The 57,671-nt window shown below is 69.2% G+C and carries 49 protein-coding genes and 3 tRNA genes (1 of these 52 running past the window's edge); 36 read left to right on the top strand and 16 right to left on the bottom strand.

Translation table 11 applies throughout. The features are described 5' to 3' along the window. Positions 1 to 471: the 3' portion of a 3-isopropylmalate dehydrogenase gene (locus tag E0497_RS08175; RefSeq protein WP_137724299.1), read on the top strand. Its footprint begins 543 nt before the window's first position; the window shows 471 of its 1,014 coding nt (coding positions 544-1,014); its start codon lies beyond the left edge, outside the window; the stop codon is at positions 469 to 471. A 72-nt stretch (positions 472 to 543) separates the two neighbouring features. Here the strand turns inward: E0497_RS08175 and E0497_RS08170 are convergent, their stop codons facing one another. Then, positions 544 to 1,737: an MFS transporter gene (locus E0497_RS08170; protein ID WP_170312908.1), complete on the bottom strand. Its 1,194-nt coding sequence runs from the start codon at positions 1,735 to 1,737 to the stop codon at positions 544 to 546. Positions 1,738 to 1,870: 133 nt separating this feature from the next. Between E0497_RS08170 and E0497_RS08165 the strand changes: the two genes are divergently transcribed. The 5 genes from E0497_RS08165 to E0497_RS08145 all read left to right on the top strand — a co-directional run bounded on the left by E0497_RS08165 (position 1,871) and on the right by E0497_RS08145 (position 4,756). Beyond that, the gene (locus tag E0497_RS08165) at positions 1,871 to 2,644 is read left to right on the top strand and encodes a fumarylacetoacetate hydrolase family protein (RefSeq protein WP_137724298.1); all 774 of its coding nucleotides are present in this window, start codon (positions 1,871 to 1,873) and stop codon (positions 2,642 to 2,644) included. Positions 2,645 to 2,757: 113 nt separating this feature from the next. Next, on the top strand, positions 2,758 to 4,230 hold the full coding sequence (gltX, locus tag E0497_RS08160) for a glutamate--tRNA ligase (protein WP_137724297.1): 1,473 nt from the start codon (positions 2,758 to 2,760) through the stop codon (positions 4,228 to 4,230). Positions 4,231 to 4,416: 186 nt separating this feature from the next. After that, positions 4,417 to 4,488: transfer RNA gene (locus E0497_RS08155), tRNA-Gln, on the top strand. A gap of 95 nt (positions 4,489 to 4,583) precedes the next feature. Beyond that, positions 4,584 to 4,659, top strand: a tRNA-Glu gene (locus E0497_RS08150). A gap of 24 nt (positions 4,660 to 4,683) precedes the next feature. Beyond that, positions 4,684 to 4,756, top strand: a tRNA-Glu gene (locus tag E0497_RS08145). Between the two features lie 54 nt (positions 4,757 to 4,810). On the opposite strand, the gene E0497_RS20415 is transcribed toward E0497_RS08145, so the two are convergent. From E0497_RS20415 to E0497_RS08135, 3 genes are all read right to left on the bottom strand, one after another. Further along, on the bottom strand, positions 4,811 to 4,978 hold the full coding sequence (locus E0497_RS20415; protein WP_161987399.1) for a DUF5302 domain-containing protein: 168 nt from the start codon (positions 4,976 to 4,978) through the stop codon (positions 4,811 to 4,813). Between the two features lie 66 nt (positions 4,979 to 5,044). Further along, the gene (locus E0497_RS08140) at positions 5,045 to 5,548 is read right to left on the bottom strand and encodes a pyridoxamine 5'-phosphate oxidase family protein (RefSeq protein WP_137724296.1); all 504 of its coding nucleotides are present in this window, start codon (positions 5,546 to 5,548) and stop codon (positions 5,045 to 5,047) included. A 114-nt stretch (positions 5,549 to 5,662) separates the two neighbouring features. Beyond that, positions 5,663 to 6,364 carry an IclR family transcriptional regulator gene (locus tag E0497_RS08135; RefSeq protein WP_137724295.1) on the bottom strand — a complete coding sequence of 234 codons (702 nt, stop codon included), beginning with the start codon at positions 6,362 to 6,364 and terminating at the stop codon, positions 5,663 to 5,665. 120 nt (positions 6,365 to 6,484) lie between these two features. Here E0497_RS08135 and leuC point away from each other — a divergent pair, with 120 nt between their 5' ends. From leuC to E0497_RS08120, 3 genes are all read left to right on the top strand, one after another. After that, the gene (gene leuC / locus E0497_RS08130; RefSeq protein WP_170312907.1) at positions 6,485 to 7,918 is read left to right on the top strand and encodes a 3-isopropylmalate dehydratase large subunit; all 1,434 of its coding nucleotides are present in this window, start codon (positions 6,485 to 6,487) and stop codon (positions 7,916 to 7,918) included. Positions 7,919 to 7,944: 26 nt separating this feature from the next. Further along, the gene (leuD, locus tag E0497_RS08125; protein WP_137724293.1) at positions 7,945 to 8,556 is read left to right on the top strand and encodes a 3-isopropylmalate dehydratase small subunit; all 612 of its coding nucleotides are present in this window, start codon (positions 7,945 to 7,947) and stop codon (positions 8,554 to 8,556) included. A gap of 156 nt (positions 8,557 to 8,712) precedes the next feature. Further along, positions 8,713 to 9,471: an HU family DNA-binding protein gene (locus E0497_RS08120; RefSeq protein WP_137724292.1), complete on the top strand. Its 759-nt coding sequence runs from the start codon at positions 8,713 to 8,715 to the stop codon at positions 9,469 to 9,471. 112 nt (positions 9,472 to 9,583) lie between these two features. Here E0497_RS08120 and E0497_RS08115 read toward each other — a convergent pair whose 3' ends face one another. The 3 genes from E0497_RS08115 to cofC form a co-directional block, all read right to left on the bottom strand. Further along, complete coding sequence (locus tag E0497_RS08115; protein ID WP_241665789.1) at positions 9,584 to 10,498, bottom strand: NUDIX hydrolase; 915 nt, start codon at positions 10,496 to 10,498, stop codon at positions 9,584 to 9,586. 97 nt (positions 10,499 to 10,595) lie between these two features. Further along, the gene (locus E0497_RS08110; protein ID WP_137724291.1) at positions 10,596 to 12,812 is read right to left on the bottom strand and encodes an RNA degradosome polyphosphate kinase; all 2,217 of its coding nucleotides are present in this window, start codon (positions 12,810 to 12,812) and stop codon (positions 10,596 to 10,598) included. Between the two features lie 51 nt (positions 12,813 to 12,863). After that, entirely contained in the window at positions 12,864 to 13,580 is a 717-nt protein-coding gene (cofC, locus tag E0497_RS08105; protein ID WP_137724290.1) for a 2-phospho-L-lactate guanylyltransferase, read from the bottom strand. 137 nt (positions 13,581 to 13,717) lie between these two features. Here cofC and E0497_RS08100 point away from each other — a divergent pair, with 137 nt between their 5' ends. Together E0497_RS08100 and E0497_RS08095 are read left to right on the top strand one after the other, a co-directional pair. Further along, complete coding sequence (locus tag E0497_RS08100) at positions 13,718 to 14,716, top strand: NAD(P)H-dependent glycerol-3-phosphate dehydrogenase (protein ID WP_137724289.1); 999 nt, start codon at positions 13,718 to 13,720, stop codon at positions 14,714 to 14,716. A 69-nt stretch (positions 14,717 to 14,785) separates the two neighbouring features. Next, positions 14,786 to 15,892, top strand: a complete 1,107-nt coding sequence (locus E0497_RS08095) for a D-alanine--D-alanine ligase family protein (protein WP_137724288.1) — start codon at positions 14,786 to 14,788, stop codon at positions 15,890 to 15,892. Between the two features lie 28 nt (positions 15,893 to 15,920). Here E0497_RS08095 and E0497_RS08090 read toward each other — a convergent pair whose 3' ends face one another. Next, positions 15,921 to 16,532 (bottom strand): DUF3515 domain-containing protein, encoded by a 612-nt coding sequence (locus E0497_RS08090; RefSeq protein WP_137724287.1) that lies wholly within the window; start codon positions 16,530 to 16,532, stop codon positions 15,921 to 15,923. 1 nt (position 16,533) lies between these two features. Further along, the gene (locus E0497_RS08085; RefSeq protein WP_137724286.1) at positions 16,534 to 16,779 is read right to left on the bottom strand and encodes an Lrp/AsnC ligand binding domain-containing protein; all 246 of its coding nucleotides are present in this window, start codon (positions 16,777 to 16,779) and stop codon (positions 16,534 to 16,536) included. A gap of 116 nt (positions 16,780 to 16,895) precedes the next feature. Between E0497_RS08085 and E0497_RS08080 the strand changes: the two genes are divergently transcribed. From E0497_RS08080 to E0497_RS08070, 3 genes are read left to right on the top strand one after another with little or no spacing between them, the layout of a single operon-like run. Further along, the gene (locus E0497_RS08080; protein ID WP_137724416.1) at positions 16,896 to 17,894 is read left to right on the top strand and encodes a thiamine-phosphate kinase; all 999 of its coding nucleotides are present in this window, start codon (positions 16,896 to 16,898) and stop codon (positions 17,892 to 17,894) included. 9 nt (positions 17,895 to 17,903) lie between these two features. Next, positions 17,904 to 18,428: a gamma carbonic anhydrase family protein gene (locus E0497_RS08075; protein WP_137724285.1), complete on the top strand. Its 525-nt coding sequence runs from the start codon at positions 17,904 to 17,906 to the stop codon at positions 18,426 to 18,428. Beyond that, complete coding sequence (locus E0497_RS08070; RefSeq protein WP_137724284.1) at positions 18,425 to 19,102, top strand: uracil-DNA glycosylase; 678 nt, start codon at positions 18,425 to 18,427, stop codon at positions 19,100 to 19,102. The genes E0497_RS08075 and E0497_RS08070 overlap by 4 nt, the downstream gene beginning before the upstream one ends. A gap of 62 nt (positions 19,103 to 19,164) precedes the next feature. On the opposite strand, the gene E0497_RS08065 is transcribed toward E0497_RS08070, so the two are convergent. Both E0497_RS08065 and rpmB read right to left on the bottom strand, forming a co-directional pair. Next, the gene (locus E0497_RS08065; protein WP_137724283.1) at positions 19,165 to 19,959 is read right to left on the bottom strand and encodes an enoyl-CoA hydratase/isomerase family protein; all 795 of its coding nucleotides are present in this window, start codon (positions 19,957 to 19,959) and stop codon (positions 19,165 to 19,167) included. A 145-nt stretch (positions 19,960 to 20,104) separates the two neighbouring features. Beyond that, a complete protein-coding gene (gene rpmB / locus E0497_RS08060) occupies positions 20,105 to 20,296 on the bottom strand; it encodes a 50S ribosomal protein L28 (protein ID WP_137724282.1) in 192 nt (63 codons plus the stop codon). 318 nt (positions 20,297 to 20,614) lie between these two features. Here rpmB and E0497_RS08055 point away from each other — a divergent pair, with 318 nt between their 5' ends. The 10 genes from E0497_RS08055 to mutM all read left to right on the top strand — a co-directional run bounded on the left by E0497_RS08055 (position 20,615) and on the right by mutM (position 32,634). Further along, positions 20,615 to 22,291, top strand: a complete 1,677-nt coding sequence (locus E0497_RS08055) for a DAK2 domain-containing protein (protein ID WP_137724281.1) — start codon at positions 20,615 to 20,617, stop codon at positions 22,289 to 22,291. Positions 22,292 to 22,307: 16 nt separating this feature from the next. Next, positions 22,308 to 24,563, top strand: coding sequence for an ATP-dependent DNA helicase RecG (gene recG, locus E0497_RS08050; protein ID WP_137724280.1), 2,256 nt, complete (start codon positions 22,308 to 22,310; stop codon positions 24,561 to 24,563). Between the two features lie 165 nt (positions 24,564 to 24,728). Next, positions 24,729 to 28,136: a pyruvate carboxylase gene (locus tag E0497_RS08045; RefSeq protein WP_137724279.1), complete on the top strand. Its 3,408-nt coding sequence runs from the start codon at positions 24,729 to 24,731 to the stop codon at positions 28,134 to 28,136. A gap of 27 nt (positions 28,137 to 28,163) precedes the next feature. After that, positions 28,164 to 28,730 carry a 16S rRNA (guanine(966)-N(2))-methyltransferase RsmD gene (gene rsmD, locus E0497_RS08040; protein ID WP_137724278.1) on the top strand — a complete coding sequence of 189 codons (567 nt, stop codon included), beginning with the start codon at positions 28,164 to 28,166 and terminating at the stop codon, positions 28,728 to 28,730. Further along, positions 28,727 to 29,221, top strand: coding sequence for a pantetheine-phosphate adenylyltransferase (gene coaD, locus E0497_RS08035; protein ID WP_137724277.1), 495 nt, complete (start codon positions 28,727 to 28,729; stop codon positions 29,219 to 29,221). The genes rsmD and coaD overlap by 4 nt, the downstream gene beginning before the upstream one ends. Positions 29,222 to 29,314: 93 nt before the next feature. Further along, positions 29,315 to 30,070, top strand: coding sequence for a DivIVA domain-containing protein (locus tag E0497_RS08030; RefSeq protein ID WP_137724276.1), 756 nt, complete (start codon positions 29,315 to 29,317; stop codon positions 30,068 to 30,070). A gap of 71 nt (positions 30,071 to 30,141) precedes the next feature. Next, a complete protein-coding gene (locus E0497_RS08025) occupies positions 30,142 to 30,783 on the top strand; it encodes a YceD family protein (RefSeq protein ID WP_137724275.1) in 642 nt (213 codons plus the stop codon). 2 nt (positions 30,784 to 30,785) lie between these two features. Then, positions 30,786 to 30,971, top strand: coding sequence for a 50S ribosomal protein L32 (rpmF, locus tag E0497_RS08020; protein ID WP_137724274.1), 186 nt, complete (start codon positions 30,786 to 30,788; stop codon positions 30,969 to 30,971). A gap of 16 nt (positions 30,972 to 30,987) precedes the next feature. Beyond that, positions 30,988 to 31,761, top strand: coding sequence for a ribonuclease III (gene rnc / locus E0497_RS08015; RefSeq protein ID WP_137724273.1), 774 nt, complete (start codon positions 30,988 to 30,990; stop codon positions 31,759 to 31,761). A gap of 15 nt (positions 31,762 to 31,776) precedes the next feature. Continuing rightward, positions 31,777 to 32,634, top strand: a complete 858-nt coding sequence (gene mutM, locus E0497_RS08010; protein ID WP_137724272.1) for a bifunctional DNA-formamidopyrimidine glycosylase/DNA-(apurinic or apyrimidinic site) lyase — start codon at positions 31,777 to 31,779, stop codon at positions 32,632 to 32,634. Here mutM and pdxR read toward each other — a convergent pair. Then, on the bottom strand, positions 32,579 to 34,042 hold the full coding sequence (gene pdxR, locus E0497_RS08005; RefSeq protein ID WP_137724271.1) for a MocR-like pyridoxine biosynthesis transcription factor PdxR: 1,464 nt from the start codon (positions 34,040 to 34,042) through the stop codon (positions 32,579 to 32,581). The genes mutM and pdxR overlap by 56 nt on opposite strands. A gap of 78 nt (positions 34,043 to 34,120) precedes the next feature. Here pdxR and E0497_RS08000 point away from each other — a divergent pair, with 78 nt between their 5' ends. From E0497_RS08000 to ftsY, 12 genes are all read left to right on the top strand, one after another. Then, the gene (locus E0497_RS08000; protein ID WP_137724270.1) at positions 34,121 to 34,765 is read left to right on the top strand and encodes a pyridoxamine 5'-phosphate oxidase family protein; all 645 of its coding nucleotides are present in this window, start codon (positions 34,121 to 34,123) and stop codon (positions 34,763 to 34,765) included. A 288-nt stretch (positions 34,766 to 35,053) separates the two neighbouring features. Further along, positions 35,054 to 35,152: a K(+)-transporting ATPase subunit F gene (gene kdpF, locus E0497_RS07995; protein WP_137724269.1), complete on the top strand. Its 99-nt coding sequence runs from the start codon at positions 35,054 to 35,056 to the stop codon at positions 35,150 to 35,152. A gap of 46 nt (positions 35,153 to 35,198) precedes the next feature. Then, on the top strand, positions 35,199 to 36,899 hold the full coding sequence (kdpA, locus tag E0497_RS07990) for a potassium-transporting ATPase subunit KdpA (RefSeq protein ID WP_137724268.1): 1,701 nt from the start codon (positions 35,199 to 35,201) through the stop codon (positions 36,897 to 36,899). Continuing rightward, complete coding sequence (kdpB, locus tag E0497_RS07985) at positions 36,896 to 39,004, top strand: potassium-transporting ATPase subunit KdpB (protein ID WP_137724267.1); 2,109 nt, start codon at positions 36,896 to 36,898, stop codon at positions 39,002 to 39,004. Before kdpA ends, kdpB begins: the two co-directional genes overlap by 4 nt. A 7-nt stretch (positions 39,005 to 39,011) precedes the next feature. Further along, a complete protein-coding gene (locus E0497_RS07980) occupies positions 39,012 to 39,662 on the top strand; it encodes a potassium-transporting ATPase subunit C (protein ID WP_137724266.1) in 651 nt (216 codons plus the stop codon). A 7-nt stretch (positions 39,663 to 39,669) separates the two neighbouring features. Beyond that, positions 39,670 to 42,216, top strand: a complete 2,547-nt coding sequence (locus tag E0497_RS07975) for a sensor histidine kinase (RefSeq protein WP_137724265.1) — start codon at positions 39,670 to 39,672, stop codon at positions 42,214 to 42,216. After that, complete coding sequence (locus tag E0497_RS07970; RefSeq protein ID WP_137724264.1) at positions 42,213 to 42,893, top strand: response regulator; 681 nt, start codon at positions 42,213 to 42,215, stop codon at positions 42,891 to 42,893. Before E0497_RS07975 ends, E0497_RS07970 begins: the two co-directional genes overlap by 4 nt. A gap of 58 nt (positions 42,894 to 42,951) precedes the next feature. Continuing rightward, on the top strand, positions 42,952 to 44,403 hold the full coding sequence (locus E0497_RS07965; protein WP_137724263.1) for an alanine/glycine:cation symporter family protein: 1,452 nt from the start codon (positions 42,952 to 42,954) through the stop codon (positions 44,401 to 44,403). Continuing rightward, the gene (locus tag E0497_RS07960; protein WP_241665786.1) at positions 44,396 to 44,824 is read left to right on the top strand and encodes an OsmC family protein; all 429 of its coding nucleotides are present in this window, start codon (positions 44,396 to 44,398) and stop codon (positions 44,822 to 44,824) included. The genes E0497_RS07965 and E0497_RS07960 overlap by 8 nt, the downstream gene beginning before the upstream one ends. Before the next feature lie 5 nt (positions 44,825 to 44,829). After that, entirely contained in the window at positions 44,830 to 45,111 is a 282-nt protein-coding gene (locus E0497_RS07955; RefSeq protein WP_137724261.1) for an acylphosphatase, read from the top strand. A gap of 22 nt (positions 45,112 to 45,133) precedes the next feature. Then, complete coding sequence (smc, locus tag E0497_RS07950) at positions 45,134 to 48,736, top strand: chromosome segregation protein SMC (protein WP_137724260.1); 3,603 nt, start codon at positions 45,134 to 45,136, stop codon at positions 48,734 to 48,736. A gap of 32 nt (positions 48,737 to 48,768) precedes the next feature. After that, positions 48,769 to 50,244 carry a signal recognition particle-docking protein FtsY gene (ftsY, locus tag E0497_RS07945; RefSeq protein ID WP_137724259.1) on the top strand — a complete coding sequence of 492 codons (1,476 nt, stop codon included), beginning with the start codon at positions 48,769 to 48,771 and terminating at the stop codon, positions 50,242 to 50,244. An 81-nt stretch (positions 50,245 to 50,325) separates the two neighbouring features. On the opposite strand, the gene csb2 is transcribed toward ftsY, so the two are convergent. From csb2 to cas3g, 4 genes are read right to left on the bottom strand one after another with little or no spacing between them, the layout of a single operon-like run. After that, positions 50,326 to 51,759, bottom strand: coding sequence for a type I-G CRISPR-associated protein Csb2 (csb2, locus tag E0497_RS07940; protein WP_161987398.1), 1,434 nt, complete (start codon positions 51,757 to 51,759; stop codon positions 50,326 to 50,328). A gap of 2 nt (positions 51,760 to 51,761) precedes the next feature. Beyond that, complete coding sequence (cas7g, locus tag E0497_RS07935; RefSeq protein WP_241665785.1) at positions 51,762 to 52,700, bottom strand: type I-G CRISPR-associated RAMP protein Csb1/Cas7g; 939 nt, start codon at positions 52,698 to 52,700, stop codon at positions 51,762 to 51,764. After that, positions 52,700 to 54,883, bottom strand: coding sequence for a type I-G CRISPR-associated protein Cas8g1/Csx17 (gene cas8g1, locus E0497_RS07930; RefSeq protein WP_137724256.1), 2,184 nt, complete (start codon positions 54,881 to 54,883; stop codon positions 52,700 to 52,702). Before cas8g1 ends, cas7g begins: the two co-directional genes overlap by 1 nt. Further along, positions 54,880 to 57,240: a type I-G CRISPR-associated helicase/endonuclease Cas3g gene (gene cas3g / locus E0497_RS07925; RefSeq protein ID WP_277751673.1), complete on the bottom strand. Its 2,361-nt coding sequence runs from the start codon at positions 57,238 to 57,240 to the stop codon at positions 54,880 to 54,882. Before cas3g ends, cas8g1 begins: the two co-directional genes overlap by 4 nt. Positions 57,241 to 57,671 lie beyond the last annotated feature (431 nt).

Below are 57,671 nucleotides of genomic sequence, written 5' to 3'. Positions count from 1 at the left end.
GTCCTGTCCAACGCCGGACGCATCTGGACCCGCGCGATGGAGACCGTCGGCGCCGAGTACCCGGACGTCGAGACCGCATACTGCCACATCGACGCGGCCACCATCTACATGGTCACCGACCCGGCCCGTTTCGACGTGATCGTCACCGACAACCTGTTCGGCGACATCATCACCGACCTCGCGGGTGCGGTCACCGGCGGTATCGGCCTGGCGGCGTCGGCCAACATCGACGCATCGGGCACCAACCCGTCGATGTTCGAGCCGGTCCACGGGTCGGCCCCCGACATCGCGGGTCAGGGCATCGCGGATCCGACCGCGGCGATCCTGTCGGCCGCGATGCTGCTGCGGCACCTGGGCCGCGGCGACGACGCCGCGCGTATCGAAGCGGCCGTCGAGGCCGATCTGGCGTCGCGCGGTGACGCCCCGATCGTCACCGCCGAGGTCGGCGACCGGATCGCGGCTGCCGTCTAGCAGCCTCACACTCTCGAACGACGTGGCCGCCACCCGGATCCGGGTGGCGGCCACGGCCGTACCGGCGGCGGGTCAGTGGCGTTCGGGGTGATCCTCGGGCACCAGGGGCACCGCCACGAGCGGGAACAGTGCGGTGACCGCGAACGCGACCGGGAAGCTCACGGCGGCGATCAGGCCGCCGAACACCGGCGGCACCAGCGACGCCGCCAGATACTGGCTCGTGTTCTGCGCGCCGAGCGCGCGTCCGCTCCAGTACGGTCCGGCGATCTCGGCGACCGCGGTGAACGCCAATCCGTTGTCCGCCACCGTGATCACCGACGCCAGCACCAGCAGCACCACAGACGCCGGTGAGTCGAGCGCGTCCGTCCACGCCAGTGCCCCCATCGACAGGGCCGCCGCGATCGCGACCCAGCGCAGCGGACGCATCCGACTGCCCACCCGGTCGGACAGCGCGCCGGCCGCGATACGTCCTGCCGCACCGAGCAACTGGGTGACGGTGACGAGCAGTCCCGCCGACGCCGCGGACCAGTGTCGGTCCGACATCAGCCATACCAGCGCGAACGTCCACACCAGATACTGCGGCACCACGAGCAGCACCGAGACGCCGTGGATGCGCCACAGGACACTCGACGACCGGTACGGGTTGTCCAGCAGTCCGGACTGTGCGGCCGCCGTCCGGTCCGGGCGGGGTGGATCGAGCACGAACAGGCATGCGACCGCGGCCACGACCGTCACGGTGGCGGGGAGGGTCAAAGCCCAACCGACACCGTGGGTTTCGGCGATACGCGGCACGGTCAGGGCGGAGAACGCGACACCGAGTGGCAGCGCCATCTGCCGGATCCCCATCGCGAGTCCGCGGCGGTGCGGCGGGAACCATCCGACGACGACCCGTCCGCTGGCGGCGTTGGCGCTGGAGGCGGTCGTGCCGCCGGCCAGTAGGAACAGTCCGGTCACGACGAGGGAGTCCGCGACGGCGGCGCCGACGGTCGCGGCCGCCGTCAGTGTCATCCCGAGCACGAGCACCCGGCGTTCACCGATGCGGTCGACGACCGCGCCCCACGCCATGAGGCTGACGAGGAACCCGACCGTCGGTGCGGCCACGATCAGCCCGGCCCGTGACAGTTCCAGTCCGTGGTCGGATCCGAGCACGGGTAGCAGGAACGCCGGCGTGTTCGCGAACGTCGCCCCCGCGGCCTGGGCGAGGACACCCAGGCCCAGCATCGTCCACCGGCGTGCGGCGCCGGCCGTCGTGTCCGTGGATGTCATTCCGCCCACCTCTATCTCATAATATGAAACAATCGTCCTACATAGTGAATATGTTTCGGAGTGTAGACCCTTCGTGGCCGATCGCGCGCCGGGTATGGACGGGTGGGGCTCGCACACTCGATAGACTCGGCGCATGCGCCTAGGTCGAATCGCCAGTCCCGACGGAGTTGCCTTCGTGTCGATCGAAGGAGAGGGGGATGCGCGGATCGCGAAGGAGATCGCCGAACATCCCTTCGGTACACCGACTTTCACCGGCCGCAGCTGGCCGCTCGCCGACGTCCGACTGCTCGCCCCGATCCTCGCGAGCAAGGTGATCTGCGTCGGCAAGAACTACGCGGCGCACGCCGCGGAGATGGGCGGGGAGGCTCCGGAGGATCCGGTCATCTTCCTCAAGCCCAACACGTCGATCGCCGGTCCCGGAGCCCCGATCGTGCTGCCGCCGTCGTCGAACGAGGTGCACTACGAGGGTGAACTGGCCGTCGTCATCGGCCGCCCGTGCAAGGACGTGCCGGCCGCGAAGGCCCACGAGGTGATCCTCGGGTACACCGTCGCGAACGACGTCACGGCACGCGATCAGCAGCGGCACGACGGGCAGTGGACCCGCGGCAAGGGCTACGACACGTTCTGCCCGCTCGGCCCGTGGATCGAGACGAAGCTGGACGCCTCCGACCTCGAGGTGACGACCGATGTCGACGGCGAGGTCAAGCAGCGCAGCCGCACTTCGCTTCTGCTGCACGACATCCCGAAGATCATCGAGTGGGTGTCGACGGTCATGACGCTGCTGCCGGGCGACGTCATCCTCACCGGCACCCCCGAGGGTGTGGGTCCGATCGTGGACGGGCAGACCGTCAGCGTCACGGTCGAGGGCATCGGGACGCTCACCAATCCGGTTGCCGCCAAGCGCTGATCCGGTATCGCTGCGCGCGGGTACGGGACTAGCCTGTAAGGGTTCGTTCCCGTACCCGACCGCTGCCCGGGAGTGTCTTGGTGCGTTCCGGCAGCGTTACTCCGAAGTGAGCCATGACCACCAGCGAAGTACGCGTCCGTTTCTGTCCGTCACCCACCGGGACCCCGCACGTCGGGCTCGTCCGGACCGCCCTGTTCAACTGGGCGTTCGCCCGTCACCACGGCGGCACGCTCGTGTTCCGGATCGAGGACACCGACGCCGCCCGTGACTCGGAGGAGTCGTACCAGGCGATCCTGGACGCGCTGCGCTGGCTGGGCCTGAACTGGGACGAGGGCCCGGAGGTCGGCGGCCCGTACGAGCCGTACCGGCAGTCGCAGCGCCGGGATCTCCACCTCGACGTCGTGCGGCGTCTACTCGAGGCGGGGGAGGCGTACGAGTCGTTCTCGACGCCGGAGGAGGTCGAGGCCCGGCACAAGGCGGCCGGACGCGACCCCAAGCTCGGCTACGACAACTTCGATCGGGACCTGACCCCCGAGCAGATCCAGGCGTACCTGGACGAGGGCCGCAAGCCCGTCGTGCGGCTGCGGATGCCCGACCACGATCTGGCGTGGACGGACCTGGTGCGCGGTGAGACGACGTTCAAGGCCGGCACCGTGCCGGACTACGCGCTCACCCGCGGCAACGGCATCCCGCTGTACACGTTGGTCAACCCGGTCGACGACGCGATGATGAGGATCACCCACGTGCTGCGCGGGGAGGACCTGCTGTCGTCGACGCCGCGGCAGCTGGCCCTGTACGAGGCGCTGCAGCGCATCGGTGTCGCCGAGTTCACCCCCGAGTTCGGTCACCTGCCGTTCGTGATGGGGCAGGGCAACAAGAAGCTGTCCAAGCGCGACCCCGAGTCGAACCTGTTCATCCACCGCGATCGCGGCTTCATTCCCGAGGGCCTGCTCAACTACCTGGCGCTGCTGGGCTGGAGCATCGCCGACGACCGGGACGTCTTCTCGCTCGACGAGATGGTCGCCGCGTTCGACGTCACCACGGTGAACTCGAATCCGGCACGATTCGATCAGAAGAAGGCCGACGCCATCAACGCCGAGCACATCCGCCTGCTCGAGCCGGCGGACTTCTCGGCGCGCCTGCGCGCGTACCTGACCACGCACGGGCACCCGGTCGACGCATTGACCCCGGAGCAGTTCGACGTCGCCGCCGAACTGGTGCAGACCCGCATCGTCGTGCTGTCGGACGCGTGGGATCTGCTGAAGTTCCTGTTCGTCGCCGAGGCCGATTTCGCGATCGATCCCGCCGCGGCCGCCAAGAATCTCGGTGGTGACGCGGCGCCGGTGCTCGACGCGACGATCTCGGCCCTCGACGCGCTGCCGGAGTGGGCGACGGCGGACCTCGAGGAGGCGCTCAAGGACGCGCTGATCGAGAAGCTCGAGCTCAAGCCGCGCAAGGCGTTCGCGCCGGTGCGGGTGGCGCTGACCGGGTCGCACATCAGCCCGCCGCTGTACGAGTCGATGGAACTGCTGGGCCGGGACACGACGCTGGCCCGTCTGCGGTCGGCGCGGGCACAGATCGCCTGATCGCCCCGATCCGCTGTGCGGCATCGGCCCGCCCCCGTTTCCGGGGGCGGGCCGATGCCGTCCTACGCCTGATTTACCGCCTCTGACCTGCCGATTTGTAGTTCGATGCGGGGTTGATGCTAATGTTTCTCTCGGTTCGGAACGGAGGCCGCAACGCCCGCAGGGCAGGCCCCCGAAACAGACCATTGGGGTATGGTGTAATTGGCAACACAGCTGATTCTGGTTCAGCCATTCTAGGTTCGAGTCCTGGTACCCCAGCTTCTGCAGTCTCGTGTTCGCACGGTTCTGGAGTACAGACACTGTCGAGGCCCGAACGGGTCGAGCAGTCATAGCGTGTTTCGATGCACGTTCTCGGCCCCGTCGTCTAGCGGCCTAGGACGCCGCCCTCTCAAGGCGGTAGCGCGGGTTCGAATCCCGTCGGGGCTACCAACGTCGTATCGAACACAGTGTCTTGGCCCCGTCGTCTAGCGGCCTAGGACGCCGCCCTCTCAAGGCGGTAGCGCGGGTTCGAATCCCGTCGGGGCTACAACGAAACACCCTCCGGTCATCTGGCCGGAGGGTGTTTTTCTGTCGTGTGCCCCTATCCGCTCTTGCGGCGGAACTCCCGCTTGTGGTCGGCGCTGCCGTGGGCGTCGTGCACCTTCGACTGCCCGTCCAGGTGCGTGGTCGGATTCGAGTGCTGGTGATTCTTGCGGTCCAGCACCTCGCGGAACTTGCGCTTGATGTCGTCGGTTCCGGGGTCGGTCACGTCGTCCTCCTCCGCTCGTCGGTACGTGGGAAATGTACCGCCGAGCGGGGGAGCACGTCGCGTGAATTACGAGTGCAGGAACGCGGCGGTGGAGCCGCCGACCGGCATCGCGGGCAGCCCGAGCTTGCGGTGATCCCACGACCGGACACGGTCGGGGACGATCCGCACGGCGACCCGCTTGTGCAGCATCATCTCGACGGCCGGCTTCACGTCCTCGGAGTACGGCCCGGTGTAGCGCTCCCAGATGCTGATCCCGACCTTGAACAGGGCCTCGGGGTCGTCGATGATTTCGGCGCGGCCCTCGATCGACACGCCGCGCAGGGTGTCGTAGGTGTCGCCGTCCTCGATCATCATGGTGATCCGGTCGTCGCGGCGCAGGTTGACCGCCTTCTGCGACTTGGCCTTCGTCTCGAACCACAGTTCCCCGTCGATCACCGCATACCACATGGCAACCAGGTGCGGCGTGCCGTTCGCCCCCACCGTCGCCATCGTCGACACCCGGCTGCGTTCGACGAACTCGGTGATCTCGGCGTCGGTCATCGTGATCTGACCACGCTGATTCGTCCCCACGGCACTACCTCCACTCGGCTGGAATTCGTTCTCGTGCACGACTGTGCCACGAATCACGTTTCCGATCGCCGAGTGGGGTCCGCAATATGCATTGCGGACGCTCGGGGAGTGCCGTCAGAGTCGCTTGTGGAGGGCTTCCGCCGCGGCGAGGAGATCGGCGGCCCAGCGGGCGCCCGGCCGTCGCCCCATCCGGTCGATCGGCCCCGACACCGAGATCGCGGCGACGACGGTCCCGGCCGCATCACGGACCGGTGCGGCGACGCTCGCCACCCCGGCCTCGCGTTCGGCGGCGCTCTGCGCCCATCCGCGCCGGCGGACCTCGGCCAGCACGCGGTCGCCGTACGCGGCCTCGGGGAGAATGCTGCGCTGCAACTGCGGGTCGGCCCACGCGAGGAGGACCTTCGCACCCGAGCCGGCCGTCATGGGCAGGCGGGCGCCCACCGGGACGGTGTCGCGCAGGCCCGCCGGCGGTTCCACCGAGGCGACGCACACCCGCTGGATGCCCTCGCGGCGGTACAGCTGGACGCTCTCGCCGGTGATGTCGCGCAGGCGGGGGAGGACGAGTGCTGCCGCGTCGACGAGGGTGTCGGTGGCCTTCGCGGCGAGTTCGGCGAGGCCGGGTCCGGGGCGCCACAGTCCGTCGGTGTCGCGGGCGAGGAGGCGGTGGACCTCGAGGCCGACCGCGAGCCGGTGCGCGGTGGCTCGGGGCAGGCCGGTCCGGGTGCACAGTTCGGTGAGGCTGCAGGGCTGTTCGGCCACGGCGTGCAGCACGCCCATTGCTTTGTCGAGTACCCCGATGCCGCTATGCTGTCTCATAGGTCGATACTCCGTTCTCGCATATTGGGATCATAGCCGATGGGCGTCGCGGAGGGGCCGGCACATCACGCGACACGGGTCAGCCCTGGATTCCCGCGGCGCGGCATCGAGATTGCAGAGGTGGAGAAGATGGCTCACAGAGGACGCACACTGGCCGAGAAGGTGTGGGACGAGCACGTGGTCGTGCGCGGCGAGGGAGAGGGCTCGGCGCGTCAGCCCGACCTGATCTACATCGATCTGCACCTCGTCCACGAGGTCACCAGCCCGCAGGCGTTCGACGGGCTGCGGCTCGCCGGCCGGACGCTGCGCCGCCCCGACCTGACGATCGCCACCGAGGACCACAACGTCCCCACCGTCGACATCGACCGGCCGATCGCGGACCTCGTCTCGCGCATGCAGGTCGACACCCTGCGACGCAACTGCGAGGAGTTCGGGGTGCGCCTGCACCCGATGGGCGACCTGGATCAGGGCATCGTCCACGTCGTCGGCCCGCAGTTGGGTCTCACCCAGCCGGGCATGACCGTCGTCTGCGGTGACAGCCACACGTCCACCCACGGTGCTTTCGGTGCCCTCGCAATGGGAATCGGCACCAGCGAGGTCGAGCACGTGATGGCGACGCAGACGCTGTCGCTGCGGCCGTTCAGGACGATGGCCGTCACCGTCGACGGCGAACTGGCGCCCGACGTCACGAGCAAGGACCTCATCCTCGCGGTCATCGCGAAGATCGGCACCGGCGGCGGGCAGGGTTACGTCATCGAGTACCGCGGTGAGGCCATCCGGAAGCTGTCGATGGAATCGCGGATGACGATCTGCAACATGTCGATCGAGGCGGGTGCCCGCGCCGGCATGATCGCGCCGGACGAGATCACCTACGAGTTCGTCCAGGGTCGCCCGCACGCGCCGCAGGGTGCCGACTGGGATGCCGCGGTCGCCGCGTGGGAGCAGTTGAAGACGGACGACGATGCGGTGTTCGACGCCGAGGTCCGTATCGACGGTGCGTCGCTGACGCCGTTCGTGACGTGGGGCACCAACCCGGGGCAGGGCGCGCCGCTGGGGGCCGCGGTGCCGAACCCGGCCGACATCGTGGACGAGAGCGAACGGTTCGCGGCGGAGAAGGCATTGGCGTACATGGGATTGGAGGCGGGCACCCCTCTGCGGGAGATCGCCGTCGACACCGTGTTCGTCGGTTCCTGCACGAACGGCCGGATCGAGGATCTGCGCGCGGTGGCCGACGTCCTGAAGGGCCGACGCGTCGCCGACGGTGTACGGATGCTGATCGTGCCGGGTTCGATGCGGGTGCGGGCACAGGCGGAGGAGGAGGGTCTCGGTGAGATCTTCACCACCGCGGGGGCCGAATGGCGTCAGGCGGGTTGCTCGATGTGCCTCGGCATGAACCCCGACCAGCTCGCACCCGGTGAGCGGTCGGCATCGACGTCCAACCGCAATTTCGAAGGCCGCCAAGGAAAGGGTGGACGCACCCACCTCGTCTCCCCGGCCGTCGCGGCGGCGACCGCTATCCGCGGCACGCTGGCTGCACCGGCAGATCTGGCATAGGGCGCAAGGGAACTAGGAGAACAACGATGGAAGCCTTTACCACTCACAAGGGAATCGGTGTTCCGCTGCGCCGCTCCAACGTGGACACGGATCAGATCATTCCGGCGGTCTACCTGAAGCGTGTGACCCGCAGCGGTTTCGAGGACGGACTCTTCGCCGGATGGCGCTCCGATCCGGAGTTCATCCTCAACGTCGCCCCGTACGACCGGGGTTCGGTTCTGGTGGCGGGCCCGGATTTCGGTACGGGTTCGTCGCGCGAGCACGCAGTGTGGGCGCTGTCGGACTACGGTTTCCGCGTCGTCATCGCGTCGCGCTTCGCGGACATCTTCCGCGGCAACGCCGGCAAGGCCGGACTGCTCGCCGCGCAGGTCGAGCAGTCCGACGTCGAGACGCTGTGGAAGCTGCTCGACGAGCAGCCGGGACTCGAACTGGTGGTCAATCTCGAGGACAAGACGGTGACCGCCGGAACCATGGTGGTGCGCTTCACTATTGACGACTACACGAGGTGGCGGCTGCTCGAAGGGCTCGACGACATCGGCCTGACGTTGCGCCAGGTAGACGCGATTTCGGAGTTCGAAAAGTCAAGGCCGTCATGGAAACCTGCGACTCTGCCCGCCCGAGTCGCGGACGACAATTGACGCAATCGGACAGCTGACGCGGCCCCTCGATCCCTCTCGGATCGGGGGGCCGCGTTTGGTGAGAATCACCGTGGCACATAGACTCTTGCCGATTTCGGGTTTACCGTAGTTCGTAGTCGGTCCGACGGTGGGCCACAAGTTTTCGGAGGAATTTCCATGAACAAGGCAGAGCTCATCGATGTTCTGACCGAGAAATTGGGCACGGACAGGCGCACTGCCAGCGATGCTGTCGAGCACGTCGTCGACACCATCGTGCGTGCGGTCCATGCGGGTGAGAGCGTCACCATCACCGGGTTCGGCGTCTTCGAGCAGCGTCGCCGCGCTGCTCGTGTCGCACGTAACCCGCGGACGGGCGAGACCGTCAAGGTCAAGCCGACGTCGGTGCCGGCGTTCCGCCCGGGTGCTCAGTTCAAGTCGCTCATCGCGGGTGGACAGAAGCTTCCGTCCAGCGGCCCGGCCGTCAAGCGCGGTGCCGCCGAGCCCGTGAAGAAGGCTGCCGCCAAGAAGACCGCAGCCAAGAAGACCGCAGCCAAGAAGACGGTCGCCAAGAAGACCGCGGTCAAGGCTCCGGCCAAGACGGTCGCCAAGAAGACCGCGGTCAAGGCTCCGGCCAAGACGGTCGCCAAGAAGACCGCGGTCAAGGCTCCGGCCAAGACGGTCGCCAAGAAGACGGTCGCGAAGAAGACTGCGGTCAAGGCTCCGGCCAAGACGGTCGCCAAGAAGACCGCGGTCAAGGCTCCGGCCAAGACGGTCGCCAAGAAGACGGTCGCGAAGAAGACTGCGGTCAAGGCTCCGGCCAAGACCGTCGCCAAGAAGACGGTCGCCAAGAAGGCGGCGGTCAAGGCTCCGGCCAAGACCGCGGCCAAGAAGACCGCAGCGAAGAAGGCTCCAGCGAAGCGCACCGCCCGCAAGTGATTCCTGTGTGAACAGGCGCTGCGGCGTTCGCGTCGAACGGAATACTCCGTAACCGACTCGGCGGCCACGGGTTCTCCCGTGGCCGCCGAGTCGTGTTCGGAGAGCGAATGTTCTAGTGCGCGGTGCGCACGACGGGCAGCGGGCTGTCGAGGTGATCGGCCGCGACGAGTCGGCCATCCGACAGCGACAGGACCCACACGCTGGCCTTGCGGTTCCGGGCCGGCGGCAGGGCGACACCGTCGCGATCGGCCCACCACTGCAGGAGATCGGGGATGACGCCGCCCTGACTGGAGATCACCTGCACGCCGCCGAGCGCGGCGATCTCGAGGACACGCGCGTGGGCCGCGGCCGGGTCGGCGGCATACCCCTCTTCCGACAGCAGCGGTTCGATCCGTACCGGGACCCCGATCGTCGCGGCGAGGGGGTCGACGGTCTCGACGCAACGGGTGCGGTCGGCGGACGTGATGTCACTCGCCCCGAACGCGTGTAGCTGGGGGACAAGGGCTTCCGCCTGGAGCTGACCCTTGGTCTCGAGGGGGCGGAGGGTGTCGTCGCCGCTGTACGTCTTGCGGCTGCCGGCCTTCGCATGCCGGACGAGCAGCACCGTCGTCGTGTCCGCGGGTAGTTGCGCGAACCGCCGCAGGATGGTCCGGTCCATCGGATACGAGAGTTGCTCGGGTACCGCGTCCGGGGCCAGCCAGCGCAACTCGTCGACCTCGTCGTTGGGGACGAATTCCCCCGAGACCGCCTCGGCCGCCCAGTATTCGACCCTTTTCAATTTACGATGCCCGGGTATCGGATAGGTCACACCCGACAGATATCTTCCCAATTGCGCGTCGAGCCCGGTTTCCTCGCGAATCTCCCGCACCGCCGCAATGATCGAGGTTTCACCGGGGTCGAGTTTCCCCTTGGGAAACGACCAGTCGTCGTACCGGGGACGGTGGATGAGAGCGATCTCGATCTCGTCCGGATTCGATGGAGACTTCCGCCACAACACGGCCCCTGCTGCGAAGATATTCGCCTTCACGGGTTTACCGATCGTCGGATTGTCGGGGTGAGGATGCTGGGGACTCAAAGGAATCGTTCCTTCCGTCGACCACGGCCGGTACCGGTCCACGATGCGGTCATCCGTTGACCCGGCGGCGGCGCATCATCTCTTCCTGATGCTCGCGCACCTTCTCGCCGCGGGCAGGGGAGGCCTGCCAACTGCTGTCGGCCTGCAGCACCCAGCATCGCGTCGTCGGATCGAGCGCGGATTCGAACATCTCGTCGAGCTGACGGGTCAGCCGCGGATCCTTGACCTGTGCCATCACCTCGACGCGCCGATCGAGGTTGCGGTGCATCATGTCCGCGCTGCCGATCCAGAACTCGTTCGTGCCCCGGAAGTGCATGATGCGGGAATGTTCGAGGAATCGGCCGAGAATCGAGCGGACCTCGATGTTCTCGCTCAGCCCCGGGACCCCCGGCTTGAGTGCGCAGATGCCGCGCACCACGATCCGCACCGGGACACCGGCCCGGGACGCCCGGTAGAGGGCGTCGATCACCTGTTCGTCGACGAGCGCGTTCGCCTTCAGTCGGATTCCCGCCTCCCGGCCCGACTTCCGGTGCGCGATCTCGGCCTCGATCCGGTCGATGATGCCGCCACGGACCCCGTAGGGGGCGACGAGGAGATTGCGGTACTGCGACTTTCGTGAATAGCCGGTCAGCGAATTGAACAGGTCCGTGAGGTCGGCCCCGATCTCCGGTGCCGCGGTCAGCAGGCCGACGTCCTCGTACAGTCGTGCGGTCTTCGGGTTGTAGTTGCCGGTACCGATGTGGCAGTAGCGGCGGATCGTCGACCCTTCCCGGCGGACGACCAGGCATGTCTTGCAATGCGTCTTGAGTCCGACGAGTCCGTACACGACGTGGACGCCGGCCTGCTCGAGCTTGCGCGCCCACTTGATGTTCGCCTGCTCGTCGAAGCGGGCCTTGATCTCGACGAGGGCCACGACCTGCTTGCCCGCCTCGGCGGCGTCGACGAGCGCGTTGACGATCGGTGAGTCGCCCGACGTCCGGTAGAGCGTCTGTTTGATCGCGAGGACCTGGGGGTCGGCGGCGGCCTGCTCGATGAACCGTTGCACGCTCGTCGAGAACGAGTCGTACGGATGCTGCACCAGTACGTCGCCGTCGCGCAGTGTGGAGAACACGCTCTTGGGGGTCTCCCGTTCCCCGAACGCGGGATGCGTCGCGGGAACGAACGGGGCGTCCTTGAGGTTCGGCCGGTCCACACCGTACACCTGCCACAGGCACGACAGGTCGAGCAGGCCGGGCACCTGGATGACGTCACCGGGGTCGACGTCGAGTTCCCGCAGCAGCAGTTCGAGCATGTGCTCGGTCATGTCGTCGGCCACCTCGAGCCGGACGGGGGAACCGAACCGGCGCCGGGCCAGTTCGCGTTCGAGGGCCTGCAGGAGGTCCTCGTCCCGGTCCTCCTCGACCTCGAAGTCCGCGTTGCGGGTGACCCGGAAGGCATGGTGTTCGACGACCTGCATGCCGGGGAAGAGGACATCGAGGTGCGCGGCGATCAGATCCTCGGTGGGCAGGAACGCGGGCACGGCACCGGGGGCGCCGGCGGTGCGGGTGACCCGCGTGAACCGGTCGACGTTGTCCGGCACCTTCACCCGCGCGAAGTGCTCGCCGCCGGTGGTCGCGTCCTTGACCGTCACCGCCAGGTTCAGGCTCAGGCCGCTGATGTAGGGGAACGGGTGCGCCGGATCGACGGCGAGCGGGGTCAGGACCGGGAACACCTGCTCGTGGAAGTGCGCGGAGAGTCGGCTGCGTTCGGCGGTGTCGAGATCGGACCAGCCGATGATCGAAATGCCCTCACCGGAGAGTGCCGGAAGGACCGCGTCGAGGAACACCCGCGCATGCCGGTCCGCGATCTCCTGTGTCCGAGCACCGATCAACGCCAACTGTTCTCGCGGTGACAGGCCGTCGGCCGAGCGGACGGACAGCCCGGTTTCGTCGCGGCGCTTGAGTCCGGCGACGCGCACCATGTAGAACTCGTCGAGGTTCGACGCGAAGATCGCCAGGAACTTCGCGCGCTCGAGAAGCGGCAGCGAGGCATCCTCCGCGAGTGTCAGGACACGCGAGTTGAAGTCGAGCCAGCTCAGCTCCCGATTGAGGTAACGATCGGGCGGCAGTCCGCCGTCGGGGCTGCCGGTCGGTGTCGCGGCCGGTGGCGCGGCCGGGATCCGCGGCGACTGCGGACCTCCCGTCACGGTCCTGCGATCGGCATCGGAACCGTCGTCCGCTGTCGGCCCGGCGTCTGTGCGTGGTTCGACTGCTCTCCCGTTGGTCACGTGTCGATCATCCCTCGAGAATCCCAGGCGAGACAATCGATCACGCGCCGTTCACGGCTGCGGCGAGTACCCGACACCCGGCGTACACGCGAGGCCGTCGAGGACGACGCGCGTGCAGGGACCCGCACCGAGGCGAGCGACCGCGGCCAGATCGGCGACCGTGTCCACGTCCTGCCGCAGGCCCGGCCAGTCCCCGTCCAGGGCGAGCGCACCGGAGGCGACGTGCCGGGCCGCGGAACCCGTGCCGAACCGCGGGGCGAGCCGGCGACCGGGGCCGCACGCGAACAGAGCCGCGGTGCCGGTACCGGTGTGGTCCACCACGATTGCCCGCCCGACCCGGCGGGCCGAGGTGAGCGCATCCAGCAGTTCGCGGCCGCACAGCGCCGGCAGATCGGCCTGCAGCGCCACCAGATCCGCGGCGGGGGACCACACGAGGACGTCGTGTGCGGCGGCAGCGAGAGCCGTGTTGAGACCGGACTCCCCGGTGTCCGCGGGACACGGATCCGGCAGATAGCGGACACCGTGTGCGGCGGCGATCGCGGCCACCGCCGGGTCGGGACTCACGACCGTCACCCCCGATCCGGGGTCGGCACCGAACCCGGCCCCGGTGAGCGTGGTGAGCGTGTCGTGCAGCATCGCCGCCACCAGCGCGGTCCGGTCGCCGGGGGCGAGATGTTCGGCCAGGCGCGACTTGGCCAGGCACAGTTCCTTGACCGCGACGAGGACATGCGTGTGTACCGCCCGTCCGGCTCGGTGCTCCGCGTCCATGCGCGCAATAGTGCCAGCCGCCGCGTCGGGGCCGCACGACCGGCGACGGGGTGCGACGGCGGGATATCGTGTTCGGCGAGCGGTCGGTGCGGTGCGCGGCCGGGAGCGGAACGGCATGAGCGGATCGGAGGGGCGGCGTGAGCAAGGCTGCAGTGCTGGGGGCTGGTTCGTGGGGGACCGCATTCGCGAAGGTCCTCGCGGACGCGGGCACCGACGTGACGTTGTGGGCGCGGCGCGCCGAGATCGCCGACGCCGTCGTCGCGCGGCACGAGAACCCCGACTATCTGCCCGGCATCACGCTGCCCGCCACGGTGACCGCGACGGCCGACCACGAGGAGGCGCTGGGCGGGGCGGATCTGGTGGTGCTCGCGGTGCCGTCACAGTCGTTGCGCGGCAATCTCGAACGCTGGTCGGGTGCGATCGGCCCGGACGCGACGCTGCTGAGCCTGGCCAAGGGCATCGAGAGCGGCACCCTGCTGCGGATGAGTGAGGTGATCTCCCAGGTCGCCGCGGTCGATCCGGCACGGGTCGCGGTGCTGTCGGGGCCGAACCTGGCCCGCGAGATCGCCCTCGGTCAGCCCGCCGCCACCGTCGTGGCGTGCACCGACGAGGCGCGCGCCATGGCCGTCCAGAAGTCGTGTGCCACAGGATATTTCCGTCCGTACACCAACACCGACGTGGTCGGCTGCGAGATCGGCGGCGCGTGCAAGAACGTGATCGCGCTGGCGTGCGGGATGGCGTCGGGCATCGGACTGGGTGAGAACACCGTCGCGAGCCTGATCACCCGGGGCCTCGCCGAGATCATCCGGCTCGGGGTCGCCCTCGGTGCCAACGCGGCGACCCTCGCAGGCCTCGCCGGGGTCGGCGATCTGGTCGCGACGTGCACGTCACCGCTGTCCCGCAACCGCTCCTTCGGGGAACGACTCGGCCGCGGCGGATCCCTCGAGAGCGCGCAGGCCGCCACCAACGGGCAGGTCGCCGAGGGCGTCAAGTCCTGCACGTCGGTGCGGGCACTCGCCGCCGCGCACGGTGTCGAGATGCCGCTCACCGATGCCGTGCACCGGGTGTGCCACGAGGGGATGTCCGTGCACGACGCCGTCGGCATGCTGCTGGGTCGCCGCGTCAGACCCGAGTGACCGGCGACCGTCGTCCGGGGTGTTCGGTCGGTTCGGTCGCAGGCGCCCCGCAACGGTACGGTTTGGGGCGTGAACAATCCGCGTACCAGGGTCGCCGTCGTCTTCGGTGGCCGCAGTAACGAGCATTCGGTGTCCTGTGTGTCCGCAGGCAGTGTCCTGACGAACCTCGATCCCGAGCGCTACGACGTCGTTCCCGTCGGGATCACGACGGACGGTGCGTGGGTTCTCGGCTCCACCGATCCGGCGTCGCTGGCGATCCGGGACCGTTCGATGCCGACGGTCGACGCGACCGGGGCGGCACTGGCGCTGACTGCGGACCCCACCCGTGCGGGTGCGCTGGTCGCGCTCGACGAGACCGAGAAGAGCCGGACCCTGGCATCCGTGGATGTCGTGTTCCCCGTCCTGCACGGTGCGTACGGGGAGGACGGCACCATCCAGGGCCTGCTCGAACTCGCGGGCATCCCGTACGTCGGTCCCGGTGTGCTCGCGAGCGCCGCCGGCATGGACAAGGAGTTCACCAAGAAACTGCTGGCCGCCGAGGGGCTGCCCGTCGGCTTCCAGGTGGTGCTGCGCCCCGGCACCGAGACGCTCACCGAGGAGCAGAAGCAGCAGCTGCAGCTGCCGGTGTTCGTCAAGCCGGCCCGCGGCGGGTCGTCGATCGGCATCACCCGCGTCGCGGACTGGGCCCGACTCGACGAGGCCGTCGCGGAGGCGCGCCGACACGACCCGAAGGTGATCGTGGAGTCCGGCATCGTCGGCCGTGAGGTCGAGTGCGGTGTCCTCGAATTCGCCGACGGCGACGTCCGCGCGAGCGTGGTCGCCGAGATCCGGATGCCGGACACCGACGGCGACGACTCCGCGTTCTACGACTTCGACACCAAGTACCTCGACGACGTGTGCGAGTTCGACGTCCCGGCCAAGCTCGACGACGACGTCAGCGAGCAGATCCGGGAACTGGCGGTCCGCGCGTTCCGGGCACTCGACTGCCAGGGCCTGGCCCGCGTCGACTTCTTCGTCACCGCCGACGGCCCGGTGATCAACGAGATCAACACGATGCCCGGGTTCACGTCGATCTCGATGTTCCCGCGGATGTGGCAGGCGGCCGGTGTCGAGTACGCCGACCTGGTGTCGACGCTCGTCGACACGGCCCTCGCGCGGGGCACCGGACTCCGGTAGACCACCGGAGCCCGGACCCGGGGGTGTCCTACGACCCGGGTACGGGTGCCGGATCGAGCGGCTGCGCCGGCAGCACCTGCGCGACGGCCGCGGACGCGTCCTGCAGCGGCGTCGGACCCGACCCGTTCGGGACGGTGAGCGCGACGTACACACCGCGGTCGACGGCGTACCACGTGCTGGCGTCGATGCCCTGCGGGGCGCCGGAGATCTCGAACCACTGCACGCCGTCGACGACGCTCAGCGCCGCCGCCTGGTCGAACTCGGGCGGCCGCGGCAGACCGCAGCGCAGCACGACGGGGTCGCCCTCGGCCTGCTGCCATGCGGCGGTCGCCTCGGGTGCCGGGTCGCGCAATTCGGCGCGGGTGTAGTCGCCGAGATTCTCGGGCAGCTCGGCCATCAGGGTGCCGCACTCCGGTGACGTTGCCGCAGGCGCTTCGACGGGACCGAGTCCGACCGGTTCGAGGGCCGGGGAGCGGTTCGCGATCGCGGCGGCGGCGATGATGCCGATGACGAGTGCCACGGGCAGCGCGACCGCGGTCGCGATCAGCGCCGGGTGCCGCTTCTCGGCGGTGCCGGTGTCGTCGTGCTCGGTGCCGTCGTGTTCGGAGGGGGCGGGGGCAGGGTGTTCCGGTTCAGCCATCTCAGTTCTCGGTCGGTGCGGCGGGTGCCGCGATCTGGCAGGTCAGGATGCGGGTGATGCCCCGGACCTTCTTCATGTCGTCCACGACGTCGGACACCCCCGTCGAGGCGGGCGCGCCGACGCGGGCGATCACGTCGTACGGTCCGAGGACGTCCTCGGCGGAGGTGACACCGGGAATCCGGGAGAGTGCCGCCGCGACCGCGGCGGCCTTGCCGACCTCGGTCTGGATCAGTACGAAAGCCTGCACCGCGGGTCCGTCCCTTCCCGTCGTCGCGCGCTGTCACCTCGGTAGAGTCACCGCATCTAAAAGGTACCGGACCGCACTCGAACGACCCAGCACTCGAACGACCCAGGGAGAACATCATCGACGCCGCGCGCGCACCGCAGGACGACACCGGCCGGACCGTCGCGCAGGTCGGTGAGTTCGCCGTCATCGGGCGTGCCGTGCAGGGGCGCCGGCAGCCGGCCACGACGCTGCTCGGTCCCGGGGACGACGCCGCGCTCGTCCGCGCCGGCGACGGCCGGGTGGCGGTGTCTGCGGACATGCTCGTCGAGGGCCGACATTTCCGGTTGGACTGGTCGACACCCGAACAGGTCGGGCGGAAAGCGGTGGCGCAGAACGGCGCGGACATCGCGGCGATGGGCGGACGGCCGACCGCGTTCCTGGTGTCGCTGGGCTGCCCCGCGGACACCCCGGTGGCCGTCGCGGCAGGCATCTCGGACGGGCTCGGGGAGGCGGCGGAGGCGCTGGGCGCCGGGGTCGTCGGGGGAGACCTGGTGCAGTCCGATGCGGTGGTGGTGTCGGTGACGGTGCTCGGCGACCTCGAGGGCCGGGCGCCGGTGCTGCGGTCGGGGGCGCGGCCCGGTGACGTGGTCGCGGTCGCGGGCACGCTCGGCCGGTCGGCGGCGGGCCTGGCGGTGCTGCTCGCCGGCCGCGGGCAGGAGTCGCTGTTCGCGGCGGTGGTCGACGCCCACCGGGTGCCGACCCCGCCGTACGGCGCCGGTGTCGATGCGGCCCGGGCCGGAGCGCACGCGATGACGGACGTCTCCGACGGTCTCGTCGCCGACCTCGGGCACATCGCGGACGCGTCCGGCGTCCGGATCCGCCTCGACCGCGGCCTGCTCGGACCCGGCCCGGACCTGGCGGCCGCGGCCGCGGAACTGGGCGCCGATCCGTTCGAGTGGATCCTCACCGGCGGGGAGGATCATGCGCTCGCCGCGACGTTCCCGCCGCGGACCGCGCTGCCCGACGGCTGGACGGTGATCGGTGACGTCACCGTGGTGGGGGACGGTCCGGCGGTCCTCGTCGACGGACGGGAACGGCCGGCGTCCGGCGGTTGGCAGAGTTTCGACGCCCGATAGGTTGCACGCATGGCTATCTATGCACTCGGTGAGCGCGAGCCGGACATCGCGCCGGACGCCTACGTCCACCCCGACGCGGTCGTGATCGGCGCGGTCACCCTCGGCCCGGGCGTCTCGGTCTGGCCGGGCGCCGTCCTGCGCGGCGACTACGGCACCATCAGCATCGGTGCGGGCACCAACATCCAGGACGGCACCGTCGTGCACTGCACGTCGATCGACGCGACGGTCATCGGGGCGGGCTGCGTCGTCGGCCACAACGCGCACATCGAGGGCGCCACGATCGGCGACGACTGCCTCGTCGCGTCCGGGTCGATCGTGCTCAACGGTGCGACGATCGGCGCCGGGTCGGTCGTCGGTGCCGGGGCCGTGGTGCCCTTCAAGTTCGAGGTTCCGCCGCGCAGCATGGCGCTCGGCGTGCCGGCGAAGGTGCGTGCGGGCTACGAGGTCCCGGAGGGGCACCTCGACCTCAATGTGAAGCTGTACCAGGCGAATGCGGTGTACTACCGCGATGCGCTGCGGCGGATCGACGGATGACCGGCAAGCCCCTGACCGACCTCGTCGAGCCCGGGTGGGCGACGGCGCTGGCACCGGTGGAGAGCCGGATCGCCGAGATGGGCGAATTCCTGCGCGCCGAGAACACCGCCGGCCGCGGCTACCTGCCCGCGGGCGAGAACGTGCTGCGAGCCTTCACCCAGCCGTTCGCCGACGTCCGGGTGCTCATCGTCGGGCAGGACCCGTACCCGACACCGGGACATGCTGTGGGACTGAGCTTCTCGGTGGCCCCCGATGTGCGGCCCGTGCCGCGCAGTCTGAACAACATCTTCGCCGAGTACACCCGGGACCTCGGCTACCCGACACCGTCGAACGGCGACCTCACCCCGTGGGCGCGGCACGGCGTGCTGCTGCTCAACCGGGTGCTCACCGTCGAACCGGGAAACGCCGGATCCCATCGGCGCAAGGGCTGGGAAGCGGTCACCGAACAGGCCATCCGGGCGCTCGTCGCCCGCGGCACCCCGATGGTCGCGATCCTGTGGGGCCGGGACGCCGCCACCCTGAAACCGATGCTCGGTGACGTGCCGACCGTCGAATCCGCACACCCGTCACCGCTGTCCGCGTCCCGCGGCTTCTTCGGCTCCCACCCGTTCAGCCGCGCCAACACGCTGCTCACCGAACTCGGCGCCGACCCGGTGGACTGGCATCTGACCTGACACCGAACGGCCCGCCCCCGTCCGGTCGCGGACGAGGGCGGGCCGTTCGGTGTCCGTGGAACTCAGGCGCCGCGGACCGAACCCCAGTCGGGGCGGCGCTTGCCGACGAACGCGTCGACACCCTCACGCCCGGTCGGGCTGTCGGCGGCCGCCGAGATCGACGCGGTCTCGGCGTCGAGCTGCTCGGACAGCGTGGCGCCGCGGCTGCTCGTGAACAGGGTCTTGATACCCGCGTACGCCGCGGTCGGGCCGGCCGCCAGGGTGCGGGCGACGCGCAGCGCTTCGTCCTGCACCTGATCGTCCTCGACGATCCGGCTGAGCAGACCGAGGCGCACGGCCTCGTCGGCGCCGAGCACGGCATCGGTGAGGAGGATCTCGCGGGCCCGGGACGCGCCGACGGCACGCGGCAGCGTCCACGACATGCCGCCGTCCGGGGTGAAGCCGATCGTCGGGTAGGCGGGGCGCATCTTGGTGGAGGTGCCGCCGATCGCGACGTCGGCGAGGCACACGATGCTCATGCCTGCGCCGGCCGCCCAACCGTGGACGGCGGCGACGACGGGCAGCGGCGACGCGTCGAGGGCGCGCACGAACTCGTGGAACGCGGCGGCGATCTGTCCGACGTACTCGCCGCGGTTCTCGGCGGACCCGAACGCACGGACGTTGCCGCCGGCACAGAAGTTGCCGCCGTCTCCGACGAGCAGCACCGCGCGCACGCCGTCGGGAAGGTTGCGCAGTGCGGTCGTGGCGTCGGCGAGCCCGTCGACGTCGAGGGAAGTTCCGTCGGCGGACGTGGACACGGCCACGCGCAGGACGCCGTCCTCGATCCGGACATTGCTGGGTGCGTCAGTTGCAGTCACGTGGAGCACAGTAGCGGCCCCGCCGACCCGAGTCGGGAACCCGTCCCACCCAGCGACGACAGGGCCCGCTACAACAGGGAACAGCGAAGAACCCCCGACACCGATGGTGCCGGGGGTTCTTCGAGAACCGTGTCTGCGGGCTGGATCAGCCGCGGACGACCTTGCCTGCCTTGAGGCAGGAGGTGCAGACGTTCAGCCTCTTGGTGTTGCCGGGAGCAACCTGAGCACGAACGGTCTGGATGTTCGGGTTCCAGCGACGATTGGTGCGCCGGTGCGAGTGCGAGACCGACTTACCGAAGCCGGGGCCCTTGGCGCAAACGTCGCAGACGGCAGCCATAGTCGCGAACTCCTTGTGATAGTCAAACATTGTCTTGTTGCGGTGCCTTCGGAACACATACGGCTGGGCCGCTTGTGCGAGGCAACCCGACAAGGGTAACCGCACCCGGTTCGATTGGCCAAATCGCTGTATTCGCGACCGAAGAATCGGAGCCGAACCGTGTCGAAGACTGCACCCGACGGTACCCGCCCCCCGGTGCCGCGTGCACACCGGGTCCGTCGGTGCTCGCGGCTAGGCTTGCCGACGGGATCGAACCGGTCCGTGCACGACCACGGTCGACCGGAGAGAAGTCGACCAGTAGAGAAAGAGGACAGGCGCGTGCTCGAAGCCCCGGAGGCGATCGACGGCCCGGTGCTGCACCGGTGGGCCCGCGCATGCGTCACCGGTCTCGCGGAGCACTGCGACGAGATCAACGACCTCAACGTCTTCCCGGTCCCCGACGCCGACACCGGCACCAATCTGGTGGCGACGATGCGGTCGGCGGTGCGCGCCGCGGATGCGGTGCGCGACGGTGAACATGCCGGGGACGTCACCGCGGTTGCGGCGGCCCTCGCGCGCGGCGCGGTCGCGGGTGCGCGGGGGAACTCGGGGGCGATCCTGTCCCAGGTGCTGCGCGGCCTCGCCCGGGGGACGGCCGACTCGGCGGATCCCGGCCGACTCGACGGGGCGGGCCTGCGGTCCGCGCTGCGGCACGCATCCACCCTGGCGCGCGACGCGGTGAGCCGGCCGATGGACGGGACGATCGTGACGGTTCTCGCGGCCGCCGCCCACGCCGTCGAGACCGCAGCCCCGGACGTCGTCCTCCCCGATCTCGTGCGGACCGCCGCGGACACCGCGGCCGCAGCCCTGCTGCACACTCCCGCCCAACTCGACGTGCTCGGCGCGGCCGGGGTCGTCGACGCGGGCGGGCGGGGACTGGTGGTGATCCTGGACGCGCTCGTCGAGGTCGTCACCGGACGGGCCCCCGACCGCGCGCCGATCCCCACCCGGCGGGGACGGCCGGTACCGGACGGTGGGCATCCGTGCACGGACCCCCAGGACTGTCCGGTCGCGCCGGCGGCGGCCGACCAGGACTACGAGGTGATGTACCTCGTCTCCGGCACCGACAGTGACCGGATCGGGAAGCTGCGTGCGGTGCTCGGGACGATCGGGGACTCGGTCGTCATCGTCGGTGACGGCGCCGGTGACGACGTCGGGGCGTCGGCGACCTGGTCGGTGCACGTGCACTGCACGGACGCCGGCGCCGCTGTCGAGGCAGGGCTGACCGCCGGGGTGCTGTCGCAGGTGCGGATCACGTGCTTCGTGCTCGACGCCGCCCGGACCGCGACGACGGGACGCGGCCCGCGGGCGGTGCTGTCGATCGTCGCGGGGCAGGGGGCGGCCGACCTGTTCGCGCAGGAGGGCGCGCACGTGCTGCGGGCGGACGACGCGATCACCGGCGCCGACCTGCTGGACGCGATCCGTCGCACCGGCCGGCGGGACGTGACGGTGCTGCCCAACGGGGCGCTGCCGGCGCCGGACCTCGTCGCGGTCGGTGCGCAGGCCCGGGCCGACGGCCGCGAGGTCGTGTTCCTGCCGAGTTCGTCCACTGTCCAGGCGCTCGCGGCCCTCGCCGTGCACGACCCCGGCCGCATCGGCGTCGACGACGCGTACTCGATGTCGGAGGCCGCCGCCGCGGTCCGGTGGGGGTCGTTGCGGATCGCCGACGAACGAGCCCTCACCTATGTCGGCACGTGCGAACCGGGGGACTGCCTCGGCCTCGTCGGCCACGAGGTCGTCGTCATCGAATCCGATGTGGCGGCGGCCGGTCGGCGGCTCGTCGAACTGGTGCTGCGGGCCGGCGGTGAACTCGTCACGATCCTGTTGGGGGAGAAGGCGAGCGATGCGCTCGGGGAGCGGATCGCCGACCACCTCACGTCCCGGAACCCGGGTGTCGAGGTGATGGTGTATCGCGGTGGGCAGGGCTGCGACCTGCTGCAGTTCGGCGTCGAGTAGGAGACGGAGAGACGAGATGGCGGCACTGGACGATCGGCTCGAACCCTTGCTGGGGGCGAAGACCGCGGATGCGCTCGTCGACGCGTTCGACATCCACACGGTCGAGGACCTGCTGCGGCACTACCCGCACCGGTACGCCTCGCAGGGCCGGGAGTTGACCGAGAAGGATCCGGAGGAGGGCTCGCACGTCACGATCGTCGCGAAGGTCGTCAAGGCCGACGTGGTGAACATGAAGAGCCGCCGCGGCCAGATGCTCAAGGTGGTGCTCGCCGCCGAATCGCAGAGCGTCGACGTCACGTTCTTCAACCCGCAGAAGGTCAGGCACGCGGTCCGGGTGGGAGCCAAGGGGATGTTCTCGGGCACCGTCAAGACGTTCCGGGGCAAGTGGGGGCTGACGCATCCGAGCTATCTGATCCTGCCGGACACCACTGCGGGCGACGACCCGATCGTGTCCATGGCGCACGTGAAGGGTGCGGGTGCGCTCGCCGGGATGGCCAGGGCCACACAGGATTCCGGGGCCGGTGTGGACATGTCGATCTTCGACCGGGAGCTGATCCCGCTGTATCCCGCCACCCGCGACGTGGAGAGCTGGACGCTGCTGCGCTGCGTCCGCCAGATCCTCGACCAGCTCGACGTCGTCGACGATCCGCTCCCGGCGGACGTGCGCGGCGAGCACGGCCTGATCGGGCTCGACGAGGCGCTGCGGGCCGTGCACCTGCCCGAGCACCGCGACGACGTCGGCCGCGCCCAGGAACGGCTGCGGTTCGACGAGGCCGCGGCGCTGCAGTTGGTGCTCGCGCAGCGCCGCCGCGACGCCGCGCTCCGGGTGGCGCCGCAGTGCCCGCCGACGCCGGACGGGCTGGCCGCGGCCTTCGACCGGCAGTTGCCGTTCGAACTGACCGACGGGCAGCACGAGGTGGCGGCGGAGATCGCCGCAGATCTCGCGGCCGCACACCCGATGAACCGGCTGCTGCAGGGCGAGGTCGGGTCGGGCAAGACGATCGTCGCGTTGCGGGCCATGCTGCAGGCCGTCGACGCCGGCTACCAGTGCGCGCTGCTGGCGCCGACGGAAGTCCTTGCCTCCCAACATGCCCGGTCGCTGGGGGAGATGCTCGGTCCGCTCGGGACGGCCGGGGAACTCGGCGCCGCGGACGGTGCGACGAAGGTGACGCTGTTGACCGGGTCGATGTCGGCGAAGGCGCGGCAGGCGGCGCTGCTCGACATCGTGACCGGCCAGGCCGGCATCGTCATCGGGACCCACGCGCTCATCCAGCAGGGGGTCGAGTTCGACAATCTGGGCTTCGTCGTCGTCGACGAACAGCACCGGTTCGGTGTCGAGCAGCGCGACGAACTCCGCAACCGCGCCAAGAACGGGCTGAGCCCGCACCTGCTGGTCATGACCGCCACCCCCATCCCGCGCACGATCGCGATGACTGTCCTCGGTGACCTGGAGACGTCGACGCTGCGGCAGCTGCCGAGCGGGCGGGCGCCGATCGTCAGCAACGTCGTCCCGGCCCGGCAGAAGCCGCAGTGGGTGGCCCGGGCGTGGGAACGGATCCGCGAGGAGGTGGCCGCCGGCCGGCAGGCGTACGTGGTGTGCTCGCGGATCGGGGACGGCGAGACCGAGGAGGACCTGATCAAGGCCGGCAAGGAGCCGCCCGAGACGACGTCCGCGGTGGACCTGTTCGACCGGTTGCGGACCGGTCCGATGCGGGATCTGCGGGTCGGGCTGCTGCACGGACGGCTGCCGTCGGACGAGAAGGACGCCGTGATGCGCGATTTCACGGCCGGCGGCATCGACGTGCTGGTGTGCACCACGGTCGTCGAGGTCGGGGTCAACGTCCCGAACGCGACCGTCATGGTGATCGTCGACGCCGACCGTTTCGGGGTGAGCCAGCTCCATCAGCTCCGGGGTCGCGTCGGCCGCGGCAGCCACCAGGGGCTGTGCATCCTCGTCACCGACGCGATGCCGGAGTCGCCGACGTACCAGCGGCTCACCGCGGTCGCCGGCACCAACGACGGTTTCGAGTTGGCGCAGCTGGACCTGCGGCAGCGGCGGGAGGGCGACGTGCTCGGCCGGGCACAGTCCGGGAGCACGACGACCCTGCGGCTGCTGTCGCTGCTCGAGCACGAGGACGTGATCGAGTCGGCCCGCGACTTCGCGTCCCGGATCACCGCGGCCGACCCGGACCTCGCCGGGCATCCGGGTCTGGCGGCGATGGTGACGGCCGCTCTCGACGAGAAGCGGATCGCGTTCCTGGAGAAGTCCTAGCGCGCGGGAACGGGCTCGGACGGCCCTGTACTGGGCACTTCTTCCCCTGTTTGCAAACTTGCCAATTTCGCACGTCAGAGGCGTTGTTTGCGAAGTTTGTTAAGTCCGGGTTCCGGAGTGGGGGTGCCCCGGCGAACCGCTCCGGAACGCGGTAGTTTCCTTGCCATGTTCACCAAAGTCCTCGTCGCCAACCGCGGCGAAATTGCGATCCGCGCATTCCGTGCAGCCTACGAACTGGGCGCCGGAACGGTCGCGGTGTTCCCGTACGAAGACCGCAACTCGGTGCACCGTCTCAAGGCCGACGAGGCCTACCAGATCGGTGAGGTCGGGCACCCGGTCCGCGCCTATCTGTCCGTCGACGAGATCGTCTCGGCCGCCCGGCAGTCGGGTGCGGACGCGATCTACCCGGGCTACGGCTTCCTGTCGGAGAACCCGGATCTGGCGGCGGCGTGCGAGGCGCAGGGCATCACCTTCGTCGGTCCGTCCGCCGAGGTGCTCGAGCTGACCGGCAACAAGGCGCGGGCGATCGCGGCCGCGAAGGCGGCGGGGCTGCCGGTGCTGGCGTCGTCGGAGCCGTCGGCCGACGTCGACGCGCTGCTCGCAGCCGCAGGTGACATGGAGTTCCCGATCTTCGTCAAGGCCGTCGCAGGCGGCGGCGGACGCGGCATGCGGCGCGTCGCCGAGTTCGCGCAGCTGCGGGAGTCGATCGAGGCGGCGTCGCGGGAAGCGGAGTCGGCGTTCGGTGACCCGACGGTGTTCCTCGAGCAGGCCGTCGTCGACCCGCGGCACATCGAGGTGCAGATCCTCGCCGACGGCGAGGGCAACGTGATCCACCTGTTCGAGCGGGACTGCTCGCTGCAGCGCCGGCACCAGAAGGTCATCGAACTGGCACCGGCCCCGAATCTCGATCCGGCACTGCGGGATCGGATCTGCGCGGACGCCGTCGCCTTCGCGAAGCAGATCGGCTACCGGTGCGCCGGCACCGTCGAATTCCTCCTCGACACCCGCGGCAACCACGTCTTCATCGAGATGAATCCGCGCATCCAGGTGGAGCACACGGTGACCGAGGAGATCACCGACGTCGACCTGGTGCAGGCGCAGTTGCGCATCGCGTCGGGGGAGACCCTCGCCGATCTCGGCCTGAGCCAGGATGCCGTCACGATTCGCGGGGCGGCACTGCAGTGCCGCATCACCACCGAGGACCCGGCCAACGGATTCCGTCCCGACACCGGACGGATCACCGGCTACCGCACCCCCGGCGGCGCCGGCGTCCGGCTCGACGGCGGAGCCAACCTCGGGGCCGAGGTCGGCGCGCACTTCGACTCGATGCTCGTCAAGCTGACCTGCCGCGGCCGCGACTTCGAGGCCGCCATCGCCCGTGCCCGCCGCGCCGTCACCGAGTTCCGTATCCGCGGTGTCTCCACGAACATCCCGTTCCTGCAGGCGGTTCTGGACGATCCCGAGTTCCGCGCCGGCCGGGTGACGACGTCGTTCATCGAGCAGCGCCCCGAACTGCTGACGCTGCGCAGCTCCGCCGACCGCGGCACCAAGATCCTCAACTACCTCGCCGACGTGACGGTCAACAAGCCGCACGGCGCCCGCCCGACGACGGTGTACCCGCACGACAAGCTGCCGAAGATCGACCTCACGGTGGCGCCGTCGAAGGGTTCGCGGGACCGGCTCCGCGAACTCGGCCCCGACGGATTCGCGAAGGCACTGCGCGAGCAGAAGGCCCTCGCGGTCACCGACACCACGTTCCGCGACGCGCACCAGTCGCTGCTCGCGACCCGCGTGCGCACGTCCGGCCTGCTCGACGTCGCCGGTCACGTCGCCCGGATGACCCCGGAACTGCTGTCGATCGAGGCGTGGGGCGGTGCCACCTACGACGTGGCCCTGCGGTTCCTGCACGAGGACCCGTGGTACCGGCTCGCCGCGCTGCGCGAGGCCGTCCCGAACATCAATCTGCAGATGCTGCTGCGTGGCCGCAACACCGTCGGCTACACCCCGTACCCGGAGAAGGTCACCCGCGCGTTCGTGGACGAGGCCGCGGCCACCGGTATCGACATCTTCCGGATCTTCGACGCCCTCAACAATGTCGACCAGATGCGGCCCGCGATCGAGGCGGTCCGCGAGACCGGCACCACGATCGCCGAGGTCGCGATGTCGTACACCGGTGATCTGGCGAACCCGGACGAGAAGCTGTACACGCTCGACTACTACCTGCGCCTGGCGGAGGAGATCGTCGGCGCCGGCGCCCACGTCCTCGCCATCAAGGACATGGCCGGTCTGCTGCGGGCCCCGGCCGCCGCGAAGCTCGTGTCGGCGCTGCGCGCCAACTTCGATCTGCCGGTGCACGTGCACACCCACGACACCCCCGGCGGCCAGCTGGCCACCTACCTCGCGGCGTGGCAGGCCGGGGCCGACGCCGTCGACGGCGCGTCGGCGCCGCTGGCCGGCACCACCAGCCAGCCCGCGCTGTCGGCGATCGTCGCGGCCGCCGCGCACGGCGAACACGACACGGGCATCGACCTGCAGGCCGTGTGTGATCTCGAGCCGTACTGGGAGGCGCTGCGCAAGGTGTACGCGCCGTTCGAGTCCGGTATCCCGGCCCCGACCGGACGTGTCTACACGCACGAGATCCCGGGCGGGCAGCTGTCCAACCTGCGGCAGCAGGCGATCGCGCTCGGCCTCGGCGACCGCTTCGAGGAGGTCGAGGCCAAGTATGCGGCCGCCGACCGCATGCTCGGACGCCTCATCAAGGTGACGCCGTCGTCGAAGGTCGTCGGCGACCTCGCCCTGCACATGGTCGGCTCCGACGTCCCCGCCGACGAATTCGCCGCGGACCCCGCGCGGTTCGACATCCCGGACTCGGTCGTCGGCTTCCTGCGCGGCGAACTCGGCACCCCGGCCGGCGGCTGGCCCGAACCGTTCCGCAGCAAGGCCCTCGAGGGCCGCGGCACCGCCAAACCGGAGACCCCGCTGACCGCGGAGGAGGAGAAGGGTCTGGCGGGCACGTCGAAGGAACGTCAGGCGACCCTCAACCGGCTGCTGTTCCCCGGCCCCACCAAGGAGTTCGAGGAGCATCGGGAGAAGTACGGCGACACGTCGCAGCTGTCGGCCAACCAGTTCTTCTACGGTCTGCGCCGCGACGAGGAGCATCGCGTCAAGCTCGGCCGGGGCGTCGAACTGTTGATCGGTCTCGAGGCGATCTCCGAGCCCGACGAGCGCGGCTACCGCACCGTCATGTGCATCCTCAACGGCCAGCTGCGGCCGGTGGCGGTGCGCGACCGGTCCATCGCCAGCGAGGTGCCGGCGGCGGAGAAGGCCGACAAGAACAATCCCGGCCACATCGCCGCACCGTTCGCCGGTGCCGTGACCCTCGTCGTCACCGAGGGCCGGCACGTGTCGGCCGGGGACACCGTCGCCACGATCGAGGCGATGAAGATGGAGGCGGCGATCACAGCCCCCCGCGGCGGTATCGTCACGCGGGTTGCCATCGGCGGCACCTCCCAGGTCGAGGGCGGGGATCTCCTCGCCGTCGTGTCGACGCGGGAGACCGCCGGCAACGACTGACGACCAGCGAGGGACAGGACTGACACCGTGACGAGAATCGTCGCCGGCCGTGCCGGGGGCAGGCGTTTGCAGGTGCCCGCGAGCGGGACCCGACCGACGTCCGAACGTGTTCGGGAGGCCCTGTTCTCCTCGCTGGACAGCCGCATCGAGCTCGAGGGCGCCGCCGTACTCGACCTGTTCGCAGGTTCCGGCGCCCTCGGGCTCGAGGCGCTCTCGCGGGGCGCCGCGCACGTGCTGCTCGTCGAATCCGACGCCAAGGCGGCCGCGGTCGTCAAGGCGAACGTGGCGACGGTCGGCCTGCCCGGTGCGGTGGTGCGGGTCGCCCCGGTCGCGGCGGTCGTGGCGGGCACCCCGGAACGCGAGTACGACATCGTGCTCGCCGATCCGCCGTACGCGCTCGGTGAGGACGCGGTCACCGCAGCCCTGACCGATCTTCTCGCGCACCGCTGGGTGGGGGAGGGTTCGATCGTCGTGGTGGAACGCTCGTTCCGCTCACCGGAGACGACGTGGCCGGACGGCATGCGCCCCGACCGCGTGAAGCGCTACGGGGAGACCAGAATCGAGGTCGCCACCTGCTACGGTCTCGACTCATGACAGGTGCCGTCTGCCCCGGATCCTTCGACCCCGTGACCAACGGTCACCTCGACGTGATCGGCCGTGCGGCCGCACTGTTCGACGAGGTCGTCGTGACCGTGATGATCAACAAGAACAAGAGCGGGCTGTTCACCGTCGACGAGCGGATCGAGATGCTCGAGGACGCGACCGGTCACCTGCCGAACGTGCGGGTCGCGTCGTGGTACGGGCTGCTGGTGGATTACGCCAAGACGCAAGGGATCTCGGCGATCGTGAAGGGCCTGCGCGGCGCCAACGACTTCGACTACGAGCTGCAGATGGCGCAGATGAACCAGAAGCTCTCCGGGGTCGACACACTGTTCATCCCGACCAACCCCACCTACAGCTTCCTGTCCAGTTCGCTGGTCAAGGAGGTCGCCACGTTCGGCGGTGACGTCGCGGACATGGTGCCAGAGAAGGTGCACACGCGTCTGACGGCCCGGCTCGCCGAGCGGGCCGCCGCCAACTCCTGACCCGACACACCGTCGGCGGCGACGCCCCGACCGCCGCATCTGGGGCAGACTGGTTCCCGACACCAGCGAAGCAACGGACGAATGGGGTTGTGCGTGTACCGGGTATTCGAGGCACTCGACGAACTTGTCGCGATCGTCGAGGAGGCGCGGGGAGTTCCCATGACCGCGGGATGCGTCGTCCCGCGTGGTGACGTCCTCGAACTGCTCGACGACGTCCGCGACGCGATCCCCGGCGAACTGGACGACGCGCAGGACGTCCTCGATCACCGGGACAAACTCGTCGGCGACGCCCGGCACAACGCCGAGCAGACCGTCACCCGCGCGAATGCGGAAGCCCACGAGACGCTCACGGATTCGCGGGAGAACGCCGACCGCATCCTCGCGGACGCCAAGGCGCAGGCCGACCGGATGGTCGCCGAGGCCCGCGCGCACGCCGAGCAGATGGTCCACGACGCGCGGGCCGATGCGGACGCCGCCGTCGCCGACGGGCAGCGGGAGTACGACACGCTGACGTCCCGGGCGCGGGCCGAGTCGGATCGGATGATCGAGTCGGGGCAGGCGTCGTACGAGCGGTCCGTCGCGGACGGTGTCGCGGAACAGCAGCGGCTCGTCTCGCAGGCCGAGGTGGTGCAGGCGGCGAACGCGGAGTCGACGCGGGTCGTCGACGCGGCGCACGCCGAGTCGGACCGGTTGCGGTCCGAATGCGATCTGTACGTCGACACCAAGCTCGCCGAGTTCGAGGACTTCCTGAACGGGACGATCCGCTCGGTCGGGCGGGGCCGGCAGCAGTTGCGGACGGGGACCGGGGTTCCGGACTACGACGCCGGTTACGGCGACAGCCGGCGCTGACCGGCCGCCCACCCTCTGCCGATTTCCCTTGCAGCCCCTCCGTCGCGTACCGTCGAGTGGTTGCCCGTTCCATGTACTTCCGAAAGAGAACATTCGTGTCATCGCATCGCCGCAGGTCCTCGCGCCCCACGCGTGACGAGGGTTTCGTGCTCGACACGCTGTCGCTGGGGCGTCGCCCCGGTTCGATGCGTGCGGTGTCCCGAGTTGTTCCTTCCCCCGCTCGTATCGGCCTCGACCTGGTCGCGATCGACGAGGGTGCGGACGTGGAATTCGATCTGCGGCTCGAGTCGGTTTCCGAGGGGGTGCTCGTCACCGGATCCGTTCACGCGGATACCGTCGGTGAGTGCTCGCGGTGCCTCGAGCCGTTCGACGGCTCGGTCGATCTCCATCTCACGGAACTGTTCGCCTACCCGGACAGTGCCACCGAGGAGACCACCGAGGAGGACGAGGTCTACCGGATCGTGGACGACGAGATCGACCTCGAACCGGTGATCGTCGATGCAGTCGGGCTCGAGCTTCCGCTCAAGCCTCTGTGCAGTGACGATTGCGAGGGATTGTGCCCCGAATGCGGCGTTCGCTTGGCGATTGCCGGATCTGGGCACGGTCATGAGACAATGGATCCCCGCTGGGCTGGGCTCGCAGCCAAATTCGGTGCAGGATCCGACACCAGTAGTGCAACTGCTGATGCCAGCAAGATCAACGAGGAGAAGTAGACGTGGCCGTTCCCAAGCGCAGAATGTCGCGTTCCAACACGCGTTCGCGGCGGAGCCAGTGGAAGACCACTGCGCCCACCCTCATCACCTGCCCGAACCGTGGCTGTGGCGAGAAGACGCTGCCCCACGTTGCGTGCCCGTCGTGCGGCACCTACAAGGGCCGTCAGGTTACCGCTGCCGCCGTCTAGTCTGCTCAGTGGCGCTGTGACCAAAAAAAGTAATACAGCACTCGCCGGCGGCGAGGAGGATCACGGATCGCTCCTCGCCGCTATCGGCGTCCAATTGGATGATTCGCTGTTGACGTTGGCGCTCACCCACCGCTCGTATGCGTACGAGCACGGCGGGCTGCCCACCAACGAGCGTCTCGAATTCCTCGGCGATTCGGTCCTCGGAATCACGATCACCGAATGCCTCTACCTGTCGCACCCGGAGAAGTCCGAGGGTGAACTCGCGAAGATCCGCGCCAGCATCGTCAACATGCATGCGCTCGCCGAGGTCGCCCGCGGTCTCGGTCCGGGCGGACTCGGTGCGCATCTGCTGCTGGGCAAGGGCGAGGAGATGACCGGCGGGCGTGACAAGCCGAGCATCCTCGCGGACGGTATGGAGTCGATGCTCGGCGCCATCCACCTGCAGCACGGCATCGACACCGCCCGCACCGTGGTGCTGGCATTGTTCGCGGACCTGCTCGCTCGGGCCCCCAAGCTCGGTGCCGGACTCGACTGGAAGACGAGCCTGCAGGAACTCACCGCCGAACGCGGTGTCGGGGTGCCGGCGTACGAGATCACCGCGACCGGACCCGACCACGACAAGGAGTTCACCGCGACGGTCGTCGTCGGCGGCGAGCCCCTCGGTGTCGGTGTGGGCCGGTCGAAGAAGGAAGCCGAGCAGAAGGCGGCCAGCACCGCGTGGAGCGCGCTGTCCGAGCCGGCCGGTTCGACGGGGTCGGCAGACGCCGCCGACTCCACGGTTCAGGGCTAGACGCTCGACCACACCGTGCCGGAGCTTCCCGAAGTCGAGGTCGTACGGCGTGGGCTCGATGCCCACGTCGTCGGCCGCGGCATCGATACCGTCGACGTCCTGCATCCGCGGGCGATCCGACGGCATCTTCCCGGCGCCGCCGACCTGATCGGCCGTCTCGAGGGCCGCACCGTCGCGGCCGCCCGGCGGCGCGGCAAGTACCTGTGGCTCGTCCTCGAACCGGACGATGTCGCGCTCGTCGTGCACCTCGGGATGAGCGGCCAGATGCTCGTCCAGGATCCGACCGTTCCCGACGAGAAACATCTGCGCATCCGGGCCCGGCTCGACTCCGGCACCGAACTGCGATTCGTCGACCAGCGCACGTTCGGTGGGTGGGCGCTCGCCGACCTGGTGACCGTCGACGGCACCGACCTCCCCGACGCGGTCGCACACATCGCCCGCGACCCCCTCGATCCACGCTTCGACCCCGACCGGGTCGTGAAGACGTTGCGCGGCAAGCACACCGAGATCAAACGAGCTCTGCTCGACCAGACGATCGTGTCCGGCGTCGGCAACATCTACGCCGACGAAGCCCTGTGGCGTGCCGAACTCCACGGCAACCGGCCCACCGACCGGATCACCGGCCCCCGGCTGCACCGCCTCCTCGACGCCGTCGCCGCCGTCCTGCGCGAAGCCCTCGACCAGGGCGGCACCTCCTTCGACGCCCTCTACGTCAACGTCGACGGACAGTCCGGCCACTTCGCCCGGTCCCTCAACGCCTACGGCCAGGAAAACCTGCCCTGCCCCCGCTGCGGCACCCCCGTCCGCCGCGAGAAGTTCATGAACCGCTCGTCGTACAGCTGCCCCAAGTGCCAGCCACGGCCGCGCGGATGACGTCGGCGATCACGCCCGCGACGGCGTCGGCCTGCGATTCCGGTAGGCGGGCATAGCCGCACAGCAGTCCACGCGGTCCGGCGGCGTCCGTCCGATACGAGTCGAGTGACCGCACGAGGACACCACGCTGGGTGATCTCCTGCGCGACCTTTGTATCGTCGACGTCGTCGGGCAGCCTCAGCGCGACGTGCAGTCCCGCCTCGATGCCGAGTGGTTCCACATCGGGAAGGTAGGCACGCAACGCGTCGACGACAGCGTGCCGGCGTGCCGCATACGTCCGGGACACCCGCGCCAGATGGCGGGTGAGCGCACCGGATTCGATGAACCGGGCGAACGCGTCGGCAGTGATCCCGGACACCGTCTCGCCGCTGACCGCGAGTGCGTCGCGCACCCGGGGGAGCAGCGGTGCGGGTGGGATCAGCCACGCCAGCCGCAGCGACGGTGAGACGATCTTCGACGCGGTGCCCAGGTAGGCGACGGTGTCGCGCCCGCCGTCGAGGGAACGTAGCGCCGGCAACACTGCTGCACCGTAACGGAATTCGCCGTCGTAGTCGTCCTCGATCACCAGACGTCCCGTGTCGGCCGATGCTGCCAGCAGCGCGGCCCGCCGCGCGACCGGCATCCGTCCGCCCATCGGATACTGGTGCGCCGGAGTGCAGTACACGGCGGAGTCCGAGTCGTGGAGCAGGTCGGGTGACAGGCCGTCGTCGTCGACCGGGATCGGACGGATCCGGACGCCGGTCGACGCGAACAGGTGCCGGGCACGGGTGTACCCGGGGTCCTCGAACGCCAGGGTGCGTCCGGGAAGATCGGCCGCGGTGACCACTGCCCGCAGCGCGGACAGGACACCGGGCACGACGACGATCTCGCCGGGGTCGGCGACGATACCGCGGGTGCGCCGGAGGTGCCCGGCCAGGGCGGTGCGCAGGCGCAGGTGGAGGTCCGGTCCGGGGGCATCGTTCGGGACGGCGTCGGACAGTGTCGTCCGCCATGCCGATCGCCAGTCCCGCGGGGAGATCAGCGTGGTGTCCGGGTATCCGGGGGACAGGTCGACCACGGACGGTTCGCGGGCGGGAACGGAGCGTCGAGCGGCGCCGGCGACATCGGTGACGTGCGGTTCGGCACCGGCCCGGGCGGCGTCGACGGCCCCGGTCGCGACCCGGGTGGCGGCGCCGGCGCGGGCGACGACATAGCCGGCCGTGACCAGTTCGTCGTAGGCGTCCACCACCGCGCCGCGGGACACCCCGAGATCCGCGGCCAACACCCGACTGGCGGGCAGTGCGTCCCCGGCCGCGAGTTGCCCGGTGCGCAGTGCGGTGACGACGGCAGCGGCGATCCGGCGCCGCAACGGTTCCCGGGTGTCCGGCAGGGTCAGGTGCAGTGTCGTGGGCGTCCGGGTGCGAGGCATGACGGGCAGAATACTGGTCTTCGAACTCTGGTGATTCCGGCTCTCGATCACGGACCGGATTGCGGCCAGGGTGGAGCCATGACAACGATCGACGCCCTGACCCGTGTCCGACGACTCCCCGACCGCGCTCTCGGCGACCGCGCCGAACTCGACGCGGTGCTCGACGCCGGCGCCGTCGGCACCCTGTCCACCGTCGTCGACGGCCTGCCGTGGGCGGTTCCCATGCTGTATGCGCGGATCGGTGATGCGATCCTGCTGCACGGCTCCACCGGCGCGGGAGCGTTGCGACGCGTCGCTGCAGGTGCACCCGCCTGCCTGTGCGTGACGCACCTCGACGGGATCGTGGTGGCCGACAACCTGTTCAATTCGTCGGCGAACTACCGGTCCGCGGTGGTCCGTGGGCAGCTCGAGCCGATTGCCGGCGCCGAGGCGGAGGACGCACTCACGGTGTTGTCCGATGCACTGATCCCCGGTCGCAGCGCCGAGGTGCGGGCGTCCACCCGCAAGGAACTCGCCGCGACCCTGACCCTGGCGCTGTCGATCGAGCCGGGACAGTGGACCGTCAAGGCGCGTTCGGGTCCGCCGAGCGAGGGCGATCGGAACCCCGGCGTGTGGGCGGGTGTCGTCCCGCTGCGCACGGTGGCCGGCGAACCGGTGCGGGCGGACCGGGTGCCGGACGACGTCCCGGTGCCGGCCTCGGTGCGGGCGCTGCGCAGCCGCTGACGCCGAACCGACCGGACGGTGGTGTCCGGCCTCACCGCCGCGTAAAGATCGCATCAACGGGGCAGGACGGGATGTCAGCGATGCGTCAGGGGCGGCTGTGGGGCGCCGGATCGGGTGCACGCTCACCGAGTGCGTCGACGGTCGACGCCGCGTCGCGCTGCCGACTCGCAGTGCGCACGAACTCGGAAGAGGAAACGCAATGGCTGACTTGGCCTATGTCGGGTTGATCATCGGTGTGTTCACCGTCTGCGCGCTGGTGCTGCGCGGACTGCAGTCCCGGAGCGTGCGGTGACGGTCGCGGGGACGGTGAGTGTCGCCGTCGTCGCGGCCGCCGCTGCCCTCGTGATCTATCTGCTGATCGCGCTCCTGAACCCGGAACGGTTCTGAGTACCCCGACGGATCCCACCGGGGATCCCCGAAAGGTCACAGCCCTATGAATCCCGCTCTCGCGGCGGGACTGCAGATCGCGCTGGTCGTCGCCGTCCTCGCGATCTTGTACGTCCCGGTCGGTGACTACATGGCCAAGGTCTACACCACCGACACCGATCTCCGATCCGGGGATCTGCGTATCGAATCCGTCCTCTACCGGCTCTGCCGGATCGACTCCCGCGCCGAACAGACGTGGTACGGCTATGCCGGCAGCCTCCTCGGCTTCTCCGCAGCCAGCGTCCTGTTCCTGTATGTGCTGCAACGCATTCAGGGGGTGCTGCCACTGAACAACGGACTGGGCGGCGTCAGCCCCGCTGTCGCGTTCAACACCGCGGCGTCGTTCGTCGCCAACACCAACTGGCAGTCGTACACCCCCGAGACCACGATGAGCCACCTCACCCAGGCCGCCGGCCTCGCGGTGCAGAACTTCGTGTCCGCCGCCGTCGGCATGGCGGTCGCCGCGGCCCTCATCCGCGGATTCGTGCGGGTGTCCCGCGGCGGGGAGATCGGCAACTTCTGGGTCGACCTGGTCCGTGGCTGCCTGCGGATCCTGCTGCCGCTGTCGTTCCTGATCGCACTGATCCTGCTGTCCCAGGGCGTGATCCAGTCGTTCCACAGCAGTTTCGCGTCGACGGGTCTCGACGGCACGTCCGTCGCCAACGCGCTCGCTCCCGTCGCATCGCAGGAGGCCATCAAGGAACTCGGCACCAACGGCGGCGGTATCCTGGCCGCCAACTCGGCGCACCCGTTCGAGAACCCCACCCCGCTGAGCAACATCGTGGAGATCCTCGCGATCCTGCTGATCCCGGTCGCCCTGACCCGAACCTTCGGCACCATGGTCGGTGACCGCCGCCAGGGTCTGACGCTCCTCGGTGTGATGGCAGCGATCTGGTTCGCGATGCTCGCCGTCGTCCTCGCAGCCGAGTCCGGGACGCGGGGCGTCGCCGCGAACGCGGCCGGCGCGATGATGGAGGGCAAGGAAGTCCGGTTCGGTATCCCCGGCAGCGCCCTGTTCGCGGTCACCACGACCGGCACGTCCACCGGTGCCGTCAATTCCGCCCACGACAGCATGTCGCCCCTCGGTGGCGGTGCAGTGCTGCTGAACATGCTGCTCGGGGAGATCGCGCCCGGCGGTGTCGGCACCGGCCTGTACGGCATCCTCATCCTCGCGATCATCGCGGTGTTCGTCGGTGGCCTGCTCGTCGGTCGCACCCCCGAATATCTCGGCAAGAAGCTGGGGCAGCGGGAGATCACCCTGGCCGCGCTGTCCGTGCTCGTCATGCCGGCCCTGGTCCTGATCGGCACCGGCATCACCGTGGTCCTCGGCTCCACCGTCGGCTATCTCGGCAACAGCGGCGACCCCGGCAGCCCGCAGGCGATCCACGGCTTCACCGAGGTGCTGTACGCGTTCGCGTCGGCGTCCAACAACAACGGCAGCGCGTTCGGCGGTCTCACCGCGACCAGCGACTGGTTCCAGTCGGCGCTCGGCGTGTGCATGCTGCTCGGACGGTTCCTGCCGATCCTGTTCGTCCTCGCGCTCGCCGGATCCCTGTCCGCGCAGCGCAAGACCCCGGCCGGGGTGGGCACCCTGCCCACGTCCGGCCCCATGTTCGCGGGACTGCTCACCGGCACCGTCGTGCTGGTCGCGGCCCTCACCTTCTTCCCGGCCCTCGCACTCGGGCCGATCTCGGAGGCCTTGCAATGAGTCTGCAGACCGATACGAAACCTCCTGCCGTGCACGACGGCCCGGACGACGCCGGTCCCACACCCGTCCCCGCCGGCCTTTTCAGCCCGCGGCAACTGCTCACCGCCCTGCCCGGTGCGCTGCGCAAGCTCGACCCGCGCCACCAGGCGCGCAACCCGGTCATGTTCGTCGTCCTCGTCGGGTCGATCGTCACGACGCTCCTGGCGATCGGACAGCCGAGCCTGTTCTCGTGGCTCGTCGCCGTCTGGCTGTGGTTCACCGTGGTGTTCGCGAACCTCGCCGAGTCCGTCGCCGAGGGGCGCGGCAAGGCGCAGGCTGCGAGCCTACGGAAAGTCAAGCAGGACACCGTTGCCCGACGACTGACCGCATCCGGTGCGGTCGAGGAGGTGTCGGCGACGACATTGAAGATCGGCGACACCGTCCTGGTCGAGGCCGGTCAGGTCGTCCCCGGCGACGGTGACGTCATCGACGGCATCGCGACTGTCGACGAATCCGCGATCACCGGAGAATCCGCGCCCGTGGTCCGCGAATCCGGGGGCGACCGGTGCGCTGTCACCGGCGGCACCACCGTGCTGTCCGACCGGATCGTCGTGCAGATCACGTGCGCGCCCGGGCAGTCGTTCGTCGACCGGATGATCGCACTCGTCGAGGGGGCGTCCCGCAAGAAGACGCCCAACGAGATCGCCTTGAACATCCTGCTGTCCGCGCTGACGGTCGTCTTCCTGCTCGCGGTCGTCGCGATCGGGCCGATGGGACAGTACGCCGGCGAGGCGCAGGATCCGGTCAAGCTCATCGCACTGCTGGTGTGCCTGATCCCCACCACGATCGGCGCACTGCTCTCCGCGATCGGCATCGCCGGCATGGACCGGCTCGTGCAGCGCAACGTGCTGGCCATGTCGGGCCGCGCCGTCGAGGCAGCCGGCGACATCGACACCCTGCTCATGGACAAGACCGGCACCATCACCTACGGCAACCGCCGGGCCACCGCCCTGCACCCGGCGCCGGGACGTTCCGACGACGAACTGTCCGCCGCCGCACGGTTGTCCAGCCTCGCCGACGAGACACCGGAGGGCCGCAGCATCGTCGAGTTGTGCGCGCAACGGTACGGGCTGGGTACCGAACCGGCCGAGTTCGAACGCGCCGCCGAGTTCGTGCCGTTCACCGCGCAGACCCGGATGAGCGGCCTCGACATCGCCGCCGCGACCGGGCTGCAGCAGATCCGCAAGGGCGCCGGCGATGCGGTGCTCGCCTGGGTGGCCGGGTTCGGTGGCGTCGTCGACCCGGAGGTGTCCGCCGCGGTGGAGAAGGTCGCCCTCGGCGGCGGCACCCCGCTGGTGGTGGCGGTCGCCGAACGCGGCACCGCATCGGTACTCGGCGTGATCGCGCTGACCGACGTCGTCAAACCGGGCATCGCGGAGCGGTTCGCGCAACTGCGGGCGATGGGGATCCGCACCGTCATGGTGACCGGCGACAACCCGCTCACCGCGCGGGCCATCGCCGCGGAGGCGGGCGTCGACGACTTCATCGCCGAGGCCACCCCCGAGGACAAGCTCGACCGGATCCGCGCCGAGCAGGAGGGCGGCCGGCTCGTCGCGATGACCGGTGACGGCACCAACGACGCGCCCGCGCTCGCGCAGGCCGACGTCGGTGTCGCGATGAACACCGGCACGTCGGCGGCCAAGGAGGCCGGCAACATGGTCGACCTCGACTCCGACCCGACCAAGCTCATCGAGGTCGTCGAGATCGGCAAGCAACTGCTCATCACCCGCGGCGCGCTCACCACGTTCTCGCTCGCGAACGACCTGGCGAAGTACTTCGCGATCCTGCCGGCCCTGTTCGCCGGCATCTACCCGCAGCTGGGGGTGCTCAACATCATGCACCTGGCGACACCGCAGTCCGCGATCCTGTCCGCGGTGATCTTCAACGCGCTCGTCATCATCGGGCTGATCCCGTTGGCGCTGCGCGGTGTCCGCTACCGGCCGGCGGCGGCGTCGACGCTGCTGGGCCGCAACCTGTCGATCTACGGTGTCGGCGGGGTTCTCACCCCCTTCATCGGTATCTGGCTGATCGACCTCGTCGTCCGCCTCGTCCCTGGAATCGGGTGAAACCGCAATGCGATTCGGAATCGGATTTCTCAAGCAGGTGTGGGCCGGGCTGCTGGTGCTGCTCGCGCTCACCGTCGTCCTCGGCGTCGCCTACCCGGCCGCAGTGTGGGGCGTGTCCCGGATCTCGTCGGGGTCCGCGGAGGGCTCACCGGTGACCGACGCGTCCGGCTGCGTCGTCGGCAGCCGTTGGCTCGGCGTGGACCCACAGGTCCCGGCCGGCGACCCGGACCCGTTCTTCCACAACCGGGTCGTCGGCTCGGTGGCCGACGGTGACCCGTTCGCGGCCGGGGACCCGGCAGCGGGTCTGCCCACCAACCAGGGGCCCAGCAGCGACATCCTCGCCGGGTTCGTCGACGCCCGGCGTGCTGCGATCGCCGAACGGGAAGGTGTTGCCCTCGAACAGGTTCCGACGGACGCCGTGACCGGGTCCGGCTCAGGCCTGGATCCGCACATCTCGCCCGAGTACGCGGCCCTGCAGGTGCCGCGCGTCGCGCAGGCCACCGGACTGAGCGAGGACCGGGTGCGGGATCTCGTCGCCGAGCACACCGCGGGCCGGCAGTTCGGATTCCTCGGGGAGCCGCGGGTGAACGTCCTCGAACTGAACGTGGCGCTCGACCTGACCGCACCCGGGTGCGACCCGGCGGCACCGGGTGAATGATGACGGGGTGAGCAACCTCGAGCAGCCGCGCCCGCCCCGCGCGGCGAGACGCGGCGAGCTGCGGATCTACCTGGGTGCGGCCCCCGGCGTCGGCAAGACGTTCGCGATGCTGGGGGAGGCCCACCGGCGGCTGGCACGCGGCCGGGACGTGGTCGCGGCCGTGGTGGAAACCCACGGCCGCGCCCGCACCGCCGAACAGCTCGCGGGACTCGAGATCGTCGCACCGACGCTGATCGCGTACCGCGGCACCGCGATGCCCGAACTGGACGTCGACGCGGTGATCGCGCGGCGCCCCGCGGTGGTGCTGGTCGACGAGCTGGCCCACACCAACACCCCCGGCAGCCGCAACGAGAAACGCTGGCAGGATGTGTACGAGCTGCTCGACGCCGGCATCGACGTGCTGTCGACGCTCAACGTGCAGCACCTCGAGAGCCTCGGTGACGTCGTCGAGCAGATCACCGGGGTGGTGCAGCACGAGACGGTGCCCGACGAGGTGGTCCGCGCGGCGGCGCAGGTCGAACTCGTCGACATCACCCCGGAGGCGTTGCGGCGCAGACTCTCCCACGGCAACGTGTACTCGGCGGACAAGGTCGACGCCGCGCTGCGGAACTACTTCCGGCGCGGAAACCTCACGGCACTACGGGAACTCGCGTTGCTGTGGGTGGCCGACCAGGTGGATGCGGCGCTGGCGAAGTACCGTGCCGAGAACCGGATCACCGACACGTGGGAGGCGCGGGAACGGGTCGTCGTCGCGGTCACCGGTGGCCCCGAGTCGGCGACGCTGATCCGCCGGGCCGGCCGCATCGCGGGCCGGGCCAGCGCGGAACTGATGGTGGTGCACGTGGTGCGCGGCGACGGACTCGCCGGGGTGTCCGCCGGCGACATGGGGAAGGTGCGCGGGCTCGCCGCCGGTATCGGCGCGAGCGTCCACAGTGTCGTCGGCGACGACGTCCCCACCACACTGCTCGAGTTCGCCCGCGAGGTGAACGCCACCCAACTGGTGATCGGCACGTCCCGGCGGTCGCGGTGGGCGCGGATCCTCGACGAGGGCATCGGGGCGTCGATCGTCCAGCAGTCCGGGACGATCGACGTCCACATGGTCACCCATGCCGAGGCCGCGACCCGCCGGCGTCTCTCGGCCCTGGGGCGGGGGGAGCGGCGGCTGGTGTCGTGGCTGGCGGCGGTGGTGGTGCCGGCGGTCGCGGCGATCCTCATGGGCGTCGTCGACCGGTACGCCGGGGTCGGCGGGCAGAACGCGCTGTTCTTCGTCGTGGTGCTGGCCGTCGCGTTGCTCGGCGGGATCGGGCCGGCGATCCTGTCGGCGCTCATCTCCGGGCTGCTGCTCAACTACTTCTTCACCAGCCCGCTCTACAGTTTCACGATCGCGCAGCCGGAGAACTTCATCACCACGATGGTGCTGCTGGTCGTCGCGGTTGCCGTCGCGGTCCTCGTCGACGCCTCCGCCGAACGGGCCCGGGAAGCGCGGCGGGCGTCGCAGGAGGCGGAACTGCTGGCACTGTTCGCCGGGTCGGTGCTGCGCGGCGCCGACCTGCCGGCACTGCTCGAGAAGGTGCGCGAAACCTACGCGCAGCACGGTGTCAGCGTCGTGCACCGCCGGGACGGCGTCATCAGTGCCGCGGGCACGACGCCGCCGGCCGCCGTCGACGCCGCCGACACCGTGTGCGAGTCGAGCGACGGCGAGTACACGCTGCTGCTCGCCGGCAGCGAACTCGGCGCCCGCGACCGCAAGGTGCTCTACGCGGTCACCAATCAGGCCGTCGGGCTGATCCGGCAGCGGCAACTCGCCGAGGAGGCCGGCCAGGCGCAGGCCCTGGCCGAGGCGGACAGGCTGCGCCGGTCGCTGCTGTCGGCGGTCAGCCACGACCTGCGTACCCCGCTCGCCGCCGTCAAGGCCGCCGTGTCGAGTCTGCGCAGCGACGACATCGAATTCTCGCCCGAGGACACCGCGGAGCTGCTCGCCACCGTCGAGGAGTCCGCCGACCAGCTGACCGCGCTCGTCGGGAACCTGCTCGACTCGTCGCGGCTCGCGGCGGGCGTCGTCACCCCGACACTGCGCCGGGTGTACCTCGAGGAAGTGGTGCACCGCGCCCTCGTCGGCGTCGGCTACGGCGGCCCCGGGACGGCGCGCCGGGTGCGGGACCAGGTGAAGGTGGAGGTCGGCGGCGCCACCGTGATGGCCGACGCCGGTCTGCTCGAACGGGTGATCGCGAACCTCGTCGACAACGCGCTGCGGTATGCGCCGGACGAGCCGGTGCGGATCGGGGCGGCGCGGGCCGGGGACCGGATGACGATCACCGTCGCCGACACCGGGCCGGGACTGCCGCCCGGCGCCGACGAGCAGATGTTCGACGCGTTCCAGCGACTCGGGGACCGCGACAACACCAGCGGGGTGGGGCTGGGACTGTCGGTGGTGAAGGGATTCGTGGAGGCGATGGGCGGCACCGTCGGCGCGACCGACACCCCCGGTGGTGGACTGACGATGATGGTGGAACTGGCGGCCTGCCCGGCCGACGGCGAGAAGGGAGCCCGATGACCCGGGTACTGGTGGTCGACGACGAGCCGCAGATCCTGCGGGCCCTGCGGATCAATCTGAGCGTCCGCGGCTACGAGGTGACGACGGCGTCGACCGGGGCGGCGGCACTGCGGGCCGCCGCCGAGAAACATCCCGAGGTGATCGTCCTCGACCTCGGCCTGCCCGACCTCGACGGCATCGAGGTCCTCGCGGGACTGCGTGGCTGGTGCACCGCCCCGGTGATCGTGCTGTCGGCGCGCACCGATTCGTCGGACAAGGTGGAGGCCCTCGACGCGGGCGCCGACGACTACGTGACCAAACCGTTCGGGATGGACGAGTTCCTGGCCCGGCTGCGGGCCGCGGTCCGGCGCGGCGCCGCAGCCGCCGAGACCGGTGAACCCGTCGTCGTCACCGACACGTTCACCGTCGACCTCGCCGCGAAGAAGGTCACCCGCGACGAGGCCGAGGTGCATCTGACGCCCACCGAGTGGGGGATGCTCGAGATGCTGGTCCGCAACAAGGGCAAACTCGTCGGACAGAAGGAACTGCTGCGCGAGGTGTGGGGTCCGGCGTACGCCACCGAAACCCACTACCTGCGCGTCTACCTCGCCCAGTTGCGACGCAAACTCGAGCGGGATCCGTCGAAGCCGCGGCACCTGCTCACCGAGACCGGAATGGGGTACCGGTTCCAGGCATGAAACAAACCGATCGGTACGCGGGTGGCGGTCGACGGCGATCGTCGGCGATAGTTTTCAGGTGGATTCACTCGTCGATCTGATCGGGAACGTCAACGACACCTACTGGTACGTCGTCATCGTTCTGCTGGTGGGGCTGGGACTGTACTTCACGGTGCGCTCACGGTTCGTGCAGATCCGGCTGCTGCCGGACATGCTGCGGTCGGTCGTCGAGGGTGCCGAAACCCTGCCGGACGGCAGCAAGGGCATCTCGGCGTTCAAGGCGTTCTCGATATCCGCGGCGTCCCGCGTCGGCACCGGCAACATCGCCGGCGTCGCGATCGCGATCAGCGTCGGCGGGCCGGGCGCCGTGTTCTGGATGTGGGTCATGGCGATCCTGGGCGCATCCAGTGCATTCATCGAATCCACCCTCGCCCAGCTGTACAAGGTGCGCGACAAGGACGGCGGCTTCCGCGGCGGCCCGGCCTACTACATGCTGCACGGCCTGCGGAAACGCTGGATGGGTGTGCTGTTCGCGGTGGTCATCACCGTCACCTACGGGTTCGTGTTCAACGCGGTGCAGACCAACTCGATCGTCGACGCCGTGAACACGTCCCTCGACACCGACGGCTCCGGTGCCGCGATCGTCGTCGGCCTGGTGGTGGCGGCGTTGACGGCAGCCGTCATCTTCGGCGGTGTCCGACGCATCTCCACGGTGTCGAGCATCGTCGTCCCGATCGTCGCCGGCGCCTACATCCTCATGGCGCTGATCGTGGTGGCCCTCAACGTCACGGAGGTGCCCGGCATGTTCCGGCTGATCGTGGAGAACGCGTTCGGCATCCAGGAAGTGGTGACCGGCGGGTTCGCGGCCGCCTTCATGAACGGCATCCGCCGCGGCCTGTTCTCCAACGAGGCCGGCATGGGATCGGCCCCCAACGCGGGCGCCACCGCCGCCGTGTCGCACCCCGTCAAACAGGGTCTCGTGCAGAGCCTCGGCGTGTACTTCGACACGCTGCTCGTGTGCACGGCCACCGCCTTCATCATCCTGCTGTCGGACCCCGAATACGGCACCCGCGCCGGTGCGTCCCTCACCCAGAACGCCCTCGCCGCGCAGCTCGGCGGCTGGACCATCCACTTCCTGACCGTCGCGATCTTCTTCCTCGCGTTCACGTCGGTGATCGGCAACTACTACTACGGCGAGACGAACATCGAGTTCCTCACCACGTCGCGCCGCGTCATCACCTGGTTCCGTGTCCTCGTCCTGGTGTGCGTGTTCGCCGGTGCGATGGGCTCGGTCCCGCTGGTGTGGGGCCTGGCCGACCTCGTCATGGGCGTCATGGCGACCGTCAACCTCGCCGCACTGCTACCGCTGTCCGGTGTCGCGTTCCTGCTGTTCCGTCACTACAGCACGCAGAAGGCCGCCGGCCAGGACCCCACCTACCACCGCGACGAACTCCCCGAGATCACCGGTGTCCAGGTGTGGGAGCCGCCGGTCGCGTCGGATACGGATGGCAGGATCAGCACCCGTGACTGAACAGAGCCCCGCCCCCACCGAACTGTGGGTCGAACGCACCGGCACCCGCCTCTACACCGGACACAGCTCCCGCGGCGCCGAGGTCCGCATCGGCTCCGAGTCGGTCGACGGCGTCTTCACCCCCGGTGAACTCCTCAAGATCGCCCTCGCCGCCTGCTCCGGCATGAGCTCCGACTTCCCGCTGTCCCGCCGCCTCGGCGACGACTACGACGCCACCATCCGCGTCTCCGGCGCCGCCGACCGCGACAACGAGGTGTATCCGCACCTCGAGGAAACCCTCGAACTCGACCTCAGCGAACTCGACGCCGACGCCCAGGAACGCCTCGTCGCCCTCGTCGAACGCTCCGTCGACAAGGTGTGCACCGTCGGCCGCACGTTGAAGGCCGGCACGAAGGTGACCCTGCACGTCACGCGGGACTGAACCGCGTGGGAACATCCCCCGAACGTCTCACCGCCTGGGTCCACGGGCATGTCCAGGGCGTCGGATTCCGGTGGTGGACGCGGGCCCGCGCCCTCGAATTCGGGCTCGTCGGGCACGCCACCAACCACGCCGACGGGCGGGTACTGGTGATCGCGGAAGGACCGCGGGAGCGTCTCGACCGCCTGCTGGCGCTGCTCCGGTCGGGGGAGACCCCGGGCACGGTGTCGCTCGTCGTCGAACATTTCGACGCGCCGCGTGGGGGCCTCACCGGGTTCGTCGAGCGTTGAGCTGCCGGTAGGATCGACCGTCGTGCATCTGAAGAGTCTGACGTTGAAGGGCTTCAAATCCTTCGCGTCCGCGACGACTCTGCGGTTCGAGCCGGGCATCACGTGTGTCGTCGGCCCGAACGGCTCCGGCAAGTCGAACGTGGTCGACGCCCTCACCTGGGTGATGGGGGAGCAGGGCGCCAAGGCGCTGCGCGGCGGCAAGATGCAGGACGTCATCTTCGCCGGCACCGCGGGCCGGACCGCCCTCGGCCGCGCCGAGGTGACCCTCACGATCGACAACTCCGACGGAGCCCTGCCCATCGACTACTCCGAGGTGTCGATCACCCGCCGCATGTTCCGCGACGGCGCCGGCGAATACGAGATCAACGGCAGCGCCTGCCGGCTCATGGACGTGCAGGAACTGCTGTCCGACTCCGGTATCGGCCGCGAGATGCACGTCATCGTCGGGCAGGGCCAGCTGGCGGCGATCCTCGAATCCCGCCCCGAGGAACGCCGCGCGTTCATCGAGGAGGCCGCCGGCGTCCTCAAACACCGCAAACGCAAAGAGAAAGCGGTCCGCAAGCTCGACGCGATGGCTGCCAACCTGGCCCGGCTCACCGACCTCACCGCCGAACTGCGCCGCCAGCTCAAACCGCTCGGCCGACAGGCGGAGGTGGCGCGTCGCGCCCAGACCGTGCAGGCCGACCTGCGCGACGCCCGGCTGCGGCTGGCCGCCGACGACCTCGTCACCCGCCGCACCGAACTGGCCGACCAGAGCCGCGACGAGAAACTGGTCCGCGAACAGCAGCAGACGGTGGCGGTCGCCCTCGACACCGCCACCGCCGAACTCGGCGGCCACGAGCGCTCCCTCGCCCGGCTCGCCCCGCAGGCCGACGCCGCCGGGCAGACCTGGTTCCAGCTCTCCGCGCTCGCCGAACGCGTCGACGCCACCGTCCGGATCGCGGCCGAACGGGCCCGGCATCTCGAGGCGGAGCCGCCGACCGGACGCGGCCAGGACCCCGACGAGATGGAGGCCCGCGCCGACCGTCTCGCACTCGAGGAGACCGAACTCGTCGCGGCCGTCGAGGAGGCCCGGGGCATGCTCGACGCCGCCCGCGAACAACTCGCCGACCGCGAAGAAGCGGCCGCGGACGCCGAACGCGCCCACCTGGCCGCGGTGCGGGCGGTCGCCGACCGGCGGGAGGGCCTGGCCCGGCTCACCGGTCAGGTCGACACCCTGCGCTCCCGGGCCGACTCCGCCGCCGCGGACGTCACCCGCCTCGACACCGCGCTCGCCGACGCCCGCCGGCGCGGCGACCTCACCCGGACCGAGTTCGACGACGCCCACACCGCCGCCGGCGAACTGGAAGCGGCCGAGGTCGGACTCGACGAGCAGCACGAACGTGCCGTCGCCGCACTCGAACTCGTCACCGCCCGGGTCACCGAACTGCGGGCCGCCGAACGCGACGCCGGACAGCAGGTGGCGTCGCTGACCGCCCGCATCGACGCGCTCGCGATCGGCCTCGACCGGGGCGACGGCGCCGCGTGGCTGCGCGACCACCACGACGGCCGCGGCATCACCGGCCCGGTCGCCGGACAACTGCGGGTCGAACCCGGATTCGAGACGGCCGTCGCGGCGGTCCTCGGACCGGCCGCCGACGCGCTCACCGCCGACACCGCGGCGGCCGCCGCCGTCGCACTCGACGCCCTCGCCGCCGGCGACGGGGGCCGGGCGGCGCTGTTGTTCCCCGTCGAGAATGATTCGCCTGCACCGGATTCCGTCCTACCGGACGGTGCGCGGTGGCTCGTCGACGTCGTCACCTGCCCCGGCGGACTGCGGTCCGGCATCGGCGCCCTGCTCGGCGGGGTGGCCGTCGTCGCCACCCTCACCGACGGCGCCGCCCTGCTGGAGGAGACGCCGGCCGTGCGGGCCGTCACCCGCGGCGGCGACCTGATCGGGCCCGGCTGGATGGTCGGCGGCACCGAACGGCGCCCGAGCACCCTCGAAGTCCAGGCCGCGATCGACGCGTCCACCACCGCCCTCACCGACGCCCGGCGCAGCGCCGAGGAACTGGCGGCCGCACTCGCCGGGGCCGACGCCGAACACACCGACCGCGCCGAGATCGCCGAACAGACCCTCGCCGCCCTCCACGAATCCGACACCGCCCTGACCACGATCTACGACCGGCTGGGCCGGCTCGGACACGCCGTGCGGGTGGCGCGGGCCGAGACGGACCGGCTCGTCACCCAACGCGACACCGCCGAGACGCGGCGCGACGAGACCCTGACCGCGCTCGCCGACCTCGAGGAACGCCTGCGCCGCGCCGAGAACGAGACCGGCACCGACGACCGGGACACACCAGGCGTCGACACCGACATCGAACGGGAGACCACCGCCGCGGCCCTCGCCGAGGTGCGGGCCGTCGAGATCGAGGCCCGGCTCACCGTCCGCACCGCCGAGGAACGCGCCGAATCGGTCCGCGGCAGAGCCGATACGCTGCGCCGCGCCGCGCAGGCCGAACGCGAGGCACGCTCCCGAGCCGAGCGGGCGCTACGGGCCCGGCAGGCCGCCGCCGGTGTCGCCGCCGCCGTCGCCGAGGCCGGCCGGACAGTCGCGGCCCGGCTCGACCAGGTGGTGGCGGACGCCACCGCGCACCGCGACGAACTCACCCGGCTGCGGGCCGTCCACACCGAACAGGTCGAAACCGTCCGCGAACAGGTGCGGCAGTTGACGGCGCAGATGGCGTCGCTCACCGACACCGTCCACCGCGACGAGGTGGCCCGCGCCCAGGCGGCACTGCGCATCGAACAACTCGAGACCACGATCACCGAGCAGTACGCGATCGCCCCCGACGACCTCGTCACCGAATACGGGCCCGACGTGCCGCTGCCGCCGTCCGAACTCGAAATCACCGAATACGAGCAGGCCCGCGACCGCGGCGAACAGGTCGTCCGCCCCGCCCCCGTCCCGTACGACCGGGCCACCCAGGAACGTCGCGCGAAACGCGCCGAGAAGGACCTCGCGACCCTCGGCAAGGTCAACCCGCTCGCGTTGGAGGAGTTCGCGGCCCTCGAGGAGCGCTACACGTTCCTGTCCACCCAACTCGAAGACGTCAAGAACGCCCGCAAGGACCTCCTCGGGGTGGTCGCCGACGTCGACGCCCGCATCCTGCAACTGTTCACCGACGCCTACACCGACGTCGAACGCGAATTCGTCGACGTGTTCGCCACCCTGTTCCCCGGCGGCGAGGGCCGACTCGTCCTCACCGACCCGTCGGACATGCTCACCACCGGCATCGACGTCGAAGCCCGCCCACCCGGCAAGAAAGTCAAACGACTCTCCCTGCTGTCCGGCGGCGAGAAATCCCTCACCGCCGTCGCCATGCTCGTCGCGATCTTCAAGGCCCGACCGTCCCCGTTCTACGTCATGGACGAGGTCGAAGCCGCCCTCGACGACACCAACCTGCGCCGGCTCATCGGACTGTTCGAGGAACTACGGGAGAAATCCCAACTGATCGTCATCACCCACCAGAAGCCGACCATGGAAGTCGCCGACGCCCTCTACGGCGTCAGCATGCGCGGCGACGGCATCACCACCGTCATCTCGCAGCGACTACGCGGACACGACCTGACCGCGTCGGGCTGACCGGCACCCGGACCGCCTGACAGGATGTGTGGGTGACTACCGGAGCCTGGATAGCAATAGCGGCCGTACTGGCCGTCCTCCTCGTGGCGCTCGTCGTCGGCCTGATCGTGTCGCGGCGCCGCCGCATCACCCTCACCGCCCCCGAACAGCAGCCCGAACTCGAGAAGCCCAAGGACCGCTCGGGTGGCTACCAAGCCGGCGGCGGATTCAACTTCAGCCAGGGCCCCACGGCCACCGCGCCGCCGGTCGCGCCGCCGGTGGTTCCGCCGGTGGTCGAGAAGCCGGCGCCCGAGCCGGTCGTGGAACCGGAACCGGTCGTCGAACCGGAGCCCGTGGCCCCGCCGGAGCCCGTGGTCGAAGAGACTGTCGTCGAGCCGGAACCTGTTGTAGAGCCAGAACCGGTCGTCGACGAGGCAGCACCCGTCGTCGAGCCCGAGGCACCCGCCGCGCCGGAGCCGGTGGTCGAGAAGCCGGTCGTCGAGCCGGAGCCTGTGGTCGAGGAACCGGTCGTTGTCGAGCCGGTCGTGGTGGAGCCCGAACCGGAGGTCGTTCCGGCCCCGACCCCGGCCCCGGCGATCGAGGAGATCGAGCCCACCGAGGGCCGTCTGGATCGGCTGCGTGGACGGCTGTCGCGGTCGCAGAACGCGGTCGGCAAGTCCCTGCTGGGTCTGCTCGGTGGCGGTGACCTGGACGAGGATTCGTGGGAGGAGGTCGAGGACACGCTGCTGATCGCGGACCTCGGCACCGCCACCACCACGAAGGTCGTCGAGCGGCTGCGTCAGGAGATGGCGGCCCGCGGTGTCCGCACGGAGGCCGATGCCCGCGCCCTGCTGCGTGAGGTGCTGATCGAGGAGCTGCAGCCGCAGATGGATCGGTCGATCCATGCGCTGCCGCACGGTGATCATCCGGCGGTGCTGCTGGTGGTCGGCGTGAACGGCACCGGCAAGACCACCACCACCGGAAAGCTGGCGCGTGTCCTGGTCGCCGACGGTCGTCGTGTGCTGCTCGGTGCCGCGGACACGTTCCGTGCCGCCGCCGCCGACCAGCTGCAGACGTGGGCCGAGCGTGTCGGTGCCGAGGTGGTGCGCGGCAAGGAGGGCGGCGACCCGGCTGCGATCGCATTCGACTCGGTCGCGAAGGGCATCGAGGACGGTGTCGATGTCGTCCTCATCGACACGGCCGGCCGCCTGCACACCAAGACCGGTCTCATGGACGAGCTCGGCAAGGTCAAGCGGGTCGTCGAGAAGAAGGCCGCCGTCGACGACGTCCTCCTCGTCCTCGACGCCACCGTCGGACAGAACGGCCTCATGCAGGCCCGCGTGTTCGCCGACGTCGTCGACATCACCGGTGTCGTCCTCACCAAACTCGACGGCACCGCCAAGGGCGGCATCGTCTTCCAGGTCCAGCACGAACTCGGTGTCCCCGTGAAACTGGTCGGACTCGGTGAGGGCGCCGACGACCTCGCGCCCTTCGAGCCCGCGGCGTTCGTCGACGCGCTGCTCGGCTGAGAATCGGTTCTGTAGAGCCACACTGCCCGGCCCCTCGTTTCAGGGGCCGGGCAGTGGTGTATCGGGGACCTGTCCTGGACGCTAACGATCAGCGACGAACTGGCCGAATCCGAAGTGGCTGAGCGCTCCGAGGAACACAGGCCCGGTCACAGATTCAGCGAAATGCAGTCGGATATAGACGCCGCGGCGATTGTCGGATGCGCGGGAGTTCATCCGCCGCCGGCGGAACTCGACGATCTGTGAGCGTGTTGCGTCATCGTCGACCAGTTCGGCGCTGACAGGTGCCGGTAGACCGCGATACTTACACTCGGCGGCCACGTCTTCCAGGAGATACTCGGCGTCGGTGCGGTTGCGGTGACGATGCCGGACCGGAAGGTACGGGGTTTCGGAGCGCCATTCGGTAGAGGCGCCTACCCACGTCGGCGGTACGAGTTCCGGGAGATGCCCGATGCCTGATACCAGCAGTCGTTGAGAGGGTAGGTGCTGATCGAGATCTTTACGGCGGGTGTGTAGGGTTTGTGGGCGGGATGTCATCGCAGACACTGCGATATCGGGGAGTGGATGTTTCGTCCACAACACCAGCGATGCCACGCTGTCCCGGACAGAGGTTGGGCGTCCTGCATCGGTACGTCCAGGAATGACGCCGATGTGTAGATGATCATGGTCTGATCGTCGCGGCCCTGACCCGTCCTTCCCGATGAGTGATGCTGTCAGTTCCGGATCGAGGTTGTCGATGAGCTTGCGGGCGAGACCGTGCATGGCGTCGGTAGCAAGTACGAAGTTCCTCATGCGAACGGGGACGCTGCCGTGCAGTTGGAAACGGATCGCGTTGTACTGCGATTCGGCGGGACGGGCTGAGGGGGTCAGGGTCGAGTGGATCCGCCCGTATCGCAGCAATCGGGTACCGACCGGATAGGGCCGACGCTCTTTCCGGACAGATTCCGTGGTCTGTTCGAGCACGGCCCGATTCGGTGGGCCGTCGAGTCCCAGTACGACGGTCTCCTCGACGGCCCCGCCCTCACCGAGGCGCCACCAGTTTTCATCTGGTGTAGCTGGCGATTCGAGTAACCGTGCAATGCAGATGGATTCGCTTCTACCCAAGTATGGGAGGCGAGTGGTCAGCATCGACAGTGTGTCGGTCTCGGAATCACTCAGTTCGGTGTCCCAATGGATGAGGAGCGGGGCGTCCTCCTCGATCGAGACGAAGGCGTCGAGCACCTGGCTGGTGCCGCCGGTCTCGTCCGAACGATGCCCCATGTCCGCCATGTAGTGGCGTGTCGATCCTGGCCCGCTGGCCGGGGTGAGGTACGCGGCCGGGTTTCCCAGGCGAGCAAGCACGGCATCGACCGCATCGGAAGCGATCTCAGGGCATCGTTCGTGGGCTACTGCCAGCAGTGCCCGTGCGATCCGCCATGGAGACGGTGGCCACTCCACCGCACCCGAGTTCGCGCCCATGTCCCATGGCGTCGCGTGATAGCGACCCAGTGGGAAAGTGATGGAAAGGGTGGTGCCCACGGCTACTTGCCCTTCTTGTCCTTCTTCGGGATCCAGGTCACCGTCGTCACCTCACCGAGTTCACCGGAAGCCGCCCCGATCGCCTGTTCGAGGCGTGTGGTTGCCGCAGCGAGGTCCGGGACGGGTGAGCCGTCGACGACGGTCAGATCGCACGCGGTGCGCAGTCGGAGTCCACCGGCGAGAAGCGAGGCAATCTCCCACTCGGCCAGCGCGACGAGCAGTTCGGTGGCCGCATCGGACAGCCCGTACGACCGGATCTGTTGGTTGTCGATGACGACATGCATGGTGATGGTGTCCGCGACATACTCGGTCCGGTGGTGTGGCACCATGCCGTACCCTTCGCTCGAGCCGCGGCCTTCCTCGGACTCGTTGTACACGGAGTCCTTCTTGACTCCGCCGGTCACCGCGGGCGCGACCTTGTCTGCGTCGATGAATGCGGTGACCGCCCTCTGCACCCGCGGCTGCCATGCCCAGGGCTTCTGCGCGAAGAACACGCCGTGGAGCAGACTCACGGGGTCGAGAGCGAAGATCTGCTCGACGACCTTTCTTCGGTTGAGCGGGCGGCCCTTGACCAATTCGAAGCGCTCGGCAAGTACCTCTCGGAACTCGCGGCCATCGAGTTTGCCGTCGAGAAGGTAGGCGCCGGCCAGTCGATGGGCCTCGAGTCGGCTGCTCGTCAGAAATTCGCCGGCGTCGTCGACGACTCGTACATACGGCAAGGACGCGACGGGGGAGGTCGGCTCCTGTCGAGCCTCGTCCCAGGTGGTTCCCTCGAGATGATTGCTCAGGGACTGGACCGATTCGACAGCCAGTCGGTTCGTCCCATCGGCGCCGCGATACTCACCCGCTCCGAGATCGGGAAAACCGGTGGGCTGGAATCGGTCTCCGGCGATGGGTGCGAGCCCGAAGTGCCACACGGTGCGGGCGGGGGTCGTGGTCATCATGAATCCTCTCGTGCGGTGGTATCGGTAGTGAGCGGTTTGAGTGGATAGCCGATCAGGTCGAGAGTGCTCCTGTGGTGGCTGCGCGGTAGCAGTGCGGCGGCTAGTCTGCGGCCGTCCGCAGAGATTTGTGACGTCTCGTCATCGGAGGTGATAGTTCCGAATCCACACTGGCGCAGTCGTTGTCGCGCTGTCCGGACTGCCGGCGCGACGACATCGTGGGCGAGGGGAACCACGATCTCGGTGGTGAGGGCATATCGGCGGCCCGCCGCCCCGTCGTTCGACTCCGGTGCGCCGAACCCGTCGCGCAGGAGCCCCAACAACGCCAACCGGGGATCCGGGACGAGCGCGAGACCGCCGACAGCGAACTGTCGACCGGACCGGATTCCGCGCCAATCGAACACGAGGAGTGCCTCGATCCATTCCTGAATCAGGTGGTCGTCGAGTGCGCCGCGACTGAACGCGTGAATATCGCCGATCGGTACAGGAATACCGGATTCCGGTCCCCGAACCCCTGTCGTCGGCGGGTTCGTGGATGAGGCGGCACCGTCGAGGACGTGGCGTACGAGAACGTCGGAGAGTACGTCGACGAGTGGTCGCAGCGTGAAACCTTCGACCACGGGATGCTCGGTCCAGGTTGTCCGTCCGGATACGGTGGTGACGGGCAGCAGGAATTCCCTCAGACCGTGACCGGAGCGGTTTCCATCCTGGCCTTTCCACGTCAACGAGGCGACACCGAGCGCGATCCGGAACTCGGCCTCCTCGAGGAGAAACCGCAATGGCCCGCCCAGTAGGTCGATCAGGTGGTTCGCGGGCGTAGGCGCACGGGGAATGAGCGCGGCGCGGGAATGGGTTCCACGGGCGACAGCTGCCTCGATCCGTGTGATTCCGGCGAGCATTCGGCGCAGCGATAGTGCGCGCGCAGCATCGTCCTCGGCCTTCGCGAGAGTGATCCGAGCCTGGCCGAACTCCCGAGCCGCTTCCTGGACTGTCCGCGGCATCCGGGATGTACTTGACGCACGATTCGGCCAGGTCTCGACCTCGGCAACGAGTGCGAGAGTTGAATCGGAGTGGACGTCGACAGTATCGGTGCGGACAGCGCTGTAGGACAATCCGTTCCGTTTCAGCAGGCTGTAGCGGTCGAACGAGGAGATCGCGGCGGACACGCCGTTACTTCCGGCTGCGAGATACATGTCCGCGGATTGAACGGCGATGCGTCCGTTCCAGACCGCCCGGCCCTCTGTGAAGATCCGTTGGACCGCAGACAGGGACAGCCAGTTCACCCACGAAGGAACCCACACCTCACCGCGGCTCTCCTCGGCATCGGATCCGGTGGGGGTGCCGTTTGCGCTGCCGTAGGTGGTGAACGTCATCGCGGCCCGGGGTGCAGTATGTGACTGCATGCCGAGTCTGCGAGCAGGTGACGCCGCAAACCACGTGGCACCTTCGATCATCAGCACGAACGACCACGGGTTCACCAACCCGTCCGCTGCACCGTACGTCGAGGAGTTCGGTGTCCCGGTGGCCCCGGGGTCGAACTGCCCGCTGGTGCCCCGGCTCAGTTTGGACAGCGCGGTGCCCTCGAGGAAATCCCGTGCGGCGGCGAGCGAGCTTTCCCGTAACCGTTCGGATGTAGGGAGCACCTCGAGGAGTCGCTGGTGGTAGTTGGTCGAGAAATCGAGACGTCCGTCGTTGCCGCCGGACCCGAGCAGCGGGGGGAAAGCGAGGTCGTCGTCACCGAGAAGGACGACGGCGGCGTTGATCCACGGCAACATCTCGTCGGGGCATACGTTGCGGATTTCCAGTACCAGCTGGTCCTTGCCCCACTTCTCGTCCCGCGCCCGTTGGGCGATGGGAGCGACGATGCGGTGGGCCTCCCGAAGTCGAGCGAGTCGCGTGCCTTCGATCGCCAGGAGTTGCTCGAGGGTCGACTTGGGGGTCTTGTCCTTGGCCCCGTACCCGGAACCTTCGTTCCACGGGCTGAGCACGGGCCGTGGCCAGTACTCGTCGACCAGCCACACTGCCAAATCGTCGACAGCGGTGCGGATCTGGAGATCCTCGCCGACGAACCGACTCACCAGTCCCGGATCGGCCTGCTCCGACAACACACGAATCAGCCCCAAGCCGGCCAACGACCGCATCAGTGACCGGTTCCTGATGCCGGCAATTTCGTGCACTGTCATCGGTCGGCCTTTCCGGTGTGGAGGCTGCTGGCTGTCCAGTCCGCGACCCGAACTAGCATCTCGAAATAGGCCAAGCGGAAGACGCCGTATCGGCGCAGCAGGGTATCCACGGTGTCCTCCCAGGAGGCTGTGCCGTCAGGGTTGCTGGGCCGCAGGGGACGGAGGTCGAGGACGGACTGGGTTTCGGGCAGCCCCAGCACGGGAAGGACCGTTGCAGGTTCGACGCCGGAGATCCCGACCAGCGTGTCGGTGACGGCCGGGTCTGTGTTGCGGATTTGCACGCGCGCTTTGCCATGATGGGACGCGACGAGATAGCGGACCAGGTCACGGTCGTGAGCATCGGTGATCAGCGAGGACAGCGGGCCGTCGAGCAGTGCGACGCTGGCGACTTCGTGACGGAACGACGAGATTCCATTGCCATAGCTGAGACGACGAGACGTTCCCGGAGACTTCGCCCACGGAACCGGGCCGTCGCCACCTGCTGCAGTCCTGCGGAGCGCTGCCTGCCAGGTGCCGTGAGCCTTCCCGGCATCGTGCAGGCGGGCCGCGAGAACGAGATCCTGCGCGACCCGGTCGTCGAGATCGAGATCGGCGGTCAGAGTACGCGCAGCTTCCGCGGTCTCTTCCAGATGCTGGTCGAGGGGGATCCACCCGGTGGCCGAGACGGATCGTGGGTCGGCATCGGAGGCGTCGAGCACCGGCTCGGATTCGGGGTCGCCGGCATCATCCGCCATAGGTATCCCGGGCAGTGGAACCCGAGCGTGGGAGCGCGGATCGAAACCGGTATCGGTCCGGTAGCGACCATCCTCGCTACGGAGAAGGAGAACCTCACCCGGCCTGGCGCGGCGGGCGTAACCGAGGGAACGCCAACGGCGTTCGGCGGTCTCGAAATACCAGACCTTGACTCCGTCATCCACCAGATCCTTGATCGCCCCCAGCGGGACACGACAGCGGTATTCGGGGGGGAGCGGTTTCAGGTCGGGATCGGGTTTGCTCTCGAAGTCCATCCAGACGAGTTGGGCGTCGAGGTCGTCTGCATCGCGGACGTAGGGGGCGATGTCGAGGTCGCTTCCGGTGAGGTCGGGGGCGGTGTCGAACAGGGACAGGAAGTCATCTCGGCGTAGCGTCTGGACGCGTCGTTCGGAGGTGTGGACCGGGCACGCTAGAAGTGTTTCGTTCGTCGGCGCCGAGTCTTCGAGTTCACGTAGTTGGGCCACCGAGGCGGCGATGTCGTCCGCGGGATACGGTCCCGGCTTCGCGGGTGCGAACCACCACAGTTCAGCGTCGGCGTAGATGCCGGCGCGGTTGCAACGCCCGGATCGCTGGATGAGGGAGGGCCACGGGGCGGCCTCTGTGATGAGGGTGCGGGCATCGAGGTCCATGCCGGCTTCGACGACCTGCGTCGAGATGACGATGCGATCAGCCGAATCGGTGATGACGTCGGTGACCAACTCTTCCCGGTCGATAGGTCGGAACCTGCTGTGCAACAGCGTTACCGGTGTCTTTTTCTGGACCTTCGACTTGGTCAACGCGGAGTGCAATTCGCGCGCTGTGGCGACCGTGTTGACGATGACGAGTGTCAGGCCCGGTCGGTGATGTTCCAGGATCGAGGCCGCCAACTCGCTGAATTTTCCTGGGGTGAAGGAGAGCTCGCGGACCCTGCGCGTGGCCATCCGTCGTTTCCGGAGGGCCGGAGTCTCGTCCTCGGTGGACAGGGTGACCACGCGTGAAGCTGCCGGGTAAGGGTTGTCGACGGTATCGAGCAGGGAAGGGGCGATGGTTGCGCTCATACAGGTCAAGCCGGTACGGATGGCGCCGAACTGTTGCTGGAAGGCGGCGATCTGCCGTGCTGTCCGAGTCGACGCGGCAGCGAGTTGGACCTCGTCGACGACGAGATGGCAGTCACCCCAGAAGAGTCCTGCGTCGACGGGGTAGCCACTGCGGGAGGAGCCGTAACCGCGCATCAGCATGCGGCTGACGATCATGTCGACGGTCCCGACGATGATCTGAGGCTTGTCCGGACGCATCCGCCACGGATGGCTCCGATCGGTCATACCGCCGATGAGGAGATCGACCGTGACGTCGTCGGCGATACCGAGATCGGTGAGCCACTTCTCGACCGCGTCGACCGTCTGACGGGTCAACGTCCGCATGGGAAGTGCGACGACGAGGCGCCGAGCGGTGCGGTTCCGGGCACCGGAATCCGGATGGAACTGGCGGAACCACAACCACGCCAGCACGGCCGCTGCTGTCTTCCCGTATCCAGGGGGGACGTCGATGACCTCGGGAAGAGAGTCGCCGGCGGCGACACGTTCCTGATATGGGTAGGGGGAATGCCCGGTCGCGGCCGTGAACATGTCCGTGTACGACACATAGTTGCTGGTCATCACTGGCTCCCCCATGGATGTCGGACCCTTCGTGTACTTCTTGTCCATCTCCATGGAACTGCATCCAGCAAGATCTGTCAACGATTAACAGGAGCTGAGTATGCTGAAAGTTGATATGAAGGTTGGTGAGGCCGTGGGTTCGAAGACACACGATCTGAGGATGCTGCCTCAATGGAGCCGACGGGTCGGGTACGCCCTGGAGCCCGTGCCGGCCTCGGCCTGCTCGGGACGGCCTCGCTTGCAACTTTCGCACGGTCGGGTGTTGAGCGCGAAACGAATGGGCCTTACCCCTGGTTCTTGGACACGCTGAATCCAGCATGATGCTGGGGAAGCGAGAGAATCGAGATCATGGCCAGGAAGCACTACGACGAGGAGTTTCGGCGGAACGCGGTCGACTTGTA

The sequence above is a fragment of the Prescottella subtropica genome (genome assembly GCF_005434945.1).
Classification (GTDB): domain Bacteria; phylum Actinomycetota; class Actinomycetes; order Mycobacteriales; family Mycobacteriaceae; genus Prescottella; species Prescottella subtropica.
Note: the sequence above shows the minus strand (reverse complement) of the source record. Positions and strands in the feature narration are given on the sequence as shown.

What these genes read in the sequence shown, in the direction of transcription:
- E0497_RS08170 (WP_170312908.1), bottom strand. Translation starts at nt 1,737, where the DNA reads ATGACATCCACGGACACGACGGCCGGCGCCGCACGCCGGTGGACGATG.
- E0497_RS08165 (WP_137724298.1), top strand. Translation starts at nt 1,871, where the DNA reads ATGCGCCTAGGTCGAATCGCCAGTCCCGACGGAGTTGCCTTCGTGTCG.
- gltX (WP_137724297.1), top strand. Translation starts at nt 2,758, where the DNA reads ATGACCACCAGCGAAGTACGCGTCCGTTTCTGTCCGTCACCCACCGGG.
- E0497_RS08135 (WP_137724295.1), bottom strand. Translation starts at nt 6,364, where the DNA reads ATGAGACAGCATAGCGGCATCGGGGTACTCGACAAAGCAATGGGCGTG.
- leuD (WP_137724293.1), top strand. Translation starts at nt 7,945, where the DNA reads ATGGAAGCCTTTACCACTCACAAGGGAATCGGTGTTCCGCTGCGCCGC.
- E0497_RS08120 (WP_137724292.1), top strand. Translation starts at nt 8,713, where the DNA reads ATGAACAAGGCAGAGCTCATCGATGTTCTGACCGAGAAATTGGGCACG.
- cofC (WP_137724290.1), bottom strand. Translation starts at nt 13,580, where the DNA reads ATGGACGCGGAGCACCGAGCCGGACGGGCGGTACACACGCATGTCCTC.
- E0497_RS08090 (WP_137724287.1), bottom strand. Translation starts at nt 16,532, where the DNA reads ATGGCTGAACCGGAACACCCTGCCCCCGCCCCCTCCGAACACGACGGC.
- E0497_RS08075 (WP_137724285.1), top strand. Translation starts at nt 17,904, where the DNA reads ATGGCTATCTATGCACTCGGTGAGCGCGAGCCGGACATCGCGCCGGAC.
- E0497_RS08070 (WP_137724284.1), top strand. Translation starts at nt 18,425, where the DNA reads ATGACCGGCAAGCCCCTGACCGACCTCGTCGAGCCCGGGTGGGCGACG.
- rpmB (WP_137724282.1), bottom strand. Translation starts at nt 20,296, where the DNA reads ATGGCTGCCGTCTGCGACGTTTGCGCCAAGGGCCCCGGCTTCGGTAAG.
- recG (WP_137724280.1), top strand. Translation starts at nt 22,308, where the DNA reads ATGGCGGCACTGGACGATCGGCTCGAACCCTTGCTGGGGGCGAAGACC.
- E0497_RS08045 (WP_137724279.1), top strand. Translation starts at nt 24,729, where the DNA reads ATGTTCACCAAAGTCCTCGTCGCCAACCGCGGCGAAATTGCGATCCGC.
- coaD (WP_137724277.1), top strand. Translation starts at nt 28,727, where the DNA reads ATGACAGGTGCCGTCTGCCCCGGATCCTTCGACCCCGTGACCAACGGT.
- E0497_RS08025 (WP_137724275.1), top strand. Translation starts at nt 30,142, where the DNA reads ATGTACTTCCGAAAGAGAACATTCGTGTCATCGCATCGCCGCAGGTCC.
- pdxR (WP_137724271.1), bottom strand. Translation starts at nt 34,042, where the DNA reads ATGCCTCGCACCCGGACGCCCACGACACTGCACCTGACCCTGCCGGAC.
- E0497_RS08000 (WP_137724270.1), top strand. Translation starts at nt 34,121, where the DNA reads ATGACAACGATCGACGCCCTGACCCGTGTCCGACGACTCCCCGACCGC.
- kdpA (WP_137724268.1), top strand. Translation starts at nt 35,199, where the DNA reads ATGAATCCCGCTCTCGCGGCGGGACTGCAGATCGCGCTGGTCGTCGCC.
- kdpB (WP_137724267.1), top strand. Translation starts at nt 36,896, where the DNA reads ATGAGTCTGCAGACCGATACGAAACCTCCTGCCGTGCACGACGGCCCG.
- E0497_RS07980 (WP_137724266.1), top strand. Translation starts at nt 39,012, where the DNA reads ATGCGATTCGGAATCGGATTTCTCAAGCAGGTGTGGGCCGGGCTGCTG.
- E0497_RS07970 (WP_137724264.1), top strand. Translation starts at nt 42,213, where the DNA reads ATGACCCGGGTACTGGTGGTCGACGACGAGCCGCAGATCCTGCGGGCC.
- cas7g (WP_241665785.1), bottom strand. Translation starts at nt 52,700, where the DNA reads ATGACCACGACCCCCGCCCGCACCGTGTGGCACTTCGGGCTCGCACCC.
- cas8g1 (WP_137724256.1), bottom strand. Translation starts at nt 54,883, where the DNA reads ATGACAGTGCACGAAATTGCCGGCATCAGGAACCGGTCACTGATGCGG.
- cas3g (WP_277751673.1), bottom strand. Translation starts at nt 57,240, where the DNA reads ATGTTCACGGCCGCGACCGGGCATTCCCCCTACCCATATCAGGAACGT.